Origin of the sequence: Arthrobacter zhaoguopingii, assembly GCF_009828605.1 — a bacterium.
In the GTDB taxonomy this organism is placed as follows: domain Bacteria; phylum Actinomycetota; class Actinomycetes; order Actinomycetales; family Micrococcaceae; genus Arthrobacter_D; species Arthrobacter_D zhaoguopingii.
On the sequence record NZ_WIAE01000002.1, the window covers coordinates 166,515 to 224,185 of the forward strand.

Sequence of the window (57,671 nt, forward strand, 5' to 3'; positions counted from 1 at the left end):
CCTGCGGATCCCCGAGCGCACCGCCGGGTCCCTGATCCAGCATGCCTTCGTGCTCACCGGACATCTCCCTGCGACCCTCGAGGCCCTGGAAACCGGGGCCATCTCCTGGCGGCACGCGCTCACCTTGGTCGATGAGTGCGCCGGGATCCCGGACTTCGCCCTGCCCTATTTCGAGCAGAAACTTCTCCCCGTCGCGCAGGATACGACGGCCGCGCGGCTGGCGTATCGGGCCCGCCGGCTGCGTGCGGAAATTCATCCGGAGGCCATCAGCAAGCGGACCCAGTCGGCGCAGACGCACCGCCGGGTGGAGTTCCACCCCGACGACGACGGGATGGCCTGGCTGAACGTGTACCTACCGGCGGAAAAGGCAGTGGCCATCGACGGGCGCCTGACCCGGCTCTTCCGGGCGCTGCAGTGCACCGAGGAAACCCGGACCCTCACCCAGCTGCGCACCGACGTGCTCACCGACCTGCTCACCCACACCTGCCCCGGCCCCGCAAACACCGCGTCCCTTCCCGCGGGCGCGGGCCGTGCAGATGCGGCCCGGGCGGGCGCGGGCAGCGCAGATGCGGGCGGTGCGGGTAGGGTTCCGGGCCGGCCGGTTGAGCCCCACGGGTGGAACGGGATCCAGGCCCAGGTGCACGTCACCGTCCCGGTGCTGACCTTGCTCGATGTCGATGACGCCCCCGGCGAACTCGAAGGCTACGGGCCCATCGCCCCGGACCTTGCCCGCCGGCTGGCCGCCCACGCCCCCTCCTTCACCCGGCTGCTGACCCACCCCGAAACCGGAGCGGTCCTCAGCGTCGGCCGGGACACCTACACGGTGCCGGCGGACCTGAAAAAGTGGCTGCGTGTCCGGGACCGCACCTGCCGGCACCCGGGCTGCAACCGCTCGGCCGCCTCAACCGAACTCGACCACACCATCCCGTGGTCCCGGGCCGGCACCACCGCCCACAACAACCTGGCCCACCTGTGCCGCAGACACCACATGCTCAAAAGCGAAGGGCTGTGGCACTACGAACAACCCGAGCCCGGAATCATCACCGCAACCTCCCCGGCCGGCCGCAAATACCAGACCCTGCCCGAACCCGTCCCCGGCTAACGGGAAGCGTTACGCCTCGTGCGCCAGACACTGATTGAGGGCAATCGAAATCAGATTGATGCGGGGTCGACCCGCCCCCCAGCTCCGACATCGGCTGAATCGAATCCACCATCACCGAGGACTGGCCGGCCATCGACTGAACAAGCCCATCATCACCTGGCCCATCATCACCTGGCCCACCATCAGCTGAAACAGGTTCACCTGCAGTTGAAACAGTTCCACCTTCAGGTGGAACACGTTCACCTTCAACCGGGGCAGGCCTCCCTTCGGGTGGGGCAGGCCTCCCATCGGTTGGACTGGACGGCCGTGGCGTTTTCACATCTTCCGGATGTTCGGCTGGGCTCGAAGTTGTTCGACTGGGAAGGGACGAGCGGCGCCCGGAAGATTGCTGCCACCCAAAGAACCAACCCAGAAAAACGGCAACAAAAAAGGCCCCGGTCAGATGTCTCTGACCGGAGCCTTCGCTGTGCGCGGAGGGGGACTTGAACCCCCACCCTCAATAAGAGGACTAGCACCTCAAGCTAGCGCGTCTGCCATTCCGCCACCCGCGCGGGTGGGCTTTTCCCGGTTGAAAACCTTCGAAAGCGGCGAAAAAAACTCTAACACGACATCGGCCCAGAAGTTGAATCGGGGGATCGGTGCGCCCGCTCGGTCCTGACTTTCCGGGGGTTTTGAGCACCGCAGACCGGCGACCCGGTGCAGCGGCTCGGCCCGGGTTGGCCCGGCACACCGGGCACCTCGGTAGGCTGGGACCAACCGCACCCGAGGAGGACCCAGCGATGGCGATCACGCCCGAAGACGAAGTTGTACGCATCTGCCAGGAGCTCATCCGGATCGACACCTCAAACTTCGGTGACAACGCCGGCCCGGGGGAGAGGGCGGCCGCCGAGTACACGGCGGGGCTGATCGAAGAGGTCGGACTGGCGACGGAAATCTTCGAGGCCGCCCCAGGGCGGGCGTCGGTCATCGCCCGCATGGAGGGGACTGATTCCTCCCTGTCGGCCCTGGTGGTTCACGGCCACCTCGACGTCGTGCCGGCCCAGAAGGAGGACTGGAGCGTCGACCCCTTCAGCGGAGAGGAACGCGACGGGCTCATCTGGGGCCGCGGAGCCGTCGACATGAAGGACATGGACGCGATGATCCTCTCGGTGCTGCGCCATCTGCAGCGCAGCGGCACCCGGCCGCGGCGGGACCTCATCTTCGGCTTCTTCGCCGATGAGGAAGCCGGCGGCAAGTACGGCGCGTCCTGGCTCGTTGACAACAAACCCGGAGTCTTCGACGGGGCCACCGAAGCGATCTCGGAGGTGGGCGGATTTTCCGCCACCATCGGCGGGCAGCGCACCTACCTCCTGCAGACAGCCGAGAAGGGCATCTCCTGGCTGCGCCTGCTCGCCCATGGGAGGGCCGGCCACGGCTCCCAGATCAACACCGACAACGCGGTGACCCGGCTGGCGCGGGCCGTCACCCGGATCGGGGAGTACCCCTGGCCGATCGAACTGACGCCCACCACCCGGCAGTTCCTCGACGGTGTCACCGAACTCACCGGAGTCGAATTCGATCCGGACAACCCCGAGCTGCTGCTGGCCGAGCTCGGCACTGTGGCGCGCTTCGTCGGGGCGACCCTGCAGAACACCGCGAACCCCACAATGCTCAAGAGCGGCTACAAGCACAACGTCATCCCGGGCACCGCAGAGGCCCTCATCGACGTGCGCACCCTTCCCGGGCAGCAGGAGAAGGTGCTGGACATCGTCCGCGAACTCGCCGGAGCCGGCGTCGAGGTCTCCTATGCGCACCAGGACGTGTCCCTCGAAGTGCCGTTTTCGGGCAACCTCGTTGATTCGATGATCGATGCCCTCCACGGCGAGGACCCCGGGGCGAAGGTTCTGCCCTACACGCTCTCGGGCGGCACCGACAACAAGTCGCTGAGCCGCCTGGGCATCACCGGGTATGGCTTCGCGCCCCTGCAGCTGCCGGACGAGCTGGACTTCACGGGCATGTTCCACGGCGTCGACGAGCGCGTGCCGGCCGACTCGCTGCGCTTCGGCACGCGGGTGCTCGCCCGCCTCCTGAGCACCTACTAGGGCGGCCGTGGAACCCGCCGACCTCCTGACCGACGCCCTCCTCCAACGTTTCCGGGAGCGCGCCCCACGGTACGACGCCGAGAACACCTTCTTCACGGAGGACCTGGCGGACCTCAAGGCAGCCGGGTACCTCCGGCTGTTCTGCGCCGTTGATGACGGCGGATCCGGCGCGGGAATGCGGCAGGCGGCCGCCGCCCAGCGTCGGCTGGCCGCCGCCGCTCCGGCGACGGCCCTTGGCATCAATATGCACCTGGTCTGGACGGCAATCGCCGTGCTCCTGAGGGACCGCGGGGACGACTCCCTCGGCTTCATCCTCTCCGAGGCCGCCGCGGGGGAGGTTTTCGCCTTCGGCATTTCTGAACCGGGCAACGACGCGGTCCTCTTCGACTCCACGACCGCCGCGGAGCCGGGCCCGGACGGTTCGCTCACCTTCACCGGCACCAAAATCTTCACGAGCCTCTCCCCGGCGTGGACGCGCCTCGGAGTGTTCGGAAAGGAAGCCGGAGCCGGTGCCGACGGAGAGGGTGAACTCGTCCACGCCTTCGTCCCGCGGGACACCCCGGGCGTCTCCATCATCGAGGACTGGAACCCTCTCGGCATGCGCGCCACCCAGTCGAACACCACGCGGCTGGAGGGGGTGCGGGTGCCTTCCTCCGCCGTTTTCCGACGGCTCCCGGTGGGACCGAATGCCGACCCGTTCGTCTTCGCGGTCTTTGCCGCCTTCGAGACCCTGATCTCCGCCGTCTACGCCGGCATCGCCGACCGGGCCCTCGAGCTGTCCGTGGAGGCCGCGCGCCGGCGCACCTCCCGGGTACGGGGCATCAGCGCGGCGCAGGACCCGGTGATGCGCCACCGCATCGCCGCCGGGGCGATGCGGGTGGACGCGCTGGACGCGCAGCTCAGGGCCGTGACGGCGGATCTTGATGCGGGGACCGACCATGGCCCGTTCTGGTTCGCGAAGCTCGTCGGGCTGAAGACAACGGCCGTCGACACCGCGCGCCGCCTTACCGAGACGGGGCTGCAGGTCTCCGGTGGGTCGGGATATGCGGCAACGAGCGAGATCGCCCGGCTGCACCGGGACGCCCTCGCCGGGCAGTTCCATCCTTCGAATGAGGATTCGGCCCACAACACGGTGGCCACGGCGTGGCTGGGCCCGCTGGAGAACTAGGCGGTGCGCTCCACCCGCAGCACTTTTCGGCGCAGCCAGTAACGTCGGCTGCCGCCGAGGTAGATGCAGCTGCGCTCAAGTTCCCACTTGCCGTACTCGGCGTGTTCGGTGAGGACCTTCCGTGCCGCGCCCACCGGTTCGCCGGCGTTGACGGTGAGTACGAGGTACTCGTATTGGCGGCCGAAATCCCGTTTGCGGACGGCGGTTGAGTTCAGAAATTGCTCTCTCATATTCCTCCAATTTCGACCACTTTACCGATAACGTCTAACTCATGAGCATAGATCCGCGTGTCGCGCTCCAGGCCCTTGTCACCGCTCTTGAAGAGCACCTTGCGGCATCCGCTTCGCGCAGGATGGACGATGATCCCGCGGTCGAGGCCGCCTATCTCGCCATCGCGGATGCCTTCGAGGCCTATGAGGAAGCCCTCTACGACGCCCACGGCGAGGTGACCCCGCTGGAGATCTACGAGGAGTCCGACGAGGACGCCGAGCTTGAGGACGACGACCTCGACGAGGTCGATGATGACACCGACGCCGACGTCGATGTCGAGACGGACGACGTCAACGCCACCCGGGACTGACCGCCCTGTCACTGACCTAACTGTCACTGATATACCCGGGGCCGGCACAGCCGGGACCATCCACCAGCGCGGCCGGTGGCGCCCGCAGGAGGCGCCGCCGGATCAGCCGGAGCGGGTGGTCGAAGCAACCGCCGGAACGGGCGGTCGGAACGGGCGGTCGGAGCAGGCGGTCCTTTAGACCAGCGGCGCCGAGACCTCATCGAGGGCCTCGGCGATCTGGCCGGCGATCGGTTCGGCCGTTGTCCCCAGCAGCTCCTTGAGCTGCTGCGGCGTCCTGGCACCCACGACGGCGGCGGCAACCGCCGGGCGGCCGAGCAGCCACCGCAGGGCGAGGTCGTGCGGCTGCAGGTCGAGGCCCCGAGCGGCTGTGCAGAGCGCATCCACGACCCGAAGCGGCCGTCCCTCGAGGTAGCTGTCGACGTACGGCGCCCACACGTCGGAGGCCCGGCGGGAATCGGCGGGGGTGGAGACCCTGTACTTGCCGGTCAACACCCCGCGGCCCAGCGGAGCCCAGGCCAGCACTCCGGCGCCCATGGCGGCCGCGGCGGGCACGGCGCCACGTTCGGCCCCCCGGTTGAGCAGGGAGTATTCGATTTCGTTGGCGATCAGCGGAATCGCTGCCGTGGCCGCGGCGCGCGCGAACTCCCAGCCGGCATGGTTGGACACGCCGACGTACCGGGCCCGGCCAGAGGAGTAGGCCACCTCGAGCGCACTGAGGGTTTCAGCGAGGGGAACCAGCGGGTCCGGCGCGGGCGCGAGCCACAGGTCCACGTGGTCGGTGCCGAGGCGGGACAGCGACGCATCGAGCGAATCGAGGAGTCCCCGGCGGGAGACATCGGCGCGGTGCGTCCCCGCGCGCACGGCGCCGCCCTGCACCGCCAGCACCAGTTCGGAGCGCGCCACGGTGTCACCGAAAAAGCTGCCAAGCATCGCCTCGGCGCGCCCTGCCCCGTAGCCTCCGGCGGTTTCCACGAGGGTGCCGCCGGCGTCGGCGAAGATGCGCAGCTGCTCGCGCGCCGCCTCGTCGTCGACATCCTGCCCCCAGGACATGGTGCCGAGCCCCAATACCGACACGGCAAGGCCGCTCGTCCCCACGTTTCGCCGTTGCATAGGCCCAGCCTAAAGCCTCGGGGTCGAATGGTGCCTTAGGGTCTTAACATGTGAATTGGTTCGAAGCGGCCATCCTGGGCCTTGTTCAGGGACTAACGGAGTTCCTTCCCATCTCCTCGAGCGCCCACCTGCGCATCGTCGGCGAACTCCTTCCCAACGCCCAGGACCCGGGGGCGGCCTTCACCGCCATCACCCAACTCGGCACCGAAACGGCTGTCGTTGTCTTCTTCTGGGGCGATATTGTCCGGATCGTCCGCGCCTGGTTCGGTTCGCTCCGTGGCCGGGTCAGCCGACAGGACCCCGATGCCCGGATGGGATGGCTCGTCATTGTGGGAAGCGTGCCCATCGCGGTCCTGGGGCTGCTGTTCCAGGACCAGATCGAAAGCACGCTGCGCAGCATGTGGCTTGTCGCGACCATGCTGGTGGTCTTCGGCGTGTTCCTGGCGGTGGCCGACGCAGTCGGAAAGCACACCCGCAACCTGGACCAGCTGACCGTCCGCCACGGGGTGCTGTTTGGCTTCGCGCAGGCGCTGGCACTCATTCCCGGCGTGTCCCGCTCCGGCGGCACCATCACGGCCGGCCTGCTGATGGGTTACTCCCGCGAAGCCGCCGCTCAGTATTCCTTCCTGCTGGCGATTCCGGCAGTCTTCGGCAGCGGCCTGTACCAGCTCGGCAGCAGCCTGGGGGACTGGGGTCCCTACGACGCCGGGGAGACGGCCCTGGCGACCGTCATCGCGTTCCTAGTCGGGTTCGCGATCATCGGCTGGTTCCTGAAATACGTCTCGACCCGCACCTACGGCGTCTTCGTCTGGTACCGCATCCTGCTGGGCATGCTCCTGTTCATCCTGCTCGGCTTCAATGTGATCAGCGCCTAACCCTCCGCCGCACGGATACGGCCGGAATGGCTCCGCCAAGACCGTATGGTAGAAGGTGTGATTGCGTGGAACTCCAGCCCTGTCCCAACCCTTCCCGGCCGGCAGTCCGGCGTCGAACTGTACGACACGGCGGAGGGCCGCGTCGTCGAGCTCACCCCTGAGGAGAATCCGAGCCTGTACGTCTGCGGCATCACCCCGTATGACGCGACCCACCTCGGGCACGCCTCGACCTATGTCGCCTTCGACCTGCTGAACCGGGTCTGGCGCGACACCGGTGCGCGCGTGAACTACGTCCAGAACGTCACCGACGTCGACGATCCTCTTCTGGAGCGGGCCACCGCCACCGGCGTTGACTGGCAGCAGCTTGCCGCGAACCAGATCCAGCTCTTCCGCACCGATATGGAGGCGCTGAACGTCCTCGCCCCCGATCACTACGTCGGCGCCGTCGAGGCGATCGAATGGATCGTGCCCGTGATTGAGGCCCTGCTGGAGGATGGCCTGGCCTACCGCGTGCCGGGCTCCGACGGGGCCCCGGACGGGGATGTGTACTTCTCGGTCGAAGCTGCCTCCGCCCTCAATCCGAAGGACCCGTCCCGCTGGGCCCTTGGCCTGATGTCGCACCTTCCCGAAGACGAGATGACCGAACTCTTCGCCGAGCGCGGGGGAGACCCCGAACGCCCAGGGAAGAAACACCCGCTCGACCCCCTGCTGTGGCGGGTCGCCCGCGAAGGTGAGCCGCACTGGGAGGGTGGATCCCTCGGCGAAGGACGCCCCGGCTGGCACATCGAGTGTTCGGTCATCGCCCAGCGGTTCCTGCCCGCGCCGCTCACCGTGCAGGGCGGCGGCAGCGACCTGATCTTTCCCCACCACGAGATGAGTGCCGGGCACGGGTGGGCCGGAAGCGGCACGCCCCTGGCCCGGCATTACGCCCACGCCGGGATGGTCGGCCTCGAAGGCGAGAAGATGAGCAAATCCAAGGGCAACCTCGTGCTCGTCTCTGCCCTCCGCAGGGAGGGGGTGGACCCGGCGGCGATCCGGCTTGCGATTCTCAACCACCACTACCGCAGCGACTGGTCCTGGACCGCCGGGGTGCTTGCCCGGGCCACGGCGCAGCTCGCGTCCTGGCGGGCGGCCCTGCCGCAGGCGGATGAGGAGTCGGCCTCCGCCCTGACCGCCGAGATCCGGGCGGCCCTGGCCCGCGACCTCGACGCCCCCGCCGCGGTTGCCGCCGTGGACCGCTGGGCCGAGAAGGCCCGGACCTCCGCCGAAGGCACCCCCGCCAGTGAAAGCATCTCCGCCGGCGCCGCGCAGGTGACGGCCGCGCTGGACGCGCTGCTCGGCATCCGACTCTGAGGGAGGCCGGCACGGGACCCCTTCCGGACGCCTGGCAGAGGCGGGCCCCGCCCGGCTACTGCTCGCGCCGGCGCTTCTTGAGGTATCGCTCGAACTCGCGGGCGATCGACTCGCCGCTTGCCTCGGGCAGGTCCACGGTGTCCTTGGCTTCCTCAAGCTGGCGCACATAGGCGGCCACCTCGGGGTCTTCGGTGGCCAGCTCGTCCACTCCGCGCTCCCACGCCTCGGATTCCTCGCTGAGCAGGTGCGTCTCAAGGCTCACCTGCAGCAGCTCCTCCAGCCGGTTCAGCAGGGCCAGCTGCGCCTTCGGCGAGGGGGACTGCCCCACATAATGGGGCACGGCCGCCCACAGGGACAGAGTGGGGATGTCCGCAAGGAGTCCCACCTCCGCAAGCACGCCGACAATCCCGATCGGTCCCTCATAGGTCGAGGGCTCCACGTCGAGGCTCTCGCGCACCAGGTCATCGTCGGAGGTCACGGTCACCGGGATGGGCCGCGAGTGAGGCACGTCGGCCAGCAGCGCCCCGACCAGGACCATGCAGTCCACCTTGAGCTCCTTCGCCAAGGCGACGAGCTCGGCGGTGTAGGCCCGCCACTTATAGGACGGCTCGACCCCGTGCACGAGGATCAGGTCGATGTTCGAGTTCGGAACCGAGGCCCGGCTGATCTTCGTCGTCGGCCACTTGATCCGCCGCTGGCCCGCGGCGTTGCGCTTGATCAGAGGGCGGGTGAACTGGAAGTCGTAGAACTCATCGGCGTCGATCGTTGAGATCTTCTCGCTGCCGAGATACCTGCCAACGAACCGGAGCGCGTCACTGGCCGCCTCGCCGGCGTCGTTCCAGCCCTCGAAGGCGGCGAGCATGATGGTGACCCGCCGGTCCGGATCCGAGGCATCCTGGAAGAGGTCGCGGACGCCGCGTGGCTGGCTCTCGTCGAAGGTGTTCACTTCTTCACCCTAAACCTCCCCCCGCGAACCTGTCAGTCACCGCGGATGGCGCTTCGCGCACAGCGGAGGCGGGCGGACGCCGGGGCGGGCCACCGTAGACTTGGACCATGGCAACCCGCGCTCTCCAGACTCCGTCCACCTCAAACCCGGCCGGGGCCGTCTCGCCGGGCGATGGAGTCCAGGCCGTCCTGTGGGACATGGACGGCACGATCGTCGATACCGAGCCCTACTGGATTGAAGCCGAAACCCAGCTGGTGAAGGATCACGGCGGAACCTGGTCCGACGGCCAGGCAAGCGCCCTGGTCGGCCAGGCGCTGTCCTTCTCGGCCCGCCTCCTCCAGGAGGCCGGGGTCGGGCTGACCGAGCGGGAAATCATCGACCATCTCATCTCCCGGGTCGTCGAGAAGGTCCGGGTTGAGGTTCCCTGGCGACCCGGCGCCCGTGAGCTCCTCGAAGAGCTCCGTTCCAACGGCATCCCGTGCGCCCTGGTGACCATGTCCGAACGCCTTCTCGCCACGGAGATCGCCGCCAAACTTCCCGAGGGGACCTTCGAGTTCCTTGTCACCGGGGACATGGTCGAGCGTGGAAAGCCCGACCCCGAGGCCTACCACACCGCCTTCGACCGGCTGGCCCAGGACCGCCCCGGCCTCTCCCCGGCCCGGGTGATCGCCGTCGAGGACTCCCTCCCCGGAGTCACCTCGGCGCTTGCCGCCGGCGTGGTGACCCTCGCCGTCCCCCATTTCGTGCCGCTGCCCAAGGATCCCGCCCGCACCGACTGGACCACCCTCGAAGGCAGGACTCTTGAGGACCTGAACGGCGTGGTGCGCGACACGGCCGCCCGCGGACGATGAGCGGACCGGCCGCCGGGCCGAGGGAGCGCCGCCTGGGGGTCTCACTGGGCCGGATTGCGGGCATCCCGGTTATCCTGACCTGGCCCTGGTTCCTGGTCACGGTCATCATCACGGTGTTTTTCGGGCCGAGGGTCGAGGCGAACTTCCCCGGCATCGGCCTCGGCGCCTACGTCGTCGCGCTTGGCTATGCCCTGCTCCTTGCCCTGTCAGTGCTGATCCACGAATTCGCCCACGCGCTCTCGGCGCGGGCCTTCGGCTGGCCCACCCGGCAGATCGTCCTCAACCTGTGGGGCGGTCACACCCAGTTCGAGCACTTCAGCTCCTCCCCGGGCCGCTCACTGGCCGTCGCACTGGCCGGGCCGGCCTCGAACTTCCTCCTGGCCCTGGTGAGCTGGGGCATCATCCTTGCCTCCGAGCAGGGCACCGTGGTGGATCTGCTGGCCAACACCCTCTTCTGGGCGAACCTGATCCTCGCCGTCTTCAACGTCCTGCCCGGGCTGCCCCTTGACGGCGGCCGGATCGTGGAGTCCGCCGTCTGGAAGGCCACCGGGAGCCAGGATCGGGGCACCATCGCCGCCGGCTGGGCCGGACGGGTCATCGTGCTGCTGTTCGTCGGTCTGGTGCTCGGTCTTCCGCTGCTCTCCGGCCGCGCACCCCAGTTCACCCTCGTCATCATCAGCGTCCTCGTCGCCACCTTCATGTGGGCCGGGGCCGGCGAGGCCATCCGGACGGCCCGCATCCGGCTCCGGATCCCCGGTCTTACCGCGGGCATGCTCAAGCAGCCCGCCATCGGCCTCCCGTCCGCGAGCACCGTGAGCGAGCTCCGCCGGCTGGCCGCCGGCCGGCCCGATCTGGCCGCGGTGCTCCTGGATGCCGAGGGACGGCCGGAGTTCGTCGTCGACTTCGGCGCCCTGGCCGATGTTCCCGAGGAGGCGGCCGGCACCACCCGGGCCAGCACCTCAGTCCGTCCCCTCGCCTCAAGGGCGGGCATCGACGAGTCCGCCTCGGGGCAGGAGCTCCTGAAGCTCCTTGATTCCTCGGACGGTTTCGAATTCCCCGTCACCAATGCACAGGGCGCCGTGACCGGGGTCCTCCACCGGCTGGCCGTCATCGACGCCCTCACCGGCAAACGCACGCCCGGCTCCGCCTGACCCCGACCCCGACCCCGACCCCGCCTGACGCTAACCAAAGGACTTCCTGAATGAACAACCCCGCCTCCAGCCCTGCCGAAAACCCGCCGCACGGCGCAGCGAGCCGACGGGGCCCCTTCCGGCCGGGCGAAAGGGTGCAGCTGACCGATGAGAAGGGCCGGATGAACACCGTCACCCTCACCCCCGGCGGGGCGTTCCACACGCACAAGGGGTTCCTGCTGCACGACACCATCATCGGTCAGCCCGAGGGCACCGTCCTCCCCAACACCACCGGCCAGCTGTACCAGACGCTCCGGCCGCTGCTTTCGGACTTCGTGCTCTCGATGCCCCGCGGGGCGGCGGTGGTGTACCCCAAGGATGCCGCACAGATCGTCACCATGGGCGACATCTTCCCGGGTGCCCGCGTGGTCGAGGCCGGCGTCGGCTCCGGCGCGCTGTCCATCTCGCTGCTGCGTGCTGTCGGGGACGCAGGGTACCTCCACTCCTTCGAGCGCCGGCCGGAGTTCGCCGAAATCGCCAAGGGCAACGTTGAGACAATTTTCGGTGGACCGCACCCCGCCTGGCGCGTCACGCTGGGCGACTTCCAGGAGCAGGTACTCGTCGAGGAGGAGCCCGGCAGCGTCGACCGCGTGGTGCTCGACATGCTGGCGCCCTGGGAATGCCTCGACGCGGTCGCCACCGTCCTGGCCCCCGGCGGTGTCTGGATCAACTACGTCGCGACGGTCACCCAGCTCTCCCGCACCGCGGAGGCCATCCGCGCCGACGGGCGGTTCACGGAGCCGGAGGCCTGGGAGTCGATGGTGCGCGGCTGGCACCTTGAGGGCCTCGCGGTGCGCCCCGACCACCGTATGGTGGCGCACACCGGGTTCCTGCTCACCGCCCGGCGCCTGGCCGACGGTGCCACGGGCCTGGTGCAGAAGCGGCGGCCGTCCAAGACCGATTTCAGCGACGAGGACCTTAACGCATGGACCCCGCAGGCGGTAGGGGAGCGGGAGGTTTCCGACAAGAGGCTGCGCCGGGTCGCCCGGGACGCCTCCTCCACCATCCAGCGCGGGGCGCTCCCTCCGGAGGAGGCCCAGGCCCGCCGCGACGCCGAAAAGGAAGCAGAAAAGGACACGGAAAAGGAGACTGGAACGGGCGCCGGGTCCGGCCTATAGGGGGTTCGTGCGCCCGCCACAATTAGGCAACGATGCGGGCATTTGCCGCCGGTCCTGCGCTATGGTCGAACTATAGTTCAATGCCGAGTGAAGGTGGCGACACGATATGTCGGACTCTGAAGACTACGCTCCCCAACCCGACCGGACCGGCCAGCACCACTCCGCCGCGGCGGCGGAGAACTCCGTAGTCCAGCGGCAGCTCAACGTGCTGCGCGACAAGCTCCGGTATATCGACAGGCAGCTGGCGACGGCCACGCAGAACAATGCCCGCCTGGTGGGAGCCCTTGAGGCGGCGCGGACCGAGATCGTGAGGCTGAAGGCCGCCCTGGAAAAGGAGGGCGCGGCACCCTTCAGCTTTGCCACGGTGATCCAGGTGAACGTCCAGCAGCCCGCCGAACCGGGAACCACCACCCAGGCCACGGTGCAGGACACGGCGGACATTCTGCAGTCCGGCCGGAAGCTGCGGGTGACGGTGAGCCCGCTGATCAACGTCCGCCAGCTCTCCCCGGGCCAGGAGGTGCTCCTCAACGAGTCACTGACCATCGTGGCCGCCCTCGGCTACGAGCGGGCCGGGGAGATCGTGACGGTGAAGGAACTGCTCGGCAAGGACCGCGCGCTCGTCGTGGGCCGTACCGACGACGAGCGGGTCATTCGGCTCAGCGGGCCGCTGCAGTCCCAGCGCATCCGGGTCGGCGACGCCCTGGCCGTCGACACGAAGTCAGGGTACGGGCTGGAGAAGGTGGCCCGCAGCGAGGTGGAGAACCTCGTGCTCGAAGAGGTCCCGGACATCGGCTACGAGGACATCGGCGGGCTGGGGCCGCAGATCGAGCAGATCCGCGACGCCGTCGAACTGCCCTTCCTCCACCCCGACCTCTACCGCGAACACGGACTGAAGCCGCCCAAGGGAATCCTGCTGTACGGGCCTCCCGGCTGCGGCAAGACCTTGATCGCCAAGGCGGTGGCCAGTTCACTTGCCGCCCGTGCCGCCGAACGTGCCGGCACGGAGCAGGTCCGCAGCTACTTCCTCAACATCAAGGGCCCCGAGCTGCTCGACAAGTATGTGGGTGAGACCGAGCGTCATATCCGGCTGATCTTCGCCCGTGCGCGCGAAAAGGCCTCCGACGGCAGCCCCGTGGTGGTGTTCTTCGATGAGATGGACTCCCTGTTCCGCACCCGCGGAACCGGGGTGTCCTCCGACGTCGAGACCACCATCGTCCCGCAGCTGCTCAGCGAGATCGACGGGGTGGAAAAGCTTGAGAACGTCATCGTGATCGGCGCCTCGAACCGCGAGGACATGATCGATCCGGCGATCCTGAGGCCGGGCCGGCTCGATGTGAAGATCAAGATCCACCGCCCCGACGCCGAGGGGGCGGCGGAGATCTTCGGGAAGTACATCACCGAGGACCTGCCGCTGCACGCCGACGACCTGGCCGAATACGGCGGGAACGTGGCCGTCACCGTGCAGGAGATGATCCGGCGCACCGTCGAGAAGATGTACTCGACCGAGAAGTCGAACGAATACCTCGAGGTGACCTACGCCAACGGCGACACCGAGATGCTGTACTTCAAGGATTTCAACTCCGGGGCGGTCATCCAGAACGTCGTCGACCGGGCCAAGAAGTACGCGATCAAGGACCTGCTGCTCGAGGGAAGCAAGGGCCTGCGCATTGAGCACTTCATGCGTGCGGTCGTCGACGAGTTCCGCGAGCACGAAGACATGCCCAACACCACCAACCCCGACGACTGGGCGAGGATCTCGGGTAAGAAAGGGGAGCGGATCACCTACATCCGCACCATCGTCCAGGGCAAAGCCGGGCAGGAACCGGGTAAGGCCATCGAGACGGCGGCAAACACCGGCCAGTATCTATGATCCCAACCGGAGGAGTGGACCGGATGGCCCCGGTCGGGCCGGACTCCACGGAAGAGGTGTCGGTGCACCGGGTCATGGGTACGGAAACCGAATACGGAATCATCGCCCCGGGACTGCCCGCGGCAAACCCCACAATGCTCTCCTCCCAGGTGGTCAACGCCTACGCCGCGACGCTGCGCGAGGGGCTCGGCAACCTGGCCGGCACGCGGTGGGACTACACCGACGAAGCACCCCTGACCGATGCTCGGGGCTGGCTCGTTGACCGGGGCTCGGCCCATCCCTCGCAGCTGACGGACGAGCCGCCCGTGCTCACGGCCGAGCAGGTGGCGCTGGCCGGGGGCGCCGACCCGCAGGACACAGCGGTGCTGATGAACCTGGTGCTCAACAACGGCGCCCGCCTGTACGTGGACCATGCGCACCCCGAATACTCGAGCCCGGAGGTGACCAACCCCCTCGACGCCGTCCTGTGGGACCGGGCAGGGGACCGGGTGGCGCTGGCGGCCATGGAGCGCATCGCCGGCACCCCGGGCTTCTCACCCGTGCACCTCTACAAGAACAACACCGACAACAAGGGCGTCTCCTACGGGTCGCACGAGAACTACCTCGTGCCCCGCAGCGTGCCTTTTGGGAACCTGGCCGCCGCGTTGATCCCGTTCTTTGTCTCCCGGCAGGTGCTGTGCGGGGCGGGCAGGGTCGGCATCGGCGCCACCCACCAGCGGCCCGGCTTCCAGGTGAGCCAGCGGGCCGACTTCTTCGAGAACGAAATCGGGCTGGAAACCACGGTGCGCCGGCCCATCATCAACACCCGCGACGAACCCCATGCGGTGGCGGAAAAGTACCGGAGGCTCCATGTCATCATCGGCGACGCGAACCTTAACGAGGTGTCGAACTACCTGAAGCTGGGCACCACCTCCCTGGTGCTCTCCCTCATCGAACGGGACCTGTGCCCGGTGCCCGAACTCGCCGAGCCCGTCCACGCTCTCCAGGACATCAGCCACGACCCGTCGCTGCAGACCACCGTGCGGCTCGCCGACGGCCGGCAGGTCACGGCGCTGGATCTCCAGGAGATGTACCACGACGCCGCCGCTACGGCCTGCGCCGGTGGCGCCGACGCACAGACCCGGGACGTGCTGGACCGGTGGGGGGCGCTGATCGGGGTGCTCCGGCGCGACCCGATGGACGCCGCGGCCTCCGTCGACTGGGTCGCGAAGCTCAAGATCCTGCAGGCCTACCGCGACCGCGACGCGGTCGGCTGGGACAACCACCGGCTCGCCCTGGTCGACCTCCAGTACGCTGACCTGCGGCCCAACAAGGGGATCTACCACCGGCTGGCCCAGCGCGGGCAGGTCGAACTGCTGGTCACCCCGGCCCAGGTGGAGCGTGCGGTCGCCGAGCCGCCGCGGGACACGCGCGCCTTCTTCCGGGGCAAGTGCATCGCCAACTTCCCCGCAGAGGTGGTGGGGGCCAGCTGGGACTCGATCATCTTCGAAATTCCCTCCCAGAACCGGCTCCAACGGGTGCAGACACGGGAGCCGCTGCGTGGTACCGCGCAGCTCACCGAGAGGCTTTTTCAGGAATCTGCCACCGCCGAAGACTTCCTCACCCGATTGTTGAGCGGGCCGGAACAGCGCGTGGCACCATAGAAGCAGCAGAACCGAAACTGAAGGGTGCTCATCATGGCAACACAGGATCACAAGGCCGCAGGCACACGCACCGAGGAGCAGGAAGAGACCCCGGCGGAGCCTCCCGCCGCTCCCGCCTCCGCCTCGGACACGGCGGAAACCCAGGGCGTCGACGACCTGCTTGACGAAATTGACGGGGTGCTTGAATCCAACGCCGAAGAGTTCGTCAGGGGCTTCGTCCAGAAGGGTGGGCAGTAAAGGCAATGATGCCGGAAGAAGCTGCAGCAGCGGTCGCCCGGGCGGCATCGACGTCGTTCTCGGACCATCTGGGGCGCCATCACCCCGACCTGCTGGCTTCGCGCAGCCGCGTTGACTTCCCGGCCCAGGGCGCCGGCCCGGCGCTCGCCCCGCATGCAACAACGATCGTGTCGCTGACCTTCGCCGGTGGGGTGCTGATGGCGGGGGACCGCCGAGCCACCATGGGTAACGTCATCGCCAGCCGCCACATCGAAAAGGTCTTCCCCGCAGACATGTTCTCGGTGCTCGGCATCGCCGGCACCGCCGGGATCGCCCTCGACCTGACCCGACTGTTCCAGGTTGAACTCGAGCACTACGAGAAGATCGAAGGAACCCGCATGAGCCTTGACGGGAAGGCCAACCGGCTGGCCGCCATGGTCCGGCAGAATCTTCCCATGGCCCTGCAGGGGCTCGCCGTCGTGCCCCTCTTCGCGGGCTACGACACCAGCCGCCATGAAGGACGGCTCTTCTCCTTCGACGTCACGGGCGGGCGGTACGAGGAACAGGAGCACCACAGCGTCGGCTCGGGCTCGGCGTTTGCGCGCGGATCGTTGAAAAAACTGTGGAAGCCGAACCTCGACGAAGCCTCCGCGGTGCGGGTGGCGGTCGAGGCCCTGTACGACGCCGCCGACGACGACTCGGCCACCGGCGGGCCCGACGTCGTCCGCGAGCTGTGGCCGGTCGTGTACACCGTCAACAGTGCGGGCACGCGGCGGATCCCCGACCGGGAACTTGAGACGACGGCGCGGAATGTCATCGCAAGCCGCTCCATTGCAGGACGGGAGGCCTAGACCATGACCCAGCAGTTCTACGTATCACCCGAGCAGCTCATGCGGGACCGCGCCGACTTCGCGCGGAAGGGGATCGGCCGCGGGCGCTCGGTCATCGTGCTCAGCTGCCGCGACGGCATCGCCCTGGTCGCCGAGAACCCCTCGCCGTCACTGCACAAGCTCGGTGAGATCTACGACCGCATCGCCTTCGCCGCCGTGGGGAAATACAACGAGTTCGAGAGCCTGAGGCAGGCGGGCATCCGCTACGCCGACGTCCGGGGCTACTCCTACGACCGCGAGGACGTCACCGCCCGCGGCCTGGCCAGCGTGTACGCGCAGAGCCTGGGCGCCGTCTTCACCGCCGAAAGCAAACCGTTCGAGGTCGAACTGGTGGTCGCCGAGGTGGGGGAGCAGCCCGCCGCCGACCACCTGTACCGCCTCACCTTCGACGGCTCGATCGCCGACGAAAAGGGGTTCGTGGTGATGGGCGGCGCGGCCGAGGCCGTGGTGGAGGTGCTGCGCAGCAGCTTCTCCGAGGACCTCGACTTCCCAGAGGCCGTCCGCGCGGCGGTGCACTCGCTGCGGCAGGACGGCTCTACGGGCGCCGGTCCGCAGCTCGGGCCGGAATCGCTGGAAGTGGCGGTGCTCGACCGCGACCCGGAGGTGGCCCGGGGCACCCACCGGGCGTTCCGGCGCATCGGCATCCCTGAACTTGAAACCATGCTCACCTCTCGGGAAAGCCCTGTCTAATGGACCGGCGTATCTTCGGAATTGAAACTGAGTTCGGCATCTCCTACTCGGGGCCCAACTCCCGGCCCCTCTCGCCCGAGGAGGTGGCACGGTATCTCTTCCGGAAGGTCGTCAGCTGGGGGCGGTCCTCCAATGTGTTCCTCACCAACGGTTCACGGCTCTACCTCGACGTCGGCTCTCATCCAGAGTATGCGACGGCCGAATGCGACGACCTGGCGCAGCTGATCGCCCAGGACCGCGCCGGCGAACTGATCCTCGAGGACCTTGTCGTCGAAGCCCAGCGCAAGCTCGGCCAGGAGGGCTACAACGGCAATATCTACCTGTTCAAGAACAATACCGATTCGGCCGGAAACTCCTACGGGAGCCACGAGAACTACCTCATCCCTCGCAAGCTCGAATTCGGCCGGCTCGCCGACATCCTCATCCCGTTCCTGGTCACCCGGCAGCTCCTCGTCGGCGCCGGCAAGGTGCTTCGGACCCAGAACGGCTCGCTGTACGCGTTCTCGCAGCGTGCCGACCACCTCTGGGAGGGCATCTCCTCGGCCACCACCCGGTCCCGGCCCATCATCAACACCCGCGACGAACCGCATGCCGACGCCGAATTCTTCCGCCGGCTCCACATCATCGCCGGGGACTCGAACATGTCCGAGACGACGACCCGCCTGAAGATCGGTTCGGTCGACCTGATCCTGCGCATGGTCGAGGCCGGGGCCATGATGCGCGACTTCCGCCTCGAGAACCCGATCCGCAGCATCCGGGAGATTTCCCACGACCTCTCGGGCCGGCAGCTGCTGAAGCTCGCCAACGGGCGCTCCATCACAGCCCTGGACATGCAGCGGGAGTACCTCGCCCGGGCACGGGCCTTCGTCGACACCAACGGTGCGCACCACGCGCACGTCCCGGCGGTGCTGAGCCTGTGGGAGCGCACCCTCGACGCGATCGAGACAGGGGACACCTCGGCGATCGACCGGGAGGTGGACTGGGCGATCAAAAAGAAGCTCGTCGACCGGTACATGAAGCGCAACGGGGTCGAACTCGACTCCGCCCGGGTCTCGCAGCTCGATCTGACCTACCACGACATCTCCCGCAGCCGGGGCCTGTTCTTCCTGCTCCAGGCCCGGGGGGAGGCGCTGCGGGTCGTCGACGACGTCGTCGTCAAGGAAGCCGTCGACACCCCGCCGCAGACCACCCGGGCGCGGCTGCGCGGGGAGTTCGTGCGGCGGGCCAAGGAAGCCAACCGCGACTACACCGTGGACTGGGTCCACCTGAAACTCAACGACCGTGCCCAGCAGACCATCCTCTGCAAGGACCCGTTTCGATCGGTTGATGAGCGGGTCGAGGCCCTCCTCGAGCACCTCTGAAAACACCGGAGCGCACCACGGGGTGCGGGCCTGGGGAGAAAACGCCGCCCGGGAACCGTTAGGCTTGAAGGTGCCCGTCCGGATGGGCGCTGCCTGAACTACCGACAACTCCTGCGAAAGAAGTTCTGTGCGACGGATACTTTTGTTCCTCCTGCCCCTGCTGCTCGCGCTCACCGCATGCGGCGGCGCGTCGACCGGAAAGTCGGCCGGCGACGCTGACGTCTTCGAGTCGGTCACCGTCAGTGGCGGCAGCGACAAGAAGGCCCCCAAGGTCGAGTTCGACACGCCCCTGAAGGTCACAGCCCCCGCCGTGAAGACCCTGGTCGAGGGCGACGGCAAGACCATCAAGGCGGGCCAGCAGATCACCTTCAATGCTGCGTTCTTCAATGCCGAGGACGGAAGCAAGCTCGGTGACACCTATGAGGGCGGACAGCCGCAGCCGCTGCCCGTTGACGACACGCTCAAGGAGCAGGACGCCGAACTGTACGAGGTCCTGGTGGGAACGAAGGTCGGAGCCCAGATCGGGTACACCCGTCCGATCGAGGAACCTGCCGAAGGCCAGGAGGCCACTCCGCAGCAGCTGGTGGTCCTGAAGATCATCTCCGCCAAGGACCCCGCGCCGGAGCCCGAGATCCTTTCCCCCGAGGACGTCAGCAAGCTTGACGACGAGGGCAAGCTGCCCACGTTCAAGTTCGCCAAGGACGGCGCACCCGAGGTCACCATCCCCGACAACGAGCCGTCCAAGGACCTTGTGGTGAAGGTCCTCAAGGAGGGCGATGGCGAGGTCGTCACCGAGTCCGACACGATCACCGCCAACTACAGCGGCTGGCGCTGGGAGGACGGCGAGCAGTTCGACTCGAGCTTCGAGCGCGGCGAACCCGCCGAGTTCCCGCTGACCGGCGTCATCGAGGGCTGGACGAAGGGCCTCGCCGGCCAGAAGGTCGGCTCACAGGTTCTGCTGGTCATCCCCGGCGCCTGGGGCTACGGCGACCCGGCACCCGAGGGCCGCCCCTCCGGCACGCTCGTGTTCTTCGTGGAGATCACCGGCAAGGCCGCCGCCAAGTAACCGCACCACCCGAACACCCCCACCCTGCAAAGGAGAACCATGTCATTTGGACAGCGCGAATTCGACCGGTCCAAGCCGGAGATCGACTTCCCGGCCCACGCCGCACCCACCGAACTCGTCATCGAGGACCTCATTGAAGGCAACGGCAAGGCGGCCACTGCCGGGGACACCGTCTCCACCCACTACGTCGGGGTCGCGTTTTCCACCGGCGAGGAGTTCGACGCGTCCTGGAACCGCGGCGCACCGCTCGACTTCAAGGTCGGCGTCGGCCAGGTCATCCAGGGCTGGGACCAGGGCCTGCTGGGCATGAAGGTCGGCGGCCGCCGCCGGCTTGAGATTCCCTCCGAGCTTGCCTACGGCGCCCGCGGCGCCGGCTCGGCGATCGGCCCGAACGAATCCCTGATCTTCGTCGTCGACCTGCTCGACGTGCGCTGAGCCCTTCCATTTCCGGCAGCTGCCGCCCGCGCTCCGGCGCCGGGCGGCAGCGCTGTTTCCGGGCAGGCAAGGGGCTGGTCCGGCGGCGGTTCGCAGGCAGGTAAGGTAACTCCCGTGTCCGCAAAACGAACCGAACGACTCCTGACCCTGGTGATCCTGCTGCTGTCCAGCAAACGCGGTTTCAGCAAGGAGGAACTGTTCGAGGAAATCGAACTGTACCGTGAGGCGCCCACGCCGGCAGCCCGGGAGAAGCTCTTCGACCGGGACAAGGCGATGCTGCGGGAGCAGGGCATTCCGCTTGAGTCCTTCAGCGAGGATCCCCTCTTCGAGACCGACAACACGGTGCAGCGCTACCGCATCAACGCCGAGGAGTACCAGCTCACCGGGGTGACCTTCACCGCCGAGGAGTACACCTTCCTCAGCCTCGCGGCGGGGATGTGGGACCCGGCCTCGCTCGACTCCGCCGCCTCCCGGGCCATGCGGAAGCTCAGCCTGCGCACCCCGGGAACCGAGCAGCCGGCGCCGCTGCCCGTCCAGCCGAGGATCCGCACCAGCGAACCGTACTGGGACGAGGTGTGGCGCGCCATGGCCGCCCGCCGGACCATCACGTTCACCTACCGGGCCGCCAGCACCGGACGCGAGGAAAAGCGCACGGTCCGGCCGTGGGGGATGGGTTCCCGGTTCGGGCATTGGTACCTTGTCGGGTTCGACGCCGACCGGCAGGCCGAACGGTTCTTCCGCCTGTCCCGGATGACCTCACCGCCGGCCCTGCGCGAAGGCGGCTTTGAGCCGCCCGAGTCCTTCGATATCAATGCGGCGCTGGCCTCACTGACCCGGCGCGACGCCGAGGGGACCGCCGAACTGCTCGTCCGCCCTGGCACCTGCAACGTCCTGCGGGTGCGCCGGGGTTCAACCCTCGTCGAACACGGCGAGGAATGGGACCGCCTCCGCGTGCCCTACAGCGGCCTGCCGGCCTTCGCGGCGGAGGTCGCAGGCTTCGGCGCGAACGCCTCCGTCGTCGAACCGGCCGAGCTCGGCGCCCGGGTGCGGGAGCTGCTCACCGGTGCCCTCGATGCCGCCCGCAGCGCCCCGGAGGTCGAACCCACCGGAGGGCAGGGAACAGCGCCGCGCCGGAAATCCTCGGCCCAGGACCATCTGCTGCGCCTGCTCGACCTGGTGCCCTACCTGCTGGCACACCCCGGGGCCGACCTCAAGGAGACGGCGCAGCGGTTCGAGGTCACCGAGGCCCAGCTCACCCGCGACCTCGACCTGCTGTTCGTCAGCGGTCCGCGCCACTACCCCGACGGATTGATGGACGTGGACGTCGAGGGCGGCAGAATCTACCTGAGCAACGCCCGCAACCTCTCCCAGCCGGTGCGCCTGGCGATGGACGAGGCGTGCACCCTCATCGTCGGCCTGCAGGCGCTGCGGGACCTGCCGGGCATCGCCGCCCATCCGGCGCTGGCCACGGCCCAGGCCAAGCTCACCGCGGCGGCCGGAGACGCGGCCCGGATGGGCACTGTCGTCGCGACCCGGCTGAGCGAGGATGAGGTGCAGCCCCACCTGGAGTTGTTCCAGGAGGCCCTCCGGCGCGGTGTCCAGGTGGAGATGTCCTACCTCGTGCCGGCCCGCGACCAGATCACGGAGCGGGTCATCGAACCGGTCCGCGCCTTCTCCCAGGACGACCGATGGTATGTGGAGGCCTGGTGCGTCGGTTCCGCCGGGTTCCGCAACTTCCGGCTCGACCGCATCCAGGACGTCCGCCTCACGGACCGGCCCGTTACCCGGGGCGGTGAGGCGGGGCCGCCCCAGGACGCGGCGCCCTCCGCGGGGCTCTATACCCCCTCGCCGGATGACCGGAGCATCGTGCTGGTGCTGAAGGAACCCGCCCGGTGGATCGCGGCCCAGTACAACGCCGTGCGGACGGAGGAACTGGGCGAGGGGTCCCTCGCCGCCGAACTGCGGGTCGGCTCGGTGGCATGGCTCCCCGGTCTCATCGCCGGGCTCGGCGGGGCGGCGGCCGTGGCTGGGCCCGGGGACCTGCGTGTGGAGGTCCTGCGCTGGCTCGAGGCGGCCCTGGCGTCAACCGCGGCTTAGACTGAAGCAATGTCGTGGTGGATGTGGTTGGTTCTGTGGATCGCCCTGGTAGCGGTCAGCGCCCTGTTCCTGCTCGCCGTGGGCTTCCGGGTCTTCCGGAAGGCGATGGCAACGCTGGACGAGTTCGAGACGGCGTCATCGCTTCTCGATGCCGCGCCTCCCACGCACGCATCCGATACCGCCGCCGAGAAGGCCTCCGATTCCCCCGTCCCCGCCGTCTTTGCACAGCCAGCGGAGGTTCGCCGGGCCAACCACGCAGCCCGGCTGCTGCGCCAGGGGCGGCGGCGGGAGCGGCGGATCCGGCGCCGGGCGGAGAACCGGCGGCCCCAGCTGCTGCGCGACCTTCCGCACCTCTGAGTCGCCTCCGGCCCGCGGCTGAGGGCCTGAACGAACGTTGAATGAATTCGCGGAGGACGCGGGACGGTGCAGTCCTGTCCCGGGCCGTGAATCCTGCGGCGGGGCGCCGGACCGGCACTGCCTGCGGCCCCGGTTGCTGCACGGCGGCCCCGATCTATGACCTAAACTGAAGAGGACCTAGGAGAGGAACCTGGCATGAGGCTCGATGGCTGGCAGATCGTCATTATTATCGTGATCGCGATCCTACTTTTCGGTGCGCCCAAGCTCCCCGGACTCGCACGAAGCGCCGGCCAGTCGCTGCGCATCTTCAAGTCCGAGGTCAAGCAGATGAAGGATGAGAACAACACCGGCAGCGGCACCGCAGGCGCGCCCGTCGAGGGAAACGTCGTCGCCTCCGGCCCCGACGCACAGACCCACGGCACGCCGGGGCAGCCGACGGCCGCCCCGCACAATCCCCCCGGAGCGGCCGGTGGCTCCACTTCGGCCCCGGGCGGAACGCCGGGCTCCACCCCCTAGGCGCCATGGCACGGACCCGAGGGCGCAAGGCCAACCCCGAAGGGCGGATGGCCCTCAAGGAACACCTGCGCGAAGCACGCATCCGGTTGTTCAAGTCAGGCCTGGCGGTCGTCGCCGGCACGGTGGTCGGCTTCTTCATCTACAACCCCGTCCTCGAAGCCCTGGCGGCGCCCATTAAGGACCTTAACGAGCGGGAGGGCCGCAGTGCGGCCCTGAACTTCGACGCTGTCGCCTCCCCGTTCGACCTGCTCATCCAGGTCTCGGTGTTCCTGGGGCTGATCATCTCCAGTCCGGTCTGGCTGTACCAGTTGTGGGCGTTCATCACGCCCGGGCTGCACGCCAAGGAACGGCGGATCTCCCTGTCGTTCATCGCGGTGGCCGTCCCCCTGTTCCTGGCCGGCATCTACCTCGCCTGGCTGGTCCTGCCCAACGCGGTGAGGGTCCTGACGGACTTCACTCCCGGAGGGTTCACCAACATCATCACGGTGTCGGTGTTCATCACCTTCATCCTGCGTCTGATGCTCGCTTTCGGGATCGCGTTCCTGCTTCCGGTGGTGCTGTTCGGGCTGAACCTCGTCGGGCTGATCTCGGGACGGCAGATCCTCAAAGCCTGGCGCATCACCGTTTTCCTCGTCTGCCTCTTCGCCGCGATGGCCGCACCGGGCGCCGACGCGGTGAGCATGTTCTACCTTGCCGTGCCCATGCTCGTGCTCTTCTTCGCCGCCATCGGCCTGTGCCTGCTCAACGACAAGCGGCGCGCCCGGCGCAACGCCGCCCGGGAGGCCGAGCTGAACGCCACCGCCGACTCGGCCTCGACCATCGAGGGATTGTAGCGGCGACCGGGGGCCGGTGATGCGTGCCGCTCCCCGGCCCAGCGTTTAGGGTTGAAAGATGAGCACCCCCGCAGAGCGCTATCAGGCGGCCAAGACCCGCAACGCGATGGCACGGACCCAGCTTTTCGCCTTTGAGAACACGCTCTCGTTCGAGCTCGATCCCTTCCAGCGCGACGCCTGCACCTCCCTCGAGGCCGGCAAAGGGGTCCTCGTCGCCGCGCCCACGGGCGCCGGGAAGACCGTCGTGGGGGAGTTCGCCGTCTACCTTGCCCTGCAGCAGGGCCTCAAGGCCTTCTACACCACACCGATCAAGGCCCTCAGCAACCAGAAGTACTCCGAACTGGCCGCGGTTCACGGTTCGGAGCGGGTGGGACTGCTCACCGGGGACACCACCATCAACCCCGACGCGGACGTTGTCGTCATGACCACCGAAGTGCTGCGGAACATGCTCTATGCCAACTCCGAGACGCTCGACGACCTCGGGTACGTCGTCATGGACGAGGTCCACTACCTGGCCGACCGGTTCCGCGGTGCCGTCTGGGAGGAGGTGATCATCCACCTGCCGACCGAGGTGAAGCTCGTCTCCCTCAGCGCCACGGTCTCCAATGCCGAGGAATTCGGGGCCTGGCTCGACACGGTCCGGGGCGACACAGACGTCGTCGTCTCCGAGCACCGGCCGGTGCCGTTGTGGCAGCACGTGATGGTCGGATCGAACCTGCTTGACCTCTTCGCCGGCGATGTGGCCTTCGACGAGGCAGCGCCGTCCGGCCCGGAGGGCGGGGCCCGCGACTTCTACGAGGTCAACCCCGAACTGCTCGAACTGGCGAGCAACGAGGTCCGGCTCAACCAGCGCGCGGGCTGGGGCTCCGGACGCCGGGGGAGGGCGCCCGCACGCCGGCCGCAGGAGACCCTCGTGCGCCGCGCGAGCCGGCCCCAGGTCATCACCGCGCTTGACCGCGCCGGCCTGCTGCCGGCGATCACGTTCATCTTCTCCCGCAACGGGTGCGAAGCCGCCGTCACCCAGTGCCTGCACGCCGGCCTGTGGCTCACCACGGAGGACGAGCGCCGGACCATCAGCGAGACCATCGACGGGGCCACGCAGGAGATTCCGCGGGACGACCTCGAGATCCTCGGCTTCTGGACCTGGCGCGAGGGCCTCATCCGCGGCTTCTCCGCCCACCACGCCGGCATGCTGCCGACCTTCAAGGAAGTCGTCGAGAAGCTGTTCGCAGCCGGCCTCGTCAAGGCCGTCTTCGCCACCGAAACCCTCGCCCTGGGCGTGAACATGCCCGCCCGCTCGGTGGTGCTGGAGAAGCTCGACAAGTTCAACGGCGAGGCCCACGTCAACGTCACCGCGGGGGAGTACACCCAGCTCACCGGCCGGGCCGGGCGCCGCGGCATCGACGTCGAGGGCCACGCCGTGGTGCTGTGGCAGCCGGGCACCGACCCCGGGGCCGTCGCCGGGCTTGCCTCCCGGCGCACCTATCCGCTGAACTCAAGCTTCCGCCCGACCTACAACATGAGCATCAACCTCATCGCCCAGTTCGGGCAGGAACGCTCGCGGGAGATCCTCGAAACCTCCTTCGCCCAGTTCCAGGCCGACCGCTCCGTCGTCGGCATGGCCAAGCAGCTGCGCAGCCGGGAGGAATCCCTGCGCGGTTATGAGAAGTCGATGACCTGCCACCTTGGGGACTTCCGCGAGTACGCCAGCCTGCGGCGGGACCTCTCCGACCTCGAACAACGTGCCTCCCGCGACCGGTCCCGCTTCGCACGGTCCGCGGCGGAGGCTTCCCTTGAGGCGCTGCGGCCGGGCGACGTTATCGATGTGCCCGGCGGCCGCAGCCAGGGGTATGCCGTGGTGCTCGACAGCGATCCCTCCCGGGAGCCGCGGCCCACCGTGCTGACCATCGACACGCAAATCCGCCGGGTGGGCGTCCAGGACCTGGACGGGCCCATCGAAATCCTCTCCCGCATCCGGATCCCCAAGAGCTTCAGCGCCCGCAGCCCGAAGGACCGCCGCGACCTCACGTCCTCCCTGCGCAACGCCCTGCAGGAGAAACGGCCTCCACGCCGGGGCTCCGACCGCGGGAACGGGCTTCACTCCTCGACCGCCGCCGCCGAGGAGCGGGCCATCACCGACCTGCGCCGGCGCCTGCGCGCCCACCCCTGCCACGGCTGCAGCGAGCGGGAACAGCACGCCCGCTGGTCCGAGCGCTGGCTGAAGCTGCGCAAGGAGACCGACCGCCTTGCCGGGCAGATCCGCGGCAGGACCAACACCATCGCGAAGACCTTCGACAGGGTCTCCGAGGTGCTGGCCGGTTACGGCTACGTGGCACCGGACGCCGAGACCGGCCTGAAGATCACCCCCGAAGGGCAGAAACTGCGCCGCATCTACGGGGAGAAGGACCTCCTCATCGCCCTCTCGGTCGAGAACTGGGCCTTCGACGAACTCGACGCCGCCGAACTCGCAGCGGTCGCCTCGGTGCTGGTGTACCAGGCCAAGCGCGAGGAACGCGGACTGCGGCCGGTTCTGCCGAGCTTCGGTCTCGAGAGCTCGGTGGACATCATCATCCGTGAATGGTCCCGCCTCACCGACAGCGAGGAGCAGCACCGCCTGCCCGTGACGGGGGAGCCCGAACTCGGACTCGTCTGGCCCATGTACAAGTGGGCCCAGGGCCGCTCGCTGCAGGCCGCCCTGAGCGGCACGGAACTCGCCGCCGGCGACTTCGTCCGCTGGGCCAAGCAGGTCATCGACCTGCTCGATCAGCTGGCCAAGGTCCGCGACCTGCCGGAGGGGCTTCACGGGCGCTGCGTCAGGGCCATCGCCCTGATCCGCCGCGGGGTCGTCGCCTACTCCAACATCACCGAATAGCCCCACCCCCACGATCTCCCGCCTCCTAACGAAAGCCCCGTTACCACTCCATGGATTCCCAGCGCCCTGTCCTGTACCGCAACGGCTCCGTCTACAGCCCAGCCGACCCTTTCGCCACCGCCATGCTCGTTGACGGCGGCACGGTCGCCTGGATCGGCGGTGAGCATGCCGCGGAGAACCTCGGCGGGCCCGGGGTCCGCACCGTCGACCTCGACGGTGCCCTCGTCGCCCCGGGCTTCGTCGACTCCCACTTCCATACCACCGAGACCGGCCTGGGGCTCGCCTCGATCGACCTGTCCACCTGCACCAGCCTGGCGGACCTGCTCGAGCGCGTCCGTGCCGCGGCCGCGGCCCACGAGGGTCCGGTGTTCGGCCATGGCTGGGACGAGTCCCGGTGGCCCGAGCGGCGCGTGCCCACGGCCGGCGAGCTGGATTCCGCCTCGGGCGGGCGCTCTGTCTACCTCACCCGGGCGGATGTGCATTCGGCTGTCGTGTCCGGGACCCTGGCGGCCTCGTTGGGCCTAGCCGGCCTCGACGGCTGGAACGACGGCTTCCTGGTGCGCGCCGCCCACACCGCGGCCCGGCTCGCCACCCGCGCCCTGACCCCCACCGACCGCGCCGCCCTGCAGCGCGCAGCCCTTGCCCACGCCGCCTCCTTCGGCATCGTCGCCGTCGTGGAAATGGCCGCACCGCATATCTCCCCCCGGGAGGACCTCGAGGGCCTGCTCGCCCTCGGCGCGGGGGACGGCGGCACGGACCTGCCCGGGGTGATTCCCTACTGGGCCGAGGCCGTCTCCTCCCCGGAGGAGGTTCGGAGCCTGCTCGCCTCCTTCGACGGCCGCCTGGCGGGGCTCGCGGGTGACCTCAACGTCGACGGCTCGATCGGCTCGCGCACCGCGGCCCTGCGGGATCCCTACAGCGACGACCCCGGAAACCGCGGACACGTCTTCCTCGACGCGCCGGCCGTCGGGGCGCACCTCAGCGCCGCGACCGCCGAAGGGGTGCAGGCCGGCTTCCACGTGATCGGCGACGCCGGGCTCGACGTCGTCCTCGCCGGCCTGGGGGAGGCCGAGCGGAGACTGGGCATCGAGGCGGTGCGCCGCTCCCGCCACCGGCTCGAGCACGTCGAGATGACCGACGACACCGCGATCGCCGCCCTGGTCCACTTCGGGGTGACAGTCAGCGCCCAGCCGGTCTTCGATTCCCTCTGGGGGCACCCGGAGGGGCTGTACGCGCAGCGCCTTGGGGACGAACGCCGGGGCGGCATGAACCGATTCGGGGCCCTGCTGGCGGCCGGGGTGCCGGTCTCCATGGGATCGGACAGCCCCGTCACGCCCCTTGACCCGTGGGCCTCCGTGCGGGCCTGCATCGAACACAGCAATCCCGCCGAGGCGGTTTCGGCGCGGGCGGCCTTCATCGCCCATACCCGGGCAGGCTGGCGGGCAGCCGGTGCGGTGAACCCGATGCTGGGCCAGCTGGCGCCGGGCTCGCCGGCGTCCTTCGCCGTCTGGCGGGTTGACGAACTCATGGTCCAGACACCCGACAACCGGGTGCAGTCCTGGAGCACGGATCCCCGGGCCGGGACCCCGCTGCTGCCGGCGCTGGATACCGAGAATCCGCCGCGCTGCATCGAGACCGTCCACTACGGCCGGACCCTGTTTTCCGAGGACGGTGGAAGCGGCGTCTAGTGGCCCCGGGCCCATCAGTCAAGAGCTGTCCACAAACCGAAAAGGCCTGTTCCCGGACCGCACGCTGACCTGCACGGAAGGACGTTTGTGCAGGTCAGAGGCACATTGACACCTCGCCCCCAGCACGTAAGCTGAGTCTCTACGGGTTGGAGCAACTCCTCGAGGACTGACCTGGCCGGCCACCGGCGCAATCAACCTCCCGTTCGGCTCAACCGCCGCATTGGTGAGGACGGTGACGGCACTCATCAAGAGCAGGCCCGCACGCCATCAGAGAACAGATCCGGTTCACCGTTTCTGGTACGAAGGCGGGCGGGCCTGCTCGATGGAGGGATCCCCGCGCGGCCGCCGCCCGCCGGGCCGTTCGGGTCGGTCGCCTATAATTGCCGTTTGACCTGGCAGGCACCAGCGGTCCCTGCGTCTCCTCCGGAAAGGCCCCACTCGCTTGCGCGTTCTCACCATCATTCCGACCTTCAACGAGATCGAATCCCTCCCGCTGACGCTGGGACGGCTGCGCGAGGCAGTGCCCGCCTCAGACGTGCTGATCGTGGACGACAACAGCCCGGACGGCACCGGAGGGCTCGCGGACGAGGCGGCGGCGGCGGATCCCCAGGTGTTCGTGCTGCACCGCACCGGCAAGGCGGGGCTGGGTGCGGCCTACATCGCCGGGTTCCGCTGGGGCCTCGAACGCGGCTACGACGTCCTGGTCGAAATGGACGCCGACGGCTCCCACCGGCCGGAGCAGCTGCAGAGCCTCCTTGACGCCGTCGACGGCGCCGACCTGGTGATCGGTTCGCGCTGGGTCCCCGGCGGCAGCGTGGTCAACTGGCCGGCGCACCGCAAGCTCCTGTCGCGGGCGGGCAGCACCTACTCGCGCCTCATGCTCGGCCTCTCCGTGCGGGACATCACCGCCGGCTTCCGTGCCTTCCGCCGCGGGACGCTTGAGAAGCTCGACCTGTCGGCAGTTGACTCGGTCGGGTACGGCTTCCAGGTGGACATGACGTTCCGGGTGGCCCGCCTGGGCCTGAAGATCACCGAGGTGCCCATCACCTTCGTGGAGCGGGAACTGGGGGACTCGAAGATGAGCGGCAATATCGTGCTTGAGGCGATCGTCAGCGTCACCCGGTGGGGCCTGGCGGCCCGGTGGCGGAAGCTGACCCGCCGCGACCGCTAAGCCGCCGCCGGGTACAAAAATGCCGGGCACAAAAAATGCCGGTGACCCCACCCGAAGGTGGCGTCACCGGCATCGGCCGGAAGGACCCTGGCGTCAGGCCGAGCGGCGTTCGCCGCGGCGCTCACGCAGGATTGTCAGGCGGTCCTGCAGGATCTGCTCGAGTTCGTCGACGGAGCGGCGCTCAAGGAGCATGTCCCAGTGCGTACGCACCGGCTTGTCGTTAGAGGTGTCGGGGCGCTCCCCGTCCACCAGGAGCGCTTCCTTGCCGGTCTTGGAAACCCACACCGGGGGGATTTCCGCTTCGGCGGCGAACGTCACGAAGACCCGCTCACCGTCCTCGCAGCGGTACTCAACCCGTTGGCGCGGAGCGGGCTCCACGCCCGATTCGGTTTCCATGCTTTGCGCTCCGAGGCGCATGCCGCGCAGGCTGCGATCGCTCATATTTTCTCCTACTCAACGAGTGGCTTCCGGCTGAGCCGGCACCGATCTGCGTGCACCGCGGTCCAGCCGCCGTTGAAGGCAGCACGGGGCCGAGATGGTACGCATACTGTATAACTCCGCATCAAGCGGGAATGTTCCTGCCGGGGACGAGAAATTCCGGCAAACCACCAACTATACCCGGATCCTGCGTCAGGCGTCACGTTTCTGCACATTTTGTTCCGCCGCCTGGCCGTTGGGGGAGTCCGACGTCGTCGTTCCGAGAACGCTGCCAAGCCCCTTCAGCGCGTCACCGATCTCACTGGGGATGATCCACAGCTTGTTCGAGGACCCATCGGCGAGTTTCGGCAGAGTCTGCAGGTACTGGTAGGCGAGCAGCTTCGGCGTCGGGTTGCCCAGATGGATTGCATCGAAGACCTTCTGGATGGCCTGGGCCTCGCCATCGGCGCGCAGGATCGCCGCCTTCGCGTCGCCCTCCGCGGCCAGGATCGCGGCCTGCCGCTGACCTTCCGCGGTGAGGATCGCGGACTGCTTCGTGCCCTCGGCCGTCAGGATCGCAGCACGCCGGTCGCGTTCGGCCCGCATCTGCTTCTCCATCGAATCCTGGATGGAGTGGGGCGGATCGATGGCCTTCAGTTCGACCCGTGAGACCCGGATGCCCCACTTTCCCGTGGCCTCGTCGAGGACGCCGCGCAGCTGGCCATTGATCTGGTCCCGGGAGGTCAGCGCCTGCTCGAGGTTCAGCCCGCCGACGACGTTGCGCAGGGTGGTGGTGGTCAGCTGTTCGACCGCCTGGATGTAGTTGGCGATCTCGTAGGTCGCCGCCCGCGCGTCGGTCACCTGGAAGTACACGACGGTGTCGATGGAGACCACCAGGTTGTCCTCGGTGATCACCGGCTGCGGAGGGAAGGAAACGACCTGTTCCCGGAGGTCGAGCAGTGGCAGCAGCCGGTCAACGAATGGAATCAGGATGGTCAGTCCCGGCAGCAGGGTGCGCTGGTACTTGCCGAGACGCTCAACCACCCCCGCCCGGGCCTGCGGGATGATCCGCACCGATTTCACCAGCACTATGAGAACGAATAGGACAAGGACTATCAGGATGATCGTCAGTCCGATGGTCCCGGCGTCGCCGTTCATGGATCCCCTTTGATTGAGTTGACTGCGGGACCGAGGTGACCCCGCTGGAAGTTACAGGTAGTCGGCGTTCGGATCGGGGCTTTCCGCCGCCGGCTCCACGACGGCGGTGGCTCCTTCGATCCGCGCCACCGCGAGCCGCGCACCGGGGGGCACGGAGACCCCGTTCAGGGTGCGGGCGGACCAGGTGTCTCCGCCGATCTTGACGGTTCCGGACGAGGAGGTGACGGTCTCGAGGGCGAGCGCCGGTTCACCGATGAGGCGCTCGATGTTGGAACGCTGGTCGCCGGTGGCTCCCCGAAGGTGCCTCAGGGCGATGGGGCGGACCAGCAGGACCATCATCAACGCCACGACGCAGAACGCCAGACCCTGCAGGAAGAAAGAACCGGTCACGAAGGAGGCGATCAGGGCTGCGAGCGCCCCGACCGACAGCATGAGGAAAAGCAGGTCGAGCGTGAGCGTCTCGACCGCAGCGAGACCGAGGAACAGGACGAGCCAGAGAATCCACGGGTTCTCCACCAGCCAACCAAACATCGTTTCCCCTCCCGGAACGGCGGGCAGATCCGGCAGCACGGCTGCTGTCGGATGTGCTGCTCATTGTGCCAAAGTGGCCGGGCAATACCTAGGCCCGGAGCCCCTCGCGGCGCGGTCGTTATCGATTTGAGTGTGTTGGGGGCCGCGGTGGGACACTTGAGCGTGCTCTTCCGCCTCCTCACCTCGCCAAACCTGCTGCTGCGCCACCTCCGGCTTTACCTCGGATTGTTCCTTTACGGCGCCTCGATTGCGCTGATGGTCCGCGCGAACCTCGGCGCCTCGCCCTGGGATGTCTTCGGGCAGGGACTCGCACGGAGTACGGGCCTGAGTTTCGGCATCGCGACAGTGGTCATCAGCATTGGGGTGTTGCTGCTGTGGATTCCCATCCGGCAGCGTCCCGGCTGGGGAACGATCGCCAATACGATTCTCGTCGGCCTTGCCGCGGACGTCGTCCTCAGGCTGCTCGCCGCTCCCGACCACCTCCTCCTTCAGGGGCTCATGTTCACGGCCGGCCTGCTGCTGCTCGCCGTCGCGACGGCGCTGTATATCGGCGCAGGCATGGGGCCCGGCCCCCGGGACGGCCTGATGACCGGCCTGGTCCGGCTGACGGGCTGGCCCGTGTGGACGGTCCGGGGATCGATCGAACTCACGGTCGTCGTCGTGGGCTTCCTGCTGGGCGGCGTCGTGGGGCTCGGCACCGTCATCTTCGCGCTGGCCATCGGCCCCCTCGTCCAGCAGGCCCTGCGGGCGCTTCATGTTCCGCTCCGCGGCAGCTCCGACGGGAAGGCCTAGCGGGCCGGACCCCGGGCTCCCGCGGCCGCTCAGGAGTGCCGGAACGCCTGAACGGTGAAGCGGGCGGTCACCGGGACCTCCCCGTCCAGGCCCTCGACAAGGGCCGCAAGCTGCGGGGGCTCAAGGTGCCGCGCCGCCGGGCCCATGGCGGCCACGTCCGCGAGCCCCTCCGGGGACAGCCGCATCTCGTGGACGACCTCCCGGCGCTCCACCTCGGTCAAGCGCCCGTCCAGGGACCCGGCGAGGTCCTGGGCCTTATCGGCCGGGACCTCGAGCATCGGGACCAGCCGGGCGGCTTCGCCCAGGTGTCCCGGCAGCGGCGTCGCCACCACCAGCAGCCCTCCCGGGGAGAGCACGCGCACGAACTCCTCGACATTGCGGGGTGCGAAGACATTGAGGAGCAGGTCCGCGCTGCCTGTGGACAGGGGGAGCGGCCGCCACAGGTCCCATACGAGCGCGATGCCGCCGGGCACCTCGCGGGCGGCCCTGCGCAGCGCGAACTTGGAGATGTCGAGTGCGACCGTCAGCGCCCCGGGGAAGCGGTCGGCCAGGCCGCGCAGGTAGTATCCGGTCCCGGCCCCGGCGTCCACGATCACTCCCGGTGCGGGCGCGTGCCGCTGCGCCGCATCGGCGATCGCATCCCTCAGGGGCGTGTAGTGTCCAGCGGCGAGGAACCTCGCCCGCGCCTCGACCATCGCGGCGCTGTCGGCCTCGAACGGCGTTCCCCGGCCCGTCAGCAGGTTGACATAGCCCTGCCGGGCGGCGTCGAACCGGTGCCCGGAAGCGCAGGCCAGGCCGCGCCCATCCGGACGGAGGAAGGAACCGCACACGGGGCACAGGAGCAGGGTCTCGGGCGCGGCGGGCATCCCACCATCCTAGGCGGAGCGGACTTCGACGCATTAGTCTCGGGTGGATGGAACCTGATCAGCTGAACCTCCTTCACTCGGTCGGCACCCCGACGCTTCACCCCGACGGCGGACGGGCGGTGTTCGCCGTGACCCGCCCGGACTTCGACGCCGACGCCTATGTGGGCCAGCTGTGGGAACTCCAGACGGACTCGGGCTCGCACCGGCGCCTCAGCCGCGGCTTCCGCGACACCGCCCCCCAGTTCTCTCCGGACGGCTCGCTGCTGGGCTTCCTGCGGTCGCATCCCGGCGATAAGCCGCAGCTGCACCTCATGGACGCCCGCGGCGGTGAGCCGGTGCAGGTCACCGACCAGCCCCTCGGCGTCGAGGACTTCCGCTTCGCCCCGGATTCGCGGTCGATCGTGTTCGTCGCCCGCGTGCCCGAGGCCGGCCGCTACGGCACCGTCGAGGGAGTCGGCGCCCCGGCCGAGGACCCGCGTCGGATCACCACCTTCCAGTACCGCGCCAACGGGCTCGGCTACACGGCGGACAAGAGGGCCCAGCTCTTCCTGGTGGATGTCCCGAGCCTCGAGGCGGAACCCTTCATCGAGCCCGCGGGCCGGGCCGCAAAGGACATCGGCGCGGACCGTCCCGGCCCTCTGCCCGAGCCCGTCCAGCTCACCTCGGACGCAGCGGATCACAACAGCCCGCGGTTCACCTCCGACGGCGGCCGGATCCTGTTCACCGCCGCCCTCAGCCCGGACGCCGATTCGACCCTGGCCAGCGAGGTGTACTCGGTCCGCCGCGACGGCACCGGCAGGGAGCAGCTCTCGGGGCTCTCCGCGGCCCAGCGGCTCGACTGTGCGGCGCCGGTCCAGAGCAGGGACGGCCGGTGGCTCTTCTACCTTGCCGGTGAGCTCTCCGCCACCGGCCTGGACTTCGTGGCGCGCAATACCGGACTGTATGCGGCGCCGATGGACTCACCAGGGGAGGCCCGCCGGCTGACCGACGCCGAGACCGTTGACCTTGGGGAAGTCCTCGAGGTGGTCCCGCACGGGGACTCCTCGGTCCTGGTGATTCACCGCACCCGCGGCGCCTGCGGGCTGCTTGAGGTCGGGGCGGAAGGCACGGCCTCCACCCTCGTCGACGGACCGGTCGTGGTAACGGGAGCTGCCTCCGCCGCCGGCCGGGCCCTCGTGAGCTACACGGGCCCCGGCACGGCCGGCGACGCGGCGCTGGTGGGCCCAGAGGGGCTGGAACCCCTCACCGATTTCTCCGCGGAGCTGCGCGGTGCCACGACGGTTCTACCCGCCGTCGAGGAGACTTTTCCGGCGCCCGATGGGACCCAGGTGCACGGCTGGGTGATCCTGCCCGAGGGGGAGGGTCCCCACCCGGTGCTGCTGAACATCCACGGGGGCCCCTTCTCGCAGTACGGGTGGGGCTACTTCGATGAGGCGCAGGTGTACGCCCGCGCCGGTTACGCGGTGCTGATGTGCAACCCGCGCGGGTCGGCCGGATACGGACAGGAGCACGGGCGGGTCATCAAGGAGGCGATGGGGATCCTCGACCTCCAGGACGTCCTGGCCTTCCTCGAGGGCGCCCTCGGCAAGTACGCCGCGATGGACGGCAACCGGGTCGGGATTATGGGTGGCTCCTATGGCGGCTACCTCACCGCCTGGACCATCTCCCAGGACCACCGGTTCACCGCCGCCATCGTGGAGCGGGGCTACCTCGACCCGCCCTCGTTCATCGGCTCCTCGGACATCGGCTGGTTCTTCTCAGACGAGTACACGGGAACCGACCCCGAGAAGGTGCGGGGCCAGAATCCCTTCGCCCAGATCGGTTCGGTGGACACCCCAACCTTCGTCATCCATTCCGAGGAGGACCTGCGGTGCCCGCTCGAGCAGGCCCAGCGCTACTACACGGCGCTCAAGAAACAGGGTGTACCGACCGAACTCCTCCTGTTTCCGGGGGAGAACCACGAACTCTCCCGCTCCGGCACCCCCTGGCACCGCCGCCAGCGCTTCGAGCACATCCTCAGGTGGTGGGCGGACTGGCTCCCCAGCGGGCGGAACCAGCCGGCGGACTCAAGCCCGGAGCGGTAGGCCGGCGGGAGCAGCCGCCGGGGCCTAGAATCCGAGGCCCCGGCGGGCCTCTTCCACCGACGGATGAGCCCAGCGGCGTGTGTACTCGAGGTTGTCGGCGAGGGAGCGGGTCTCGGCCCGGTCCAGGTACAGGATGCCGTTGAGGTGGTCCGTCTCGTGCTGCACGATGCGCGCCGGCCAGCCGCTCAGGCGGGTCGTCACGCCGCGGCCGTCCGGCGTGGTGTACTCCAGCGACACCTCCCGGTGCCGCTCCACCACGGCCTGGTAGCCGGGGACCGACAGGCACCCCTCGTAGAAGGATGCGGTGGCCGGCCCTGCCGCCGAATAGCGGGGGTTGATCATGGCGAAGAACGGCAGGGGAGTGCGGCCGCGTTCAATGGCGACGGCGTCGTCCTCCACCCCCTTGTCCTCCACGACGGCGATGCTGAGGGGGATGCCCAACTGCGGAGCGGCGAGCCCCACGCCGGGAGCGTGATGCATCACCCGGCGCATCAGGGTGATCAGGGCCGCGAGGTCCGCATCGCCCAGCTGGCCGTCGAATGCCTGCGCCCTCATCCGCAGCACAGGGTGCCCGGCCCGGACGATCGGCGGCAGCTCCTGACCCAGGATCGAGTGCACCAGGTCGTGGAGCTGGGACGGGGAGTAGCTGGCAGCGTGCGCGGACGGAGTCTCCATGGACTCATCGTACGAGGAACTCACCCAGGGAGCTCCGGCCCAGCACCGCTCGGACCCGTCCGCGCCGGCTCCGGGAAGACACCGGGGCGGAGTCCGGACAGGACGCCCTGCAGGTCCGCGACGACGGCCTCGAGTGCTCTTCCGGCGTCAATCACCGGGTGCCCGCCCGCCCCGGCCTGGGCGAGGTACGCCGTGCGGTACGCCTGCAGTTCGTCAAGGTTTTCGATGTCCGTGCCGCGCGCCGTGATGCGCAGCTGGGCCTGTTCTGCGGGCAGGTCGAGGAGCACGACGGCGCCGGGCCGGGGCAGCAGCCTCAGTGCGGCCGGCAGGAGGACGCCGCGGCGCAGGCCCCGGGCGGCCCTAAGGGCGAGCTGGCAGTGAAGGTGCCGGTCCATAATCACCAGGCCGTCGAAGCGTGCGGCTTTCGCCGAGTTCACCAGCACGTTAATCAGGCGCACCAGCGTCTCGGCGGTGTCCATCAGCCAGGCCGGCGGCTGGAGGCCGACCCGCCGGGCCCACCGGGTGAAGGTCTTCCGCCCTGAATAGTTGCCCAGCACCAGGACGTCGGTGCCCGACGGCACGTGGGCGGCCAGGGCGTGCGCTGCCGTCGTTTTTCCCGCGCCGTCGATGCCGATCAGCACCAGGATCATGGGGGGTCCTTTCAGGGACGCGCGGGCCGGGGTGGCGAGCCGGGCGTCCCGGATTCTCCGCGGTGTCTCATCATAGGATGCGCCAGGAAGCTGTGCCCGTGCTGAGTACATCCCCGTGATGCCCTCCCAACGTCGGCCCTCCCGGAGTTGAGGACGTCCGTGCCGCCGGCGGCCGGGCGTGTGCCGCCGTCCCTATTCACCAGAGTCCCTGCCGCCCAGGTCCCGTCGAGGAAGCCGAGCACCCGGCAGGTGAGCAGCGCGGTTGCGCCGGCGTCGTAGGACGGCAGTGACCTGGCAGCGAAGAGGTGCTCCCGGCCGGGATAGAGGAAAAGGCCGGCGTCGACCACTTCGCTGGCGAGTGCCCGGGCGGCGTCGAGATCACCCTCGCCGGCGAAGAACGGGTCCTGCTCCATGGCGTGGACCTGGACCGGCAGCCCGAACGATCCGCCACTATAGGCCGGCGTCTTCCCGCCGGGCAGGGCCCCCCGGTGTGGGCGCCGCGGTTGCTGCCCCTAGGCAGCTGGCTGCCGTGCGCGGGCCCTGCGGAACAGGGTGCTCGCGGCAGCGATGGCGGCGATGAGGAGGGCTGTGCTGACCAGCTGGGTGCGGCTCGTTTCGGCACTCAGCCCCACGGCGAAGATCGCGCCCAGGATGATCAGGGCGAAGCCGGTGAGCCAGGGGAACCCTTTCATCCGCACCGGCAGGGGTGTACCGGCGCGGTCCGCCCGCCGCCGAAGGATGATCTGCGACACGAGGGCTGAACCCCAGACCACAAGGCAGGTGGAACCCAGGAGCTGGAAAAGGGCGGGCAGGATGCGTTCCGGGAACAGCAGTTCAAGGACGGTCGCGGCGAAGCCGAAGACCACCGAGACAGTCACCGCCCGCCGCGGCACCCGGGCGGGGCTCAGATGCTGAATGTACTTCGGTGCCTGCTCGCGCTCCGCCAGCGAGTAGATCATGCGCGAGGCGCCGTAGAGGTTGGCGTTCAGGGCCGAGAGCAGCGCCAGGACCGCGACGATGGTGATGGCGGTGCCCGCTCCCGGGATCCGCGCAGCATCGAGCACCCCGTTGAACGGCGAGGCCAGCGCCGGTGAGGTAGCGGGCAGCACGAGGATGATCACCAGGACGGACCCGACATAGAACACGAGAATGCGCCAGACAACGGCCCGCACGGCCCGGCCGATGCTCCGCGAGGGGTTTTCGGTCTCGGCTGCGGCGACGCTGACGATCTCCGTGCCGCCGAAGGCGAAGATGACGATGAACAGAGCCGTCGCGACGCCCTCTAGCCCGGCGGGGGCGAAGTCGGTGGTGAGGTTGGACAGTCCCGGTGACCGGACTCCGGGAAGGAGGTTCAGGACGAGCGCGGCGCCGATTGCGAGAAAGACGACAATCGCCGCGACCTTGAAGATCGCGAACCAGTATTCGAACCCTCCGAAGTTGCGCACGCCGGTGAGGTTGATGGCCGTGAAGAGGATCATGAAGATCAGGGCCAGCGCCCAGACCGGCAGGACCGGCCAGATCGTCGAGAGCAGGGCGGCCGCGCCCAGGGCCTCGGCTGCGATCACCACCACGAGCTGGAACCACCACAGCCAGCCGATGGTTGACCCTACGGTCGGGCCCATCGCCTTCTCCGCATAGACGGAGAACGCACCCCTGCTGGGGTGGGCGGCGGCCATCTCACCCAGCGCCCACATCACCAGGATGATCAGGGTGCCGGCCACGAGGTAGGAAATCAGGACGGCGGGGCCGGCGGCCTGGACTCCGGCACCGGACCCGAGGAAGAGTCCCGCGCCGATGGCGCTTCCGAGCCCCATCATGGTCAGCTGCCGTTGCTTCATGAGCCGTGTCGCCCGAAGTGGTTGACGGTTCGCTGCTTCTTCTGGGGCGGTGGACATCATTCCTTTGTATCCGACCTGCGGTGCCAGCGGCACATCGGGGGCGTATATGTCAGCTATGTCACCGGGTAAAGCGCCGAACCGGGCCGGGAGGTCGGCCCGGGGTCCGGCCGGACAGGGATGTCGGCACTTGCCAGCGGCCGGTGGTGGCGGTAGCAAGGAGGAAAGCACGGTGCCGCGGGCCCGGCTGTCGGCATGCGATCCGGTCGCCGTTGCCGCTGACACCCCGCAGGGACCAAGGGCGTTGCGGTTTCTGAGGGTGCAATGTCGAATGGGGAGGAGGATGGCATGGAGGACCTGGCAGCCACGGGCGTACCGCGGTGGAGACCTCGGGTCCTGCTGGCCTGGCTTTCCGGTCCGACGGCCGTGGCGGCCGGCCTCGCGGCACACGTCGCCTCCGGCGGCCTCATGCCGGCGCTGGCTCTGCTCCTTACCCTCACGGCCCTGCTGGGCCTTGCGGCGTCGATGCTTGCGCGGCTCCGGCTGCCCGGGTGGTCGATCCTGGTGCTGTGCGGGCTGGTCCAGCAGCTCCTGCACTTTGCCTTCAGCGCGTTCGTTGGCGGAACGGCCGACGTCGTGCCCGCCCACGGTCACGGTGCCGCAGGGGTTTCTGGTCCGTCCACTGCCTCAGCTGTGCCGGGGCAGGACCTGCACTCGATGCTGTATGCGCACGCGGCGGCGGCCCTCCTGTCGGCGTTGATCGCGGCCCGCGGGACCGCGATGCTGTCCTGGGTCTGTACAGACGTCCGCCGGCTCCGGCGTCCCGGTCACCCAGGCCAGGACGGGCGGCCCCCGTTGCCGCCGCGCTTCGAACCAGGGAGGACCGGAGCACCCACGGCGGAATCAGGAGAGGCTCGACCACGGAAGACCGGACCGGCGGCACCGCACGGGGTCGAGTAAGGGGCGAGCGGTTTGCCGCCTGCCGCCTGCCGCCGGCCGGCCGAGCCGGCGGCGAACCGGCCGACCCACCCGCCGGGCAGGGCTGTTCCCCGCCTGTTCGGCCGGGGTAGTCTCGGGTGGATGGCCCGGCGGCCCGGTTCAGGCGATCGGCCGGCGGCAGGGCCCGAGTCTTCTCGTCCGCCCGACGGAAGCCCCATTTTTGACAGGCATCCCGCTCGTGCAGGCCGCCCGAGGCCCCGCAGACAGGAATCGGAAGCTGCTGCCGCCGGGCAGCCCGGGAAAGGAAACCATGCGCGCAACGCTGATGTACGGAGCCGGAGATGTCCGGGTGGAAAATGTTCCCGACGCGAGCCTGGAGAGGAGCACCGACGCCGTCGTCCGCGTGCTGGTCTCGTGTATCTGCGGCAGCGACCTCTGGCCGTACGGCTCGATGAAGCCCAACCCGGCCGGCTCACGGATGGGGCACGAGTTCATCGGCGTCGTTGAAGACATCGGCCGCGATGTTGCCTCGGTCAAGCGCGGGGATGTGGTGATCGCACCGTTCGTATGGTCGGACGGCACCTGCGACTTCTGCCGGGCGGGCCTGCAGACGTCCTGCCGGCACGGAGGCAACTGGGGCAATCCCGACGCCGGCCAGGGGGAGGCGGCCCGGATTCCACAGGCCGACGGAACCCTCGTGAAGGTGCCGGTCCCGGAGGACTCGGACCTCCTCCCGGCGCTCCTGACGCTTTCGGACGTGATGTGCACCGGCCACCACAGCGCGGTGACGGCGAAGGTCGGGCAGGGATCCACAGTGACCGTCATCGGCGATGGAGCCGTGGGGCTGTCCGCGGTCATTGCGGCGAAGCGGCTCGGTGCGGAGCAGATCATCCTGATGGGCCGCCACCAGGCGCGGACGGACCTGGGAAGGGATTTCGGAGCCACCGAGGTTGTATCCGAACGGGGCGAGGCGGGAGCCGCGCGGGTGAAGGAATTGACTGGGGGAGACGGCACCCACGCCGTCCTCGAGTGCGTCGGCACCCTGCCGGCCATCGAGACGGCCTTTGCCGCGGTGCGCGACGGCGGCTTCGTCAGCAGGGTCGGGGTGCCCCAATACGCCGAGGTACCGATGCCGTCCGTCTTCATGCGGAACGTCTCCCTGACCGGCGGCGTGGCACCGGCGCGGGCCTACATCGAGGAGCTTCTTCAGGAGGTGCTCGACGGCAGGATCCAGCCCGGCCGTGTGTTCGACCGGACCGTGAATCTTGACGACATCGCCGAGGGTTACCGGGCCATGGCGGAGCGGAAGGCGCTCAAGGTGCTCGTCCGCCCCTGACCCCGCGCATCGATGGCGGGGGAGACCCGCCCGGACCGGGCCCCGCAGTGCCTGCCGGCGCCGGACCACGTCATCAAGCTGGTTAGATTGACCCTGACGACGCCGGAGACCATTCCGAAGCCCGCTTCACAGACGGAGAGTCACCATGAGCATGGCCAGTACCGACACGCAGCCGCTCCACAAAGCCGACCGCCACGACGTGATCCGCGTACAGGGCGCGCGGGAGAACAACCTCAAGGATCTCAGCATCGAGATCCCGAAGCGCCGACTGACGGTGTTCACGGGTGTTTCCGGCTCGGGCAAGAGCTCCCTGGTGTTCGGCACCATCGCGGCGGAGTCCCAGCGCATGATCAATGAGACCTACAGCGCCTTCGTTCAGGGTTTCATGCCGACCCTCGCCCGGCCCGAGGTCGACGTGCTCGACGGACTGACCACCGCCATCATCGTCGACCAGGAGCGGATGGGCGCCAATCCACGCTCCACCGTCGGGACGGCCACCGACGTCAATGCGATGCTGCGCATTGTCTTCAGCCGCCTTGGTCAGCCGCACATCGGGTCGCCGCAGGCATTCTCCTTCAATGTCGCCTCGATCAGCGGATCGGGCGCCGTGACGCTCGAGCGCGGTGGAACGACCACGAAGGAGCGCCGCAGCTTCAGTGTCACCGGCGGCATGTGCCCGCGCTGCGAGGGAATGGGATCGGTCACCGACTTCGACCTGGCCCAGCTCTATGACGACAGCAAGTCGCTCAGCGAGGGCGCACTGACCATCCCGGGGTACAGCGTGGACGGGTGGTACGGCCGCATCTTCAGCAGTTCCGGTTTCTTCGATGCGGACAAGCCGATCCGGAGGTTCACAAAGCGGGAACTGCACGACCTGCTTTACAAGGAGCCGACCAAGATCAAGGTCGACAACATCAACCTCACGTATGAGGGCCTGATCCCGAAGATCCAGAAATCCCTGCTCGCCAAGGACCGGGAGGCCATGCAGCCGCACATCCGGGCCTTCGTGGACCGGGCAGTGACCTTTACCACCTGCCCCGAATGCGACGGCACCCGGCTCAGCGAGGCCGCCCGGTCATCCAAGATTCGGGGGATCAGCATCGCCGACGCCTGCGCCCTGCAGATCAGCGACCTCGCTGAATGGGTGCGCAGCCTGGACGAACCGTCCGTGGCACCGCTGCTGACGGCCCTGGGGGAGACCCTCGACTCGTTCGTCGAGATCGGCCTCGGGTACCTCAGCCTCGACCGGTCGACCGGGACGCTTTCCGGAGGCGAGTCGCAGCGGACCAAGATGATCCGCCACCTCGGGTCCTCGCTCACGGACGTCACCTATGTGTTCGACGAGCCCACGATCGGACTCCACCCGCATGACATCGAACGCATGAACGCCCTTCTGCTGCGCCTGCGCGACAAGGGAAACACCGTGCTGGTGGTTGAGCACAAGCCTGAGGCAATCGTCATTGCCGACCACGTGGTCGACCTCGGCCCTGGTGCCGGCACCGCGGGCGGCAATGTCTGCTTCGAGGGCACGGTGGAGGAGCTGCGGGCCAGCGACACCCTCACCGGCCGCCACTTCGACGACCGGGCCGCCCTCAAGGAGTCGGTCCGGACAGCCAACGGGGCGCTGGAGGTCCGGGGCGCCACCGCGCACAACCTGCGTAAGGTCGACGTCGACATTCCGCTGGGGGTCCTCGTCGTCGTCACCGGGGTCGCCGGCTCCGGCAAGAGTTCCCTGATCGCCGGGTCGGTGTCCGGGCGGGACGGGGTGGTCTCCGTGGATCAGGCGGCCATCCGGGGCTCACGGCGCAGCAACCCCGCAACCTACACCGGGCTGCTCGAGCCCATCCGCAAGGCCTTCGCCAAGGCCAACGGGGTCAAGCCGGCCCTGTTCAGCGCGAATTCCGAGGGGGCCTGCCCGACCTGCAACGGCGCCGGCGTCATCTACACCGACCTGGCGATGATGGCCGGGGTCGCCACCACCTGCGAGGAATGCGACGGCAAGCGGTTCCAGGCGTCGGTGCTCGAATACCACCTTGGTGGGAAGAACATCAGCGAGGTGCTGGCCATGCCGGTGAGCGAGGCCGAAGAATTCTTCGGTGCGGGGGAGGCGCGCACGCCCGCGGCGCACGCAATCCTTGCCCGGCTCGCCGACGTCGGTCTGGGCTACCTCAGCCTGGGCCAGCCGCTCACCACGCTGTCGGGCGGCGAGCGGCAGCGGCTCAAGCTGGCCACCCAGATGGCGGACAAGGGCGGGATCTACGTCCTCGACGAACCAACCTCCGGTCTGCACCTGGCCGACGTCGAGAACCTGCTGGGCCTGCTGGACCGGCTCGTTGACTCCGGCAAGTCGGTCATCGTCATCGAGCATCACCAGGCGGTCATGGCCCACGCCGACTGGATCATCGACCTTGGCCCTGGCGCCGGGCACGACGGCGGCCGGATCGTCTTCGAGGGCACGCCGGCCGACCTTGTCGCACAGCGCTCAACGCTCACCGGCCAGCATCTGGCGGCTTACGTCGGGGCGTGATTGACGGACGATGGGTGCATGCCCGGCGCGGTATGCTCCCGAGCAAAGCGAATTCACCCGGCATGTACGTCGCCTGCGGATCCGCGTTCATTGAGTCAGACCGAGGTCTATTGAGCCAGTTCGTACCGTCAGCGGACCGGTCAGGAAACTTTTCGTACAGTGCCGGATGGCAGCAGGGAACGGGTGTGAAAACGTCCTGATGGACTGCGCAGCACCGAGCATTTCGGGCATCGTTCGGCACCCCTTCCCGCCCCTCAGCCATTCGCCGATAATCTACATTATGTCAACTTATCTGCAGAAGGGGCTCCCCCGAAGGCTCGACATCGTGCAGTTCCCGCTGGAACGGCCCTTCGCGAACCGCGTGCTGTTCGACTCACATTCACGAGGCCCAGCAGCACGGCTGCGTGCCTTTGGCCGCAGAAGCCACCGATCCGATGCGGCCGTCGGGACACCCATTCAACCGGCCAGTCCAACATCGGCGAACCCTCGGGAACCGTGGTCATCGTCGGAACCTGGACCGTGACGTGCCCACGGGAATTTCAGCCTGCTGCGCCATCGGAATCGAAACCCGGAGAAACCAGGGACGTGCAGGTCGGCAAGGGATCGAGGCGGGCACCTTCGTGGCTCACCACTCCCCTGCCGGGATTTCGCCCGGTCGAGTCGGTCGGAGCTATGGGAGGGGCGCCCCCCTGGCAGCGGTCCACAGCGCATACCATTCGCCCGACGTCATCAGTTCTGCCTGGCGTGGAGCATCCGCCGACGCCCGAATCCGTTCCGGATTGGTCGATCCAATCACTGCCTCGATGCGGGCGGGGTGCTTCAGGAGCCACGCGAGGACGATCGCCTCGGAGCTGGTGTTGCGCTCCAGGGCAAGCTGCCGCACCAGATCCGTGGCCTGCGCTTCGGCCGAAGTGTGCGCCTCCCGGGGCTGCGAGTACAGTCCTTGCGCGAGGGCGCCCCAGGCCTGGAGCCGGGTGCCGTTGCTCAGGCACCACTCAATCGTTCCGTGGGGAAAGTTCTTTTCCACTCCGCCTGGATGGTTCACCAGCACGGTGCTTTCCACCCAGTCGCGCTTGAACAGGCTCATCTCGAGTTGATTGACGGCGATCGGGATATCGAGTTCGGTCTGCAGGTAGTCCATTTGAGCGGCCGACATATTTGAAACGCCGAGCGCCCTGATTTTTCCTTCCTGCAGGAGTGAGTGAAGCGCCGGCTTCAGCGTCCGGGGGTCGAGCAGCGGGTCGGGCCGGTGCAGCAGCAGGACATTGACGGCATCCACCTGCAGCCGCCGGAGGGATCCCTCGAGGGCGGCCAGGACACTCTCGGCCCTGAGGTCGTAGTACCCGCCACGGTCGTCGGCGGGCAGGACGATGCCGCATTTAGTCTGCACCGTCACGCCGTTCAGCAGCCCGGGGTTTCTGCGCATGACCTCGCCGAAGACGGCTTCGGACTTGCCGCGCCGGTAGATGTCGGCATGATCAAACACGGTGATTCCAGCTTCCAGCGCGGCCGTAATGGCCGTCTCCGCCTGATCAATATCCGTCTCCCCGTAGGGCTCATCGGTCCAGGTTCCGCCCAGGCCCATGGCGCCGAAGAGGAGCCTGCTGGTCTGGTGTGCTGTCTGCGTCGTCATGCGCGGATCCCTTCCGGGGCGAGGCCGGTGCCCGGACCGGATGGCGGGGCAACTCAAAGGACCCAGTTTATGCGTTTCGGGCTGCGGACACCCCGTGAACGGTTGTGATCGATGCCCCGACCGGGTGGAGCAACCCGTTCGACGGCCCACGTCCGGACCCCCATGCTGCAAGCGGCTGCAGCGGGGGCCCGGACGTGGTGATTGCGGGTGCACACCTTGGCCCCTAGCTGCCGGAGCCGGACGGTGCGCTTGGGCGGAAGGCACCGCCCGCATCCCCGGCAGGAATACGGGCGGCGCCCTGTTGTCAGCTGATGGCCGTCATCGTCTGCCACCCTGTCCCCACCTGGAGACGGTTGGCGAAGGTGCCGGATCCGCTGCCCCGGTAGGTCCACAGGATGCCGCTGGCATCCCTCGCCACCAGATCGGCCTTACCGTCGCCGGTCAGGTCACCGGTGACGCTGATGGCGGTCATGGAACGCCAGCCTCCACTGCCCTGGATGCGGGTCGGGAAGGTGCCCGTTCCGCTGCCCCGGTAGGTCCACAGGATGCCGCTGGCATCCCGTGCCACCAGATCGGCCTTACCGTCGCCGGTCAGGTCACCGCCTGCGGTGATAGCGGTCATGGAACCCCAACCTCCGCCCACCTGAACGCGGGTCGGGAAGGTGCCCGTTCCGCTGCCCCGGTAGGTCCACAGGATGCCGCTGGCGTCCCTCGCCACCAGATCGGCCTTACCGTCGCCCGTCAAGTCGCCGGCTACGCTGATGGCGGTCATGGCACCCCAGCCTCCACTGGCCTGAACGCGGGTCGGGAAAGTGCCCGTTCCGCTGCCCCGGTAGGTCCACAGGACGCCGCTGGCATCCCTCGCCACCAGATCGGCCTTACCGTCGCCCGTCAGGTCGCCGGCCGCGCTGATCCTGTTCATGGCGCCCCAGCCGGAGCCGACCCTGACACGGGTCGGGAAGGTCCCCGCACCGTTGCCGAGGTAGGTCCACAGAACGCCGCTGGCATCGCGGGCCAGAAGGTCGCCCCGTCCGTCACCGTTGTAGTCGCGCCTGTTGGCAGGAGGGACTATGGCCGCGACGGTAATTGGCGCGGATGTGGTGGTCGCTGGTGCGTAGCCTGTCTTGCTGCCGGTGACCCGCACCGTTACCGCTTTTCCTGCATCGGGAGCTGCCACGGTGTAGGTCGCCGCCGTGGCACCGCTGATGGCTGCACCACCGCTGAACCACTGATAGGTGAAGGAAACAGGCGCCGGTCCCCAGATGCCGGTGTTGGCGGTCAGGACCGAACCCACTTTGGCTATCCCGGTGATGGACGGGACGGCCGTGGTCAGCGGAGGTACAGCCGGCGTCACCGAGGCGGACAGAGCCGAGTAGGCGCTGGTGCCGGCGTCGTTGGTTGCCCGGACCTGGAAACGGTAGGCCGTGCCGTTGGTCAGGCCGTCGATGACGAGCGCGGTGGCACCGGCGGGTGCGGTGCGCAGGGCGCCGACCTGGGCGTTGGCCGCGTCGACGACCCGGACGGTGAAGCCGGTGGGGGTCCCTCCGGCGGCTGCAGCCGAGAACGCGACCGTCGCCCGACCGTTACCGCCGGTGATGGCGCCCAGGGTGGGAACACCCGGAGCCACAACAGTCGGTGGCGGCGGTGGGATCGGCGTGTCAGAGAACCGCAGGTTCTCGATGTTCCGGAGCGTGTCCGTACCATCTGCACCGCCGTCGTCATGGGTCACCGTCGTGACGGAGCCGGGCGAACCCAGGGCCGCACCGGCGGGCGTCGTGGAAACGGTGTAGTTGGCCTCCGCGTCGGAGAACACCGCGGTGTCCGAACCGCCAGGAGCGGTGAGGATTTCCCGCACCACTACGATGTTCCCCGGATCAACCTTGCCGGCGAAAACCGCTTCCTGGAGGGTCTGCCCGGCAAGGACGCCACCGACCTTGAGGTACTTCGCGGTCATCCCGGTGGCGCTGCCGATTTCGATGGTCCGGTCGGCCGCGTCCCGGACGCTGAGTCGCACGTTGTAGTAGCGGTCGCCGTCGAGGATATCGTCGGCGCCCCTGCCCTCGATGAGGTCGTTGCCGCCACCGCCGAGCAGGATGTTGCCGTCGCCCCAGACGTTGCCGCTGAGGAGCTGGCATTCCCCGGACTCGGTCCGCGCTTCGACCTCTGCCAGCGGAGTCGGCAGGGACGTGATCAGCTCGTCCAGGCCCTCCACCATGTTGACGCCGTCCTGATCGAACACGTCGCAACCGATGAAGCCCCCGCCGCCAACCTCGCTCGGGATTACATCATCTCCGCGCAGGGTGTCGTCCAAGGCTCCCCCGGACAGTCCCTCCACCTCGTTGTACCGGTCGCGCACCCCGACCTGCAGGACGTCCAGGCCAAGAATGGGCAGATCGAGGTCCGCGTCCTGCTTCTGCGGATCCGACAGGCCGATTTCGAAGTCGTAACCGGAGGCGCCGGCCACCTTCTCAACTCCGGGCCCGGCGAGGCCGACGTCGTTGCCGCCTTCCATGTCGTAGTCATCGTCACCGCCCTGGCCGATCAGGACATCGTGGCCGGGCTTCTGCGAGTCGTCCTGGAAGAACAGGTTGCTGGAGTCACCGATCAGCAAGTCAGGGCTTTCCCCGCCCTCGATCCAGTCGTTCCCGCCATCACCGAAGACCGCATCGATCCCCTTGCCGCCGATGGCGAGGTCATCCCCCTCCCCGAGGAAGGTTTCATTGGCGTTCTCGCCGCCGTTGGTGAAATCGCTCCCGTCGCCCCCCATCAGGATGTCGAGGCCCGGTCCCCCGTCGATGGCGTCATTGCCCGGCCCGCCCTTGGGCACGTCGTCACCGTTGAGGTCGGTGATGATGTCGTTTCCGTTGCCGCCGAGCGCGACGTCGGCGCCGTCTCCACCTTCGATGACATCGTTTCCGTTGCCGCCCCAGAAGGTGTCGTTGTCGTTTCCGCCGTAGACGCGGTCCGCGTTGGCGGTCCCGTTGTAGACGCTCTGGCCGTTGATTCCGGAGGGATCGACACTGTTGATCGCACGGTACTTGATCGTGCCGTCGGGCATACGGAGCAGCAGTGCCGTCTCGTCGCAATCAGTTGCCACATCGTCGGCTACGGTATTGCCCGACGAATCGAATCCTCCCGGGGTTCCGTTGAGGTTTTTCAGCTCGAACTCGCAGTCCGCGGTCGCGAAGGCGTCGGCCTTGAGGGCCTGGGCGTTCGTGTTGCGCATGACCAGTTCCGCGAATGAGTTACCTTCGAGCTGTGCCCTCAGGTTCATGCCCGGGGTGCGGGCCAGGTAGTAGAGCCGGTCGGCGTTCTGGAGGTTGGTCATCTGCTGCTCGAACACGTAGTTGAACGTGCTGCCGAGCAGGCCGCCGAACATATTGGTCCGTTCCGCAAGCCCGCCGACCCAGAGGTCGACGTCGTTCAGGCCGGTCGGCTTGGAGGCCCAGTCACCGGTGCTGTTCAGGAAGGCCGCCGCGTCGGCCGGGGCCTCGGCTGTCACGCCGTCAATGGTGGCCGGTTTGACGAGCAGTTGTGCTGCAGCTCGTTTGGCCTCCACCGTGGTCGCCCCCGTGATGCTCGGGTGGGTTCCGTAGGCCGCCACGAAGTTGACCAGCGACTCCGGGTGCTTGAGGTTTTCACCGAAGTCGATCCAGTTCACGTATGGCTTGAGCTGCCCGTCGTTGGTCTCGGCATGCAGTTCCTTGCGCAGGTTGTTCAGCGATGGAATGCCTTCGGACCGGGCGCGGGTGATGTTTACGGTGGCCAGGTCCAACGGCAGCCCGAGAAGGTTGTTGCGCAGGGTGTCGGTGACGAATTCATCCAGTTCGTTTCCGACCTGGTCCGCCATGCCCATCACCACGCTGCCAGCGGCCTCCTTGGGCGCGAGCACCCCGGCATCTCCACCGTCATAGTATGCCGGTGGGTTCAGGAAACCCTCGAGCAGGGAAATGTCGTTCGAGGTTCCCGCGATATCGTCCACCGTCCCGTACTCGCCGTCGCTGCCGGGCTTGTACTCGTTCTTGCGGGAGATGGTGTCCGTCAGCATGGAATGGCCGAAGCGGTAGACCGCGTGCGCGAATTCCGCGGTCACGGCGGGGTTCACGTCGGTCTCGGTGAAGGCGAACGGCTCGAACGGGTTGATACCCGGCTGGACCTTGCGGGCGAAGTCTTCGAACACGATGTGCTGGTATTCCATTTCCGTGACGAAACGCGCGGCCTGGAACAGCCTCTCTCCGAAGTCGAAGGTGCCGGCCGCCTGGTACCCGGCGAGTAGCGCGGGATTCGCGGCCAGCGTGACCTTGATGTCATCGACCAGGCGGTCGTGCTCGGAGTGGAACACCTGGTGGATGGCCGTGAGGCCGATGTTCTCGTTCACCCGGCCGTCACCGGCGATGAAGTGCTCATTGAGCATCTCATCGTCGTAGGTGCCCGGTGCCTGGTCGGCGAAGTCGGCCGACGGAGTGCTGTCCGCATCCGGGGTGGGAACCACCGCAGGCGTCCGCGGATTGTGGTCGGTGTCCTTCGGGGAGGGATCGGCGTTGTGCGCGATGTCCGTGAGGAAGGGTGTGTCGAAGTACTGCACATCGTCAGGCACGAGGGTCCCCTTGCCGTCATTCGCGGCGCGGTCGGCCTCGACCAGGCCCGACCCGGTCACGAACTGCGGCAGGCCACGGGCGGGCCCGGGGATGAAGTTGCCGTACGCGTCCGCGGCGAGCATCGGAACGTTGGTCACGTCCGTGTCCAGCAGCTGGATGCCTAGGAGTGTAGCGGCCTGGGCCTTGGTGCTAGCCCAAGTCGCCATGCCGTCGGCATTGGCGCCAGTGCCGCCGAGCATCTTCCCGGTCGATACGGGACGGCCCTCAGCATTCTCATACTCACGCAGGAAGACCTGATGTGAGGAGTGTGAGCTGTAGGTCTGGCTCTGGTCCACCCAGGGCGAGTCCGTATTGAGCGCGTCCTTGACGTCGTCGGCGGTGCCGAGGACGCCGTCGTCCCCCGGCTGGTTCTGCCCGCGCGTCATGACCATGAACCTCAGATGTGCCGGCAGGTCGTCAGCGTTGCCCTTGATGTGGTCCGGGCCAGAGATGAGGGGATCGTCCGCCTTCATCGGAATGTAGACAGTGCCGCCGCCCTTGACCGTCTGGTCAACCCCGTGATCGAAGAACTGACCGAACAGCGTGAACATCGAGTTGTATGGCGGTGACAGCCCGACATCGGTTGTGACATTCGGAATGAACATCGTGTCGTACTTGGGAACGCAGTCCGCCGGTACGCCGGTGACCGGCGGGTCGGCGTTGGGCTGGGGATCTGTGGTGCAGGGCAGCAGACCCTTGTTGCCCTGGGTGCGCACCGGATGGCCCGCTGCCGCGACAGCTGCTGGATTAGCGGAGGTTTGGTCCACAATGAGGTTGCTGATGATCCGGGGCTCGGAATCGAACACGTCCCCTGACGTCTGGTTGTAGGTGGACGCCGGCGCACCCGGGGCCGCGAACATGCTCGGTTCCGCCGCGCTGTAGGTCGCCTTCGTCAGGCGCGGGAACACCTGGTCCGCCGCACCGTAGTGCCCCTGGTCGGGCTGGAGGTTGTTGCAGCTGCCGTCAACCGTTCGCAGACCCCGGGAGAGCAGCGGGCTGGCCAGTTGGTTCGGTCCCGTTCCGACCAGCGCACCGCAGGGACCTGTTGCCGGGGTCGTTTTCGCCACATGGTTCTCGGCGATCTTGATCTGCTTGAGGATGTAGGACAAGTCGGAGGCGGACACCGTGAACCCTTCTCCGACAGGAGCCTGGACGGCGTGGGCCGCCACCACAGGGAGTCCCAGGGACAGGGGCATGATCAGGGTGGTCGCGGCCGCGATCAGCCGGAAGGGAGGAGGCGTCTTGCCGCCCCTGCGCCGTTTTCTGCGATTCGGGGGTGGATCGGTGGGGACTGCTGGTCCTGATGGATCCGCAGCCCTGTCGGTATTCCGGGCTGAACGTTTCATGGCACACCTGCCGCTAGGAGGGACGGAACCCCCACAGCGTGTTTCCTGTCCCTCGTGAAAACCTTGGGGAAACTTAGGCCCGAGGTGCAGGGCGCGGGTGGCTCCCGGTTCCAAGGGATTACCAAGGACCGGGCGGCAGACTCGCCTGCATGGCACCGACAACCCTCCCAACCCGCACGCGGATCCTTGTGCCGGCCGTCCTGGCCGCCCTCCTTGCGGCCCTGCTCGCGATCGTCCTGACCTCTCCTCCGCGGACACCTCCCGTTCCGCTGGGGGCCTCAGCTGGGCTCGACGGCGGGCTCGCCCGCATCCACGGCGTGGTCCCCACCGAGGCCGATGGATGGTCGCCCCCGACACCTGCGGCTGCGCTCGCCAGCCCGCCCGGCGAGGGCGTTCACCGCGTCCGCATATTGCTGGAGTTGACGGCAATGGGAGACGAGGGGCTGTCCTTTGACCCCTCCGGCTATTCCGTTTCCGCCTTGGGCACAGGAACCTGGCAAGCGGTCTGGTTCTCCCCCGCGTCCGCGGTGGCACCCCAGGGGGAAAGCATCGACGCCGTACTCATCTTCGAACTGCCCGACCGGGCCATCGATCTGACCCTGAATCTTCCCGGAGGAGCTGGACTGTCACTCGGGGCTGGACATCATCGTGGTGGATAGCGGAGCGGCCATGTGGCCAGACCCCGCAGCGACCCTCAAGGTTTTCCCAAGGTCCGAGCGACGGACGCAGGAAAACCCCAAGCCGCGCACGGCACAGTCTGAGCATCGGATGAAGGAGACGGTTAATGTCAACGACAAGGCGCCAGGTTCTGCTGATCGGAGGGCTGGGAGTCCTCGGCGCAGGTGCGGCAATGTGGCCGACGGGATCCGTCGAGGCGAAGTCTGCGAGCCGGCTCAGCTCCGACCACATGCCGCGGCCGTTCCGGACACCATTCATCCAGGCCCCGCTCCTACCGCCCTACGCCACCGGCATTGATCCGGCCGACGGGCTGCCGGTCAATTACTACCGGGTGACAGAGAAGGCGGCGGTGGCACGGATCCTGCCCCGTCTGGGCACACCGGTCCTCGGTTACAACGGGCTGTTCCCGGGGCCCACGATCAGCCTCGATCGGGGCACGAAAGCCGTGGTGAGGGTGCGCAACCAGCTTCCGGTGCGGCATGCGTTGGACGGGCACGCGCTCTCCACCTCCACCCACCTGCACGGCTCGGCGTCCCTCCCCCAATACGACGGTTACGCCAGCGACCTCACCCACCCCGGTTTCTACAAGGACTACCACTACCCCAACTTCCAGCCGGCCCGCACACTGTGGTACCACGACCATGGGGTCCACTTCACCGCGCTGAACGCCTACTCCGGCCTCGCGGCCCAATACCACCTACACGATCCCGTCGAACGGCGGCTGCTCCCCCAGGGCCGGTACGACGTCGCGCTGACCATCAGCGATGCGATGTTCGCCTCAGACGGCTCCCTCGGCTACGACGACAACACCCACTCGGGCCTCTGGGGAGACGTGATCCTGGTGAACGGCAAGCCCTGGCCCGTCATGAAGGTGCAGAAGCGTGTCTACCGCCTCCGGCTCCTGAATGCATCAATCTCCCGGTCCCTGCGGCCGGCCCTGAGCACCGGCGATCCGCTGGTGGTTGTCGCAACCGATGGCGGCTTGATGCCGGCGGCGCAGAGCGTGGCGAACTACCGACACGCCGGGGCGGAGCGGTATGAGGTCCTCATTGACTTCCGGAAATACCGGACAGGACAGCGGATCGAGCTGTGGAACCTGTCCAATGAGAACAACGTCGACTACGACTTCACCCATAAGATCATGGCCTTCGATGTCACCGATGAACCGGTGGACAGCCGGGATCCGACCTGGAACCGGATCCCCACGGCGCTGACCGGAGGTGAAACCATGTCGCTGCGGGCCGGCCAATCCGTCAAAACGCGATACTTTCGGGTCAAGCGGAGCGACGCCACCAACATGTGGACCATCAACGATGACAGCTGGCAGGACGTCATCGCCAGCGGCTACAAGAAGGCAGTCGCCAACCCCGCGCTCAACTCAGTGGAGGTCTGGCAGATCGAGAACAGCTCCGGCGGCTGGTTCCACCCGCTCCATATTCACTTGGTTGACTTCCAGATCATCAGCCGCAACGGACGGGCGCCCTTTAACTGGGAGCGGGGCCCGAAGGACACGGTGTATGTGGGTGAACGGGAGACCGTCCGGCTCCTGATGAAGTTCACCCCCCACAAGGGCGTCTACATGATGCACTGCCACAATCTGCCGCACGAGGATCACGACATGATGGTGCAGTTCCGGGTGGGCCTTCGGGAAACCGACGTTGACCCGAACGATCCCATGACGGCAGCCAAGCCCGTCTGGGACGATGTGGCAGGTTGACCACTAAGCGGGAAGCCAGCGGGCACATGCCGCCGCTGTCACAACCCCCGGTGCCATGGTCTCGAGCCCGGCGGCTCCTCGCGGCGGCCCTAATTCCTGTTCTGGTTCTCCTGCTCATCCGCGGCTGGTTGGTGGACTCCCTCACCGTGTCCTCGGACAGCATGGAACCCACCATCCCGGCGGGGTCCGTCGTCCTTGTTTACAAGCCCGCTGCTGCGGACCGTATCCCTGCCGGCGCGGTGGTTGCCTTCACCAGCCCCGTTGACCGAAGGAAGACAATTAAACGCGTCGTTGCCGGGGAGGGGCAGACGGTTGCGATTCGCGATGCGAAACTTTACGTCGACGGCGTCGCCGTTCCTGAGCCCTTCATCGACCACGACCGCATCGACGCTACCTATTTCGGACCCGAGACGGTACCGGCCGGAAGCGTCTTCGTGCTTGGGGACAACCGGAGTGTGTCAATCGACTCGAGGGACTTCGGGGCCGTGCCGCTCGACGCGATCCAGGGCATCGTGCTGGTGGGCCGGAAGTAGCTGCACGCCGTCATCCCTCTACTCCCACCGGTGCCCGGTGGATACCTCACAGGGATTACCCCGCTGCTGCCTGAGCACCCAGCGAAAATGAATGCGGCAGGCGAGTAATCTTCATCGCCCTTCGAGTAGCAAGCACTGTTGTTCGTCGATATATCCAGGACTTCAATGGGTGACACACGGCACCGGATAATCGAGGAAAATTCAGTGTTCACTTTAGATGTTGAAAAGGAAACACCCGCCACGACAATAGTGGCGGACGCGCCTCGACAAACGCCAACGCTTCGAATTTCAGTCTTCGGCCCTTTGACTATCCACCGTGGAGAAACGGAGCTCAGCGCGAACCAACTCGGCGGACCCAAGCCCCGCCAGGTCCTTGAAATTCTCCTCCTGAGCTTTGGATCAGCAGTTTCAAAGAGCCGCATCATGGACCTTCTGTGGAGCGGGAACCACCCGGCCGTCGCACTCCCCACCCTCGAGAGCTATGTCAGCGTCCTCCGACGGCACCTGCAGCCAGGGACCGGCCGCTCCGGCCCCCTCCGCACCGTTAACGGCGGTTACGCCATCGACCGCTCGCTCGTGGAGCTGGACCTCGACCGCTTCGATCGGCTGGTCAGGAGGGCCGGCCAGGCGGTGCCCCACGCAGCCCTGGCGATGCTCACTGAAGCGCTTGAGCTGGCGTCAACACCGCTGCTCGGGGATGAACTCCTCCCGGCCTGGGCGGAGGAGGAACGGATTCTCCACGCCGCACGGGTCGGCTCCGCTCGGGTTCTGGCGGCAGAAACCGCACTCGCGGTGGGAAATTTCTCCCAAGCCATTGCCTGGGGCGAGGCTGCTGCAAAAGAGGATCCACTCAACGAACGGGCATGGACGGCCTCAATTCTGGGGCTCGAGCGGAATGGAGAAAATACCGAAGCCTTACGGGCTTTCGACCGGTGCCGCAGGATAATGGCCGAGGAATTGGGCTGCGTGCCGAGTCTGGCGCTGCAGGAAGCGCAACACAGATTGCTCACGAATACCGCGGCGACGCGCGAGCCATTCGCAGTCCGGGCCCCGGTCGAGGTAACCGCGGAGGAATGTTCCCCGGCGACCCTGGCGGCCAGGGGAAAAACGGAACGCCTGCGCATTCTCATCGTCGATGACCACACCACATTTGTCGACCTCTTAGCTGGAGCTCTTGACCGGGAACCAGATCTAAGGAGTGTAGGGGCTGCGAAATCGGTGGCCTCGGCAGTGGCCATGTTTGAGGAGACGCGGCCCGACGTTGTGTTGATGGATCTCCACCTTCCTGACGGATCCGGACTCAAGGCCGCGGAGCGGATTCTTTCGGTGACGCGCGGGGCACGCATCGTCATGCTGACCGGCGATCCGTCGCCCGCAGCGCTTCAGGAGGCCGCCCGCATGGGAATCTGCGGATTCCTTCCAAAGGACGGTGCACTGGGGCTCATGCTGGACACCCTGAGGCATGCTCGAGCCGGCAACATGATCGTGCACCCGGCGCTGGTGGCGAAATTTGGCGGCACCTCCGCATCGACCGCCGGACTCCCGGAACAGTGACGAGGCAGGACCGCCGTGGCAGTGTTTCACGCAGGAGGGGCCAGCTCACCGGACGACGCCGGCCAGGATCCCGCTGAGCGGTGGGTGGTGAGATTCGCCGTCGTGCGTTTCCTCACTGCCGGCCTTGTCGCCCTCGGCTTGGTTGCCCTCCCGGTGGCCGCCTGGATGTGGGCCGAAGCGGAACGGCAGGCCCTGGTCAATGCGCGGGATATCACCCAACGCCTGGCCGACAATGTGGTTGGCCCCTTGGTCACGAACCGGGTCCTTGCGCGCGATCCCGCCGCAATCGAACTAATCGATCAGCGGTTGGCGCCGTGGCTGGCCAATGGGAATCTGACCCGGATCAAGGTGTGGGACGAGCACGGCCAGGTCGTGTATTCGGATGTTGAGTCCCTCATCGGGCAGGAGTTCAAACAGGAAGAATGGGCTCGGCTGCTTTTGGACGGCGGGCCGGCGACGGCGACCCTCGAGGCCCAGACGGCGAAGGAAAACGAGTACGAGGCTCACTCCGGAGAACTCGTGGAGGTGTATGTCCGCTCATTTTCCCAGAGCGGTGAGCCGATGATCCTCGAGACATATGCATCGGGCGAGGCCGTCCGCCGCGACCAGCATGCAGTGCTGATCGGAATGGTTCCGCCGATGCTGCTTTCATTGGCCGTGCTGCAGCTGGCCCAACTGGTCCCGGCCACCCGCCTTGCACGAAGGATCCGCAGGCATCAGGCGACACGAAACGCATTGCTGCGCTGCGCCATCGAGGCGTCGGATCAAGAGCGTCGACGAATCGCCAGCGAACTCCACGACGAGGTCATCCAGGACCTGTCCGGGCTGGCTTATGCTTTGGAATCCGAAGAGCGCTGCGGCCCACCTGAACAAGGGCCGATAGTTGCGATGGCCCGGACCCTGCTTCAGGACAATATCCGCGCCCTCCGGGCCATGACCAGCGAGCTTTATCCACCCGACCTTGAGGAGCTCGGGCTGGAGGCATCCCTCATGAGGCTCGAAGCCCCGTTGGTGAAGCGTGGAATAGCCTTGAGTATCGATCTGTCGGACAGACTCGTACTTGACCGGGACAGTGCGGTCCTGGTGTATCGGGTGGCGCGTGAAGCCCTGGCCAACACCGCCAAGCATTCTTCGGCGCACTCGGTGGCCATCCGGGTCCGGCAGGCCGGCCCAAGCACTTGGATCACGATCTCGGATGATGGACTTGGATTCAACCCGGGCGACCCCTGTCCGGAAGGCCATTTTGGGCTGCGGATCCTGCGGGACACAATTCAGCAGGTCGGCGGCACCCTTGAGGTACGCTCCGCACCAGGGGTCGGTACGTCCGTCACCGCGACCTTCGATGAGGGGGCGCTCCTGTCACGAGGGCGGGCAAGCGTCCCCTCGAACGGCTGAGCGAGCCCCGGTCGATACCATCGTTGTGCGGCTCGACCGGTTGTGCAACTCGTCGGGCGGGGCGCGCCCGGTATTGATGGAAAGAGGTTCTATGGTTCAGCGGCTGTTTTCCTACGGGACCCTGCGGCTGCCCACCGTCCAGCTCGCGCATTTCGGCCGCCTCCTCACGGGCACGGAGGACCGCCTGCCCCACCACCGGATCGAGTGGCTCCGCATCACCGACCCCGCGGTGGTTGCCACGAGCGGAACCGATTCCCACCCCATCCTGCGCTACTCGGCAGCAGCAGCC

At 67.8% G+C, this 57,671-nt stretch carries 49 protein-coding genes and 1 tRNA gene (2 of these 50 cut by a window edge); 35 read left to right on the forward strand and 15 right to left on the reverse strand.

Translation table 11 applies throughout. The features are described from left to right. Positions 1-1,102, forward strand: the 3' portion of a protein-coding gene (locus GVV77_RS03645; protein ID WP_159616461.1) for an HNH endonuclease. Its footprint begins 302 nt before the window's first position; only the last 1,102 of its 1,404 coding nucleotides appear in the window; its start codon lies off the left edge, out of view; the stop codon is at positions 1,100-1,102. Between the two features lie 111 nt (positions 1,103-1,213). Here the strand turns inward: GVV77_RS03645 and GVV77_RS03650 are convergent, their stop codons facing one another. Together GVV77_RS03650 and GVV77_RS03655 are read right to left on the reverse strand one after the other, a co-directional pair. Beyond that, positions 1,214-1,390 carry a hypothetical protein gene (locus GVV77_RS03650; protein ID WP_210252837.1) on the reverse strand — a complete coding sequence of 59 codons (177 nt, stop codon included), beginning with the start codon at positions 1,388-1,390 and terminating at the stop codon, positions 1,214-1,216. Between the two features lie 179 nt (positions 1,391-1,569). After that, a tRNA-Leu gene (locus GVV77_RS03655) sits at positions 1,570-1,653 on the reverse strand. A 228-nt stretch (positions 1,654-1,881) separates the two neighbouring features. Between GVV77_RS03655 and GVV77_RS03660 the strand changes: the two genes are divergently transcribed. Next, complete coding sequence (locus GVV77_RS03660; RefSeq protein WP_159616465.1) at positions 1,882-3,183, forward strand: M20/M25/M40 family metallo-hydrolase; 1,302 nt, start codon at positions 1,882-1,884, stop codon at positions 3,181-3,183. A 7-nt stretch (positions 3,184-3,190) separates the two neighbouring features. Then, entirely contained in the window at positions 3,191-4,351 is a 1,161-nt protein-coding gene (locus GVV77_RS03665) for an acyl-CoA dehydrogenase family protein (RefSeq protein WP_159616467.1), read from the forward strand. On the opposite strand, the gene GVV77_RS03670 is transcribed toward GVV77_RS03665, so the two are convergent. Next, positions 4,348-4,581, reverse strand: coding sequence for a DUF5703 family protein (locus tag GVV77_RS03670; protein WP_133402452.1), 234 nt, complete (start codon positions 4,579-4,581; stop codon positions 4,348-4,350). The two genes, GVV77_RS03665 and GVV77_RS03670, sit on opposite strands and share 4 nt — an antisense overlap. Before the next feature lie 41 nt (positions 4,582-4,622). Between GVV77_RS03670 and GVV77_RS03675 the strand changes: the two genes are divergently transcribed. Next, positions 4,623-4,931 carry a hypothetical protein gene (locus GVV77_RS03675; protein ID WP_159616469.1) on the forward strand — a complete coding sequence of 103 codons (309 nt, stop codon included), beginning with the start codon at positions 4,623-4,625 and terminating at the stop codon, positions 4,929-4,931. 174 nt (positions 4,932-5,105) lie between these two features. On the opposite strand, the gene GVV77_RS03680 is transcribed toward GVV77_RS03675, so the two are convergent. Beyond that, positions 5,106-6,041, reverse strand: a complete 936-nt coding sequence (locus GVV77_RS03680; protein WP_159616471.1) for an aldo/keto reductase — start codon at positions 6,039-6,041, stop codon at positions 5,106-5,108. A gap of 50 nt (positions 6,042-6,091) precedes the next feature. Here GVV77_RS03680 and GVV77_RS03685 point away from each other — a divergent pair, with 50 nt between their 5' ends. Next, a complete protein-coding gene (locus tag GVV77_RS03685; protein ID WP_159616473.1) occupies positions 6,092-6,916 on the forward strand; it encodes an undecaprenyl-diphosphate phosphatase in 825 nt (274 codons plus the stop codon). Between the two features lie 57 nt (positions 6,917-6,973). Next, entirely contained in the window at positions 6,974-8,269 is a 1,296-nt protein-coding gene (gene mshC, locus GVV77_RS03690; RefSeq protein WP_159616475.1) for a cysteine--1-D-myo-inosityl 2-amino-2-deoxy-alpha-D-glucopyranoside ligase, read from the forward strand. 55 nt (positions 8,270-8,324) lie between these two features. On the opposite strand, the gene GVV77_RS03695 is transcribed toward mshC, so the two are convergent. Continuing rightward, complete coding sequence (locus GVV77_RS03695) at positions 8,325-9,215, reverse strand: PAC2 family protein (RefSeq protein ID WP_246199616.1); 891 nt, start codon at positions 9,213-9,215, stop codon at positions 8,325-8,327. A gap of 107 nt (positions 9,216-9,322) precedes the next feature. On the opposite strand from GVV77_RS03695, the gene GVV77_RS03700 reads away from it, so the two are divergent. The 18 genes from GVV77_RS03700 to GVV77_RS03785 all read left to right on the forward strand — a co-directional run bounded on the left by GVV77_RS03700 (position 9,323) and on the right by GVV77_RS03785 (position 30,079). Next, positions 9,323-10,066: an HAD family hydrolase gene (locus GVV77_RS03700; RefSeq protein WP_159616477.1), complete on the forward strand. Its 744-nt coding sequence runs from the start codon at positions 9,323-9,325 to the stop codon at positions 10,064-10,066. Continuing rightward, positions 10,063-11,217 (forward strand): site-2 protease family protein, encoded by a 1,155-nt coding sequence (locus GVV77_RS03705; protein ID WP_159616479.1) that lies wholly within the window; start codon positions 10,063-10,065, stop codon positions 11,215-11,217. Before GVV77_RS03700 ends, GVV77_RS03705 begins: the two co-directional genes overlap by 4 nt. A gap of 50 nt (positions 11,218-11,267) precedes the next feature. After that, a complete protein-coding gene (locus tag GVV77_RS03710; protein WP_159616481.1) occupies positions 11,268-12,374 on the forward strand; it encodes a tRNA (adenine-N1)-methyltransferase in 1,107 nt (368 codons plus the stop codon). Positions 12,375-12,480: 106 nt separating this feature from the next. Beyond that, on the forward strand, positions 12,481-14,244 hold the full coding sequence (gene arc, locus GVV77_RS03715; RefSeq protein ID WP_159616483.1) for a proteasome ATPase: 1,764 nt from the start codon (positions 12,481-12,483) through the stop codon (positions 14,242-14,244). Between the two features lie 23 nt (positions 14,245-14,267). Then, positions 14,268-15,887, forward strand: coding sequence for a depupylase/deamidase Dop (gene dop, locus GVV77_RS03720; RefSeq protein WP_246199617.1), 1,620 nt, complete (start codon positions 14,268-14,270; stop codon positions 15,885-15,887). A gap of 33 nt (positions 15,888-15,920) precedes the next feature. After that, entirely contained in the window at positions 15,921-16,124 is a 204-nt protein-coding gene (locus tag GVV77_RS03725) for a ubiquitin-like protein Pup (protein WP_159616485.1), read from the forward strand. 8 nt (positions 16,125-16,132) lie between these two features. Continuing rightward, the gene (gene prcB / locus GVV77_RS03730) at positions 16,133-16,954 is read left to right on the forward strand and encodes a proteasome subunit beta (RefSeq protein WP_159616983.1); all 822 of its coding nucleotides are present in this window, start codon (positions 16,133-16,135) and stop codon (positions 16,952-16,954) included. Between the two features lie 3 nt (positions 16,955-16,957). Beyond that, positions 16,958-17,683, forward strand: a complete 726-nt coding sequence (prcA, locus tag GVV77_RS03735; RefSeq protein WP_159616487.1) for a proteasome subunit alpha — start codon at positions 16,958-16,960, stop codon at positions 17,681-17,683. Then, positions 17,683-19,044 carry a Pup--protein ligase gene (pafA, locus tag GVV77_RS03740; RefSeq protein ID WP_159616489.1) on the forward strand — a complete coding sequence of 454 codons (1,362 nt, stop codon included), beginning with the start codon at positions 17,683-17,685 and terminating at the stop codon, positions 19,042-19,044. The genes prcA and pafA overlap by 1 nt, the downstream gene beginning before the upstream one ends. A 127-nt stretch (positions 19,045-19,171) precedes the next feature. Further along, positions 19,172-20,110, forward strand: coding sequence for an FKBP-type peptidyl-prolyl cis-trans isomerase (locus GVV77_RS03745; protein WP_159616491.1), 939 nt, complete (start codon positions 19,172-19,174; stop codon positions 20,108-20,110). Between the two features lie 39 nt (positions 20,111-20,149). Then, positions 20,150-20,545 carry an FKBP-type peptidyl-prolyl cis-trans isomerase gene (locus GVV77_RS03750; protein WP_159616493.1) on the forward strand — a complete coding sequence of 132 codons (396 nt, stop codon included), beginning with the start codon at positions 20,150-20,152 and terminating at the stop codon, positions 20,543-20,545. Positions 20,546-20,659: 114 nt separating this feature from the next. Continuing rightward, positions 20,660-22,642, forward strand: coding sequence for a helix-turn-helix transcriptional regulator (locus tag GVV77_RS03755; protein ID WP_159616495.1), 1,983 nt, complete (start codon positions 20,660-20,662; stop codon positions 22,640-22,642). Positions 22,643-22,651: 9 nt separating this feature from the next. Then, positions 22,652-22,999 (forward strand): hypothetical protein, encoded by a 348-nt coding sequence (locus GVV77_RS03760; RefSeq protein WP_159616497.1) that lies wholly within the window; start codon positions 22,652-22,654, stop codon positions 22,997-22,999. Between the two features lie 195 nt (positions 23,000-23,194). After that, positions 23,195-23,515 (forward strand): Sec-independent protein translocase subunit TatA, encoded by a 321-nt coding sequence (tatA, locus tag GVV77_RS03765; RefSeq protein ID WP_159616499.1) that lies wholly within the window; start codon positions 23,195-23,197, stop codon positions 23,513-23,515. A gap of 5 nt (positions 23,516-23,520) precedes the next feature. Next, on the forward strand, positions 23,521-24,348 hold the full coding sequence (gene tatC / locus GVV77_RS03770) for a twin-arginine translocase subunit TatC (protein ID WP_159616501.1): 828 nt from the start codon (positions 23,521-23,523) through the stop codon (positions 24,346-24,348). Positions 24,349-24,406: 58 nt separating this feature from the next. Continuing rightward, the gene (locus GVV77_RS03775; protein ID WP_159616503.1) at positions 24,407-27,220 is read left to right on the forward strand and encodes a DEAD/DEAH box helicase; all 2,814 of its coding nucleotides are present in this window, start codon (positions 24,407-24,409) and stop codon (positions 27,218-27,220) included. A 50-nt stretch (positions 27,221-27,270) separates the two neighbouring features. After that, complete coding sequence (locus GVV77_RS03780) at positions 27,271-28,908, forward strand: amidohydrolase (RefSeq protein ID WP_159616505.1); 1,638 nt, start codon at positions 27,271-27,273, stop codon at positions 28,906-28,908. Between the two features lie 442 nt (positions 28,909-29,350). Then, entirely contained in the window at positions 29,351-30,079 is a 729-nt protein-coding gene (locus GVV77_RS03785) for a polyprenol monophosphomannose synthase (RefSeq protein ID WP_159616507.1), read from the forward strand. Positions 30,080-30,172: 93 nt separating this feature from the next. Here GVV77_RS03785 and GVV77_RS03790 read toward each other — a convergent pair whose 3' ends face one another. From GVV77_RS03790 to GVV77_RS03800, 3 genes are all read right to left on the reverse strand, one after another. Then, positions 30,173-30,520, reverse strand: a complete 348-nt coding sequence (locus GVV77_RS03790; protein WP_120168085.1) for an RNA polymerase-binding protein RbpA — start codon at positions 30,518-30,520, stop codon at positions 30,173-30,175. A 189-nt stretch (positions 30,521-30,709) separates the two neighbouring features. Continuing rightward, complete coding sequence (locus GVV77_RS03795) at positions 30,710-31,654, reverse strand: SPFH domain-containing protein (protein ID WP_159616509.1); 945 nt, start codon at positions 31,652-31,654, stop codon at positions 30,710-30,712. A gap of 51 nt (positions 31,655-31,705) precedes the next feature. Next, positions 31,706-32,185, reverse strand: coding sequence for an NfeD family protein (locus GVV77_RS03800; RefSeq protein WP_159616511.1), 480 nt, complete (start codon positions 32,183-32,185; stop codon positions 31,706-31,708). A 147-nt stretch (positions 32,186-32,332) separates the two neighbouring features. On the opposite strand from GVV77_RS03800, the gene yczE reads away from it, so the two are divergent. Next, positions 32,333-32,977: a membrane protein YczE gene (yczE, locus tag GVV77_RS03805; protein WP_246199618.1), complete on the forward strand. Its 645-nt coding sequence runs from the start codon at positions 32,333-32,335 to the stop codon at positions 32,975-32,977. 29 nt (positions 32,978-33,006) lie between these two features. Here yczE and GVV77_RS18475 read toward each other — a convergent pair whose 3' ends face one another. After that, entirely contained in the window at positions 33,007-33,843 is an 837-nt protein-coding gene (locus GVV77_RS18475; protein ID WP_159616513.1) for a putative RNA methyltransferase, read from the reverse strand. 47 nt (positions 33,844-33,890) lie between these two features. On the opposite strand from GVV77_RS18475, the gene GVV77_RS03815 reads away from it, so the two are divergent. After that, complete coding sequence (locus tag GVV77_RS03815) at positions 33,891-35,927, forward strand: S9 family peptidase (RefSeq protein ID WP_159616515.1); 2,037 nt, start codon at positions 33,891-33,893, stop codon at positions 35,925-35,927. A 24-nt stretch (positions 35,928-35,951) separates the two neighbouring features. On the opposite strand, the gene GVV77_RS03820 is transcribed toward GVV77_RS03815, so the two are convergent. Genes GVV77_RS03820 through GVV77_RS03835 form a run of 4 tightly spaced genes read right to left on the reverse strand, consistent with a single transcriptional unit; the run spans position 35,952 to position 39,090 of the window. Further along, a complete protein-coding gene (locus tag GVV77_RS03820) occupies positions 35,952-36,602 on the reverse strand; it encodes a peptide deformylase (protein WP_159616517.1) in 651 nt (216 codons plus the stop codon). Between the two features lie 20 nt (positions 36,603-36,622). Further along, positions 36,623-37,252: a nucleoside/nucleotide kinase family protein gene (locus GVV77_RS03825; RefSeq protein WP_159616519.1), complete on the reverse strand. Its 630-nt coding sequence runs from the start codon at positions 37,250-37,252 to the stop codon at positions 36,623-36,625. A gap of 11 nt (positions 37,253-37,263) precedes the next feature. Beyond that, a complete protein-coding gene (locus GVV77_RS03830; RefSeq protein WP_343033037.1) occupies positions 37,264-37,731 on the reverse strand; it encodes a dienelactone hydrolase family protein in 468 nt (155 codons plus the stop codon). 33 nt (positions 37,732-37,764) lie between these two features. Then, positions 37,765-39,090, reverse strand: a complete 1,326-nt coding sequence (locus GVV77_RS03835) for an amino acid permease (protein ID WP_246199619.1) — start codon at positions 39,088-39,090, stop codon at positions 37,765-37,767. A 345-nt stretch (positions 39,091-39,435) separates the two neighbouring features. Between GVV77_RS03835 and GVV77_RS03840 the strand changes: the two genes are divergently transcribed. The 3 genes from GVV77_RS03840 (at position 39,436) to GVV77_RS03850 (ending at position 43,889) form a co-directional block, all read left to right on the forward strand. After that, the gene (locus GVV77_RS03840) at positions 39,436-40,047 is read left to right on the forward strand and encodes a hypothetical protein (protein ID WP_201293165.1); all 612 of its coding nucleotides are present in this window, start codon (positions 39,436-39,438) and stop codon (positions 40,045-40,047) included. A gap of 289 nt (positions 40,048-40,336) precedes the next feature. Continuing rightward, positions 40,337-41,362, forward strand: coding sequence for a zinc-dependent alcohol dehydrogenase family protein (locus tag GVV77_RS03845; RefSeq protein ID WP_159616523.1), 1,026 nt, complete (start codon positions 40,337-40,339; stop codon positions 41,360-41,362). 145 nt (positions 41,363-41,507) lie between these two features. After that, positions 41,508-43,889, forward strand: coding sequence for an ATP-binding cassette domain-containing protein (locus tag GVV77_RS03850; protein WP_159616525.1), 2,382 nt, complete (start codon positions 41,508-41,510; stop codon positions 43,887-43,889). A 670-nt stretch (positions 43,890-44,559) separates the two neighbouring features. Here GVV77_RS03850 and GVV77_RS03855 read toward each other — a convergent pair. Beyond that, complete coding sequence (locus tag GVV77_RS03855; RefSeq protein ID WP_159616527.1) at positions 44,560-45,522, reverse strand: aldo/keto reductase; 963 nt, start codon at positions 45,520-45,522, stop codon at positions 44,560-44,562. 304 nt (positions 45,523-45,826) lie between these two features. Continuing rightward, positions 45,827-51,283, reverse strand: coding sequence for a peroxidase family protein (locus GVV77_RS03860; RefSeq protein ID WP_246199620.1), 5,457 nt, complete (start codon positions 51,281-51,283; stop codon positions 45,827-45,829). Positions 51,284-51,654: 371 nt separating this feature from the next. Between GVV77_RS03860 and GVV77_RS03865 the strand changes: the two genes are divergently transcribed. The 6 genes from GVV77_RS03865 to GVV77_RS03890 form a co-directional block, all read left to right on the forward strand. Beyond that, a complete protein-coding gene (locus GVV77_RS03865) occupies positions 51,655-52,164 on the forward strand; it encodes a hypothetical protein (RefSeq protein ID WP_159616531.1) in 510 nt (169 codons plus the stop codon). 125 nt (positions 52,165-52,289) lie between these two features. Beyond that, positions 52,290-53,900, forward strand: coding sequence for a multicopper oxidase family protein (locus GVV77_RS03870; RefSeq protein WP_159616533.1), 1,611 nt, complete (start codon positions 52,290-52,292; stop codon positions 53,898-53,900). 50 nt (positions 53,901-53,950) lie between these two features. After that, positions 53,951-54,433 (forward strand): signal peptidase I, encoded by a 483-nt coding sequence (gene lepB / locus GVV77_RS03875; protein WP_246199621.1) that lies wholly within the window; start codon positions 53,951-53,953, stop codon positions 54,431-54,433. 138 nt (positions 54,434-54,571) lie between these two features. Beyond that, positions 54,572-55,987, forward strand: coding sequence for a response regulator (locus GVV77_RS03880; RefSeq protein ID WP_246199622.1), 1,416 nt, complete (start codon positions 54,572-54,574; stop codon positions 55,985-55,987). Between the two features lie 15 nt (positions 55,988-56,002). Further along, on the forward strand, positions 56,003-57,382 hold the full coding sequence (locus GVV77_RS03885) for a sensor histidine kinase (protein ID WP_246199623.1): 1,380 nt from the start codon (positions 56,003-56,005) through the stop codon (positions 57,380-57,382). Between the two features lie 91 nt (positions 57,383-57,473). Further along, positions 57,474-57,671: the 5' portion of a gamma-glutamylcyclotransferase family protein gene (locus GVV77_RS03890; protein ID WP_246199624.1), read on the forward strand. Its footprint extends 141 nt past the window's final position; the window shows 198 of its 339 coding nt (coding positions 1-198); its start codon is at positions 57,474-57,476; the stop codon falls past the right edge of the window.

Excerpts from the sequence above, each read along its gene's own strand:
- GVV77_RS03725 (WP_159616485.1), top strand. The coding sequence starts at position 15,921 with ATGGCAACACAGGATCACAAGGCCGCAGGCACACGCACCGAGGAGCAG.
- GVV77_RS03750 (WP_159616493.1), top strand. The coding sequence starts at position 20,150 with ATGTCATTTGGACAGCGCGAATTCGACCGGTCCAAGCCGGAGATCGAC.
- GVV77_RS03790 (WP_120168085.1), bottom strand. The coding sequence starts at position 30,520 with ATGAGCGATCGCAGCCTGCGCGGCATGCGCCTCGGAGCGCAAAGCATG.
- tatC (WP_159616501.1), top strand. The coding sequence starts at position 23,521 with ATGGCACGGACCCGAGGGCGCAAGGCCAACCCCGAAGGGCGGATGGCC.
- GVV77_RS03855 (WP_159616527.1), bottom strand. The coding sequence starts at position 45,522 with ATGACGACGCAGACAGCACACCAGACCAGCAGGCTCCTCTTCGGCGCC.
- GVV77_RS03840 (WP_201293165.1), top strand. The coding sequence starts at position 39,436 with ATGGAGGACCTGGCAGCCACGGGCGTACCGCGGTGGAGACCTCGGGTC.
- GVV77_RS03845 (WP_159616523.1), top strand. The coding sequence starts at position 40,337 with ATGCGCGCAACGCTGATGTACGGAGCCGGAGATGTCCGGGTGGAAAAT.
- tatA (WP_159616499.1), top strand. The coding sequence starts at position 23,195 with ATGAGGCTCGATGGCTGGCAGATCGTCATTATTATCGTGATCGCGATC.
- GVV77_RS03700 (WP_159616477.1), top strand. The coding sequence starts at position 9,323 with ATGGCAACCCGCGCTCTCCAGACTCCGTCCACCTCAAACCCGGCCGGG.
- GVV77_RS03820 (WP_159616517.1), bottom strand. The coding sequence starts at position 36,602 with ATGGAGACTCCGTCCGCGCACGCTGCCAGCTACTCCCCGTCCCAGCTC.
- prcA (WP_159616487.1), top strand. The coding sequence starts at position 16,958 with ATGACCCAGCAGTTCTACGTATCACCCGAGCAGCTCATGCGGGACCGC.
- GVV77_RS03865 (WP_159616531.1), top strand. The coding sequence starts at position 51,655 with ATGGCACCGACAACCCTCCCAACCCGCACGCGGATCCTTGTGCCGGCC.
- GVV77_RS03675 (WP_159616469.1), top strand. The coding sequence starts at position 4,623 with ATGAGCATAGATCCGCGTGTCGCGCTCCAGGCCCTTGTCACCGCTCTT.
- GVV77_RS03710 (WP_159616481.1), top strand. The coding sequence starts at position 11,268 with ATGAACAACCCCGCCTCCAGCCCTGCCGAAAACCCGCCGCACGGCGCA.
- dop (WP_246199617.1), top strand. The coding sequence starts at position 14,268 with ATGGCCCCGGTCGGGCCGGACTCCACGGAAGAGGTGTCGGTGCACCGG.
- GVV77_RS03670 (WP_133402452.1), bottom strand. The coding sequence starts at position 4,581 with ATGAGAGAGCAATTTCTGAACTCAACCGCCGTCCGCAAACGGGATTTC.
- GVV77_RS18475 (WP_159616513.1), bottom strand. The coding sequence starts at position 33,843 with ATGCCCGCCGCGCCCGAGACCCTGCTCCTGTGCCCCGTGTGCGGTTCC.
- GVV77_RS03760 (WP_159616497.1), top strand. The coding sequence starts at position 22,652 with ATGTCGTGGTGGATGTGGTTGGTTCTGTGGATCGCCCTGGTAGCGGTC.
- arc (WP_159616483.1), top strand. The coding sequence starts at position 12,481 with ATGTCGGACTCTGAAGACTACGCTCCCCAACCCGACCGGACCGGCCAG.
- GVV77_RS03815 (WP_159616515.1), top strand. The coding sequence starts at position 33,891 with ATGGAACCTGATCAGCTGAACCTCCTTCACTCGGTCGGCACCCCGACG.
- GVV77_RS03870 (WP_159616533.1), top strand. The coding sequence starts at position 52,290 with ATGTCAACGACAAGGCGCCAGGTTCTGCTGATCGGAGGGCTGGGAGTC.
- GVV77_RS03780 (WP_159616505.1), top strand. The coding sequence starts at position 27,271 with ATGGATTCCCAGCGCCCTGTCCTGTACCGCAACGGCTCCGTCTACAGC.
- GVV77_RS03680 (WP_159616471.1), bottom strand. The coding sequence starts at position 6,041 with ATGCAACGGCGAAACGTGGGGACGAGCGGCCTTGCCGTGTCGGTATTG.
- GVV77_RS03795 (WP_159616509.1), bottom strand. The coding sequence starts at position 31,654 with ATGAACGGCGACGCCGGGACCATCGGACTGACGATCATCCTGATAGTC.
- GVV77_RS03850 (WP_159616525.1), top strand. The coding sequence starts at position 41,508 with ATGAGCATGGCCAGTACCGACACGCAGCCGCTCCACAAAGCCGACCGC.
- GVV77_RS03705 (WP_159616479.1), top strand. The coding sequence starts at position 10,063 with ATGAGCGGACCGGCCGCCGGGCCGAGGGAGCGCCGCCTGGGGGTCTCA.
- GVV77_RS03660 (WP_159616465.1), top strand. The coding sequence starts at position 1,882 with ATGGCGATCACGCCCGAAGACGAAGTTGTACGCATCTGCCAGGAGCTC.
- GVV77_RS03775 (WP_159616503.1), top strand. The coding sequence starts at position 24,407 with ATGAGCACCCCCGCAGAGCGCTATCAGGCGGCCAAGACCCGCAACGCG.
- GVV77_RS03800 (WP_159616511.1), bottom strand. The coding sequence starts at position 32,185 with ATGTTTGGTTGGCTGGTGGAGAACCCGTGGATTCTCTGGCTCGTCCTG.
- pafA (WP_159616489.1), top strand. The coding sequence starts at position 17,683 with ATGGACCGGCGTATCTTCGGAATTGAAACTGAGTTCGGCATCTCCTAC.
- GVV77_RS03650 (WP_210252837.1), bottom strand. The coding sequence starts at position 1,390 with ATGGGAGGCCTGCCCCACCCGAAGGGAGGCCTGCCCCGGTTGAAGGTG.
- GVV77_RS03835 (WP_246199619.1), bottom strand. The coding sequence starts at position 39,090 with ATGAAGCAACGGCAGCTGACCATGATGGGGCTCGGAAGCGCCATCGGC.
- prcB (WP_159616983.1), top strand. The coding sequence starts at position 16,133 with ATGCCGGAAGAAGCTGCAGCAGCGGTCGCCCGGGCGGCATCGACGTCG.
- GVV77_RS03825 (WP_159616519.1), bottom strand. The coding sequence starts at position 37,252 with ATGATCCTGGTGCTGATCGGCATCGACGGCGCGGGAAAAACGACGGCA.